This is a genomic window from Pseudomonas sp. No.21, assembly GCF_054558415.1.
Map to the genome: position 1 here is coordinate 278490 of NZ_BAAJNO010000009.1, position 55175 is coordinate 333664.

51 protein-coding genes (1 of these 51 only partly in view) are annotated in these 55175 nt (G+C 68.6%); 22 read left to right on the plus strand and 29 right to left on the minus strand.

All coding sequences use genetic code 11. The features are described 5' to 3' along the window. Positions 1-36: 36 nt before the first annotated feature. The 11 genes from ACYJSS_RS20455 to ACYJSS_RS20505 all read right to left on the minus strand — a co-directional run bounded on the left by ACYJSS_RS20455 (position 37) and on the right by ACYJSS_RS20505 (position 11354). On the minus strand, positions 37-555 hold the full coding sequence (locus ACYJSS_RS20455) for a hypothetical protein (RefSeq protein ID WP_236205531.1): 519 nt from the start codon (positions 553-555) through the stop codon (positions 37-39). A 61-nt stretch (positions 556-616) separates the two neighbouring features. Further along, positions 617-1237, minus strand: coding sequence for a c-type cytochrome (locus tag ACYJSS_RS20460; RefSeq protein ID WP_236205530.1), 621 nt, complete (start codon positions 1235-1237; stop codon positions 617-619). A 4-nt stretch (positions 1238-1241) separates the two neighbouring features. Continuing rightward, positions 1242-1685 carry a c-type cytochrome gene (locus tag ACYJSS_RS20465; protein WP_236205529.1) on the minus strand — a complete coding sequence of 148 codons (444 nt, stop codon included), beginning with the start codon at positions 1683-1685 and terminating at the stop codon, positions 1242-1244. 2 nt (positions 1686-1687) lie between these two features. Then, the gene (locus ACYJSS_RS20470; protein WP_373875123.1) at positions 1688-2206 is read right to left on the minus strand and encodes a methylamine dehydrogenase light chain; all 519 of its coding nucleotides are present in this window, start codon (positions 2204-2206) and stop codon (positions 1688-1690) included. 8 nt (positions 2207-2214) lie between these two features. Beyond that, on the minus strand, positions 2215-2838 hold the full coding sequence (gene mauD / locus ACYJSS_RS20475; protein ID WP_236205527.1) for a methylamine dehydrogenase accessory protein MauD: 624 nt from the start codon (positions 2836-2838) through the stop codon (positions 2215-2217). Next, complete coding sequence (locus ACYJSS_RS20480) at positions 2838-3389, minus strand: MauE/DoxX family redox-associated membrane protein (protein WP_236205526.1); 552 nt, start codon at positions 3387-3389, stop codon at positions 2838-2840. The genes mauD and ACYJSS_RS20480 overlap by 1 nt, the downstream gene beginning before the upstream one ends. After that, positions 3383-4603, minus strand: a complete 1221-nt coding sequence (locus ACYJSS_RS20485) for an amine dehydrogenase large subunit (RefSeq protein WP_236205525.1) — start codon at positions 4601-4603, stop codon at positions 3383-3385. Before ACYJSS_RS20485 ends, ACYJSS_RS20480 begins: the two co-directional genes overlap by 7 nt. Before the next feature lie 122 nt (positions 4604-4725). Beyond that, positions 4726-5685: a WD40/YVTN/BNR-like repeat-containing protein gene (locus tag ACYJSS_RS20490; protein WP_236205524.1), complete on the minus strand. Its 960-nt coding sequence runs from the start codon at positions 5683-5685 to the stop codon at positions 4726-4728. A gap of 14 nt (positions 5686-5699) precedes the next feature. After that, the gene (locus ACYJSS_RS20495; protein WP_236205523.1) at positions 5700-8060 is read right to left on the minus strand and encodes an efflux RND transporter permease subunit; all 2361 of its coding nucleotides are present in this window, start codon (positions 8058-8060) and stop codon (positions 5700-5702) included. 68 nt (positions 8061-8128) lie between these two features. Further along, positions 8129-9973, minus strand: coding sequence for a DUF1302 domain-containing protein (locus ACYJSS_RS20500; protein WP_236205522.1), 1845 nt, complete (start codon positions 9971-9973; stop codon positions 8129-8131). Between the two features lie 19 nt (positions 9974-9992). Then, positions 9993-11354 (minus strand): DUF1329 domain-containing protein, encoded by a 1362-nt coding sequence (locus tag ACYJSS_RS20505; RefSeq protein WP_236205521.1) that lies wholly within the window; start codon positions 11352-11354, stop codon positions 9993-9995. Between the two features lie 513 nt (positions 11355-11867). Between ACYJSS_RS20505 and qhpR the strand changes: the two genes are divergently transcribed. The 3 genes from qhpR (at position 11868) to ACYJSS_RS20520 (ending at position 16102) form a co-directional block, all read left to right on the plus strand. Continuing rightward, a complete protein-coding gene (qhpR, locus tag ACYJSS_RS20510) occupies positions 11868-12863 on the plus strand; it encodes an AraC-like transcriptional regulator QhpR (RefSeq protein ID WP_236205520.1) in 996 nt (331 codons plus the stop codon). Positions 12864-13073: 210 nt separating this feature from the next. Continuing rightward, on the plus strand, positions 13074-14435 hold the full coding sequence (locus ACYJSS_RS20515; protein ID WP_236205519.1) for an NAD(P)/FAD-dependent oxidoreductase: 1362 nt from the start codon (positions 13074-13076) through the stop codon (positions 14433-14435). A 152-nt stretch (positions 14436-14587) separates the two neighbouring features. Beyond that, on the plus strand, positions 14588-16102 hold the full coding sequence (locus ACYJSS_RS20520; RefSeq protein WP_236205518.1) for a sensor domain-containing diguanylate cyclase: 1515 nt from the start codon (positions 14588-14590) through the stop codon (positions 16100-16102). Positions 16103-16514: 412 nt separating this feature from the next. Here ACYJSS_RS20520 and sfnG read toward each other — a convergent pair whose 3' ends face one another. The 3 genes from sfnG to ACYJSS_RS20535 all read right to left on the minus strand — a co-directional run bounded on the left by sfnG (position 16515) and on the right by ACYJSS_RS20535 (position 18880). After that, complete coding sequence (sfnG, locus tag ACYJSS_RS20525) at positions 16515-17609, minus strand: dimethylsulfone monooxygenase SfnG (RefSeq protein WP_236206379.1); 1095 nt, start codon at positions 17607-17609, stop codon at positions 16515-16517. 27 nt (positions 17610-17636) lie between these two features. Continuing rightward, positions 17637-18191: an FMN reductase gene (gene msuE, locus ACYJSS_RS20530; RefSeq protein WP_236206380.1), complete on the minus strand. Its 555-nt coding sequence runs from the start codon at positions 18189-18191 to the stop codon at positions 17637-17639. A gap of 485 nt (positions 18192-18676) precedes the next feature. Further along, a complete protein-coding gene (locus ACYJSS_RS20535; protein ID WP_111260235.1) occupies positions 18677-18880 on the minus strand; it encodes a hypothetical protein in 204 nt (67 codons plus the stop codon). Positions 18881-19033: 153 nt separating this feature from the next. On the opposite strand from ACYJSS_RS20535, the gene ACYJSS_RS20540 reads away from it, so the two are divergent. Beyond that, entirely contained in the window at positions 19034-19495 is a 462-nt protein-coding gene (locus tag ACYJSS_RS20540; RefSeq protein ID WP_236206381.1) for a methyltransferase family protein, read from the plus strand. Positions 19496-19502: 7 nt separating this feature from the next. On the opposite strand, the gene ACYJSS_RS20545 is transcribed toward ACYJSS_RS20540, so the two are convergent. The 6 genes from ACYJSS_RS20545 to ACYJSS_RS20570 all read right to left on the minus strand — a co-directional run bounded on the left by ACYJSS_RS20545 (position 19503) and on the right by ACYJSS_RS20570 (position 25977). After that, the gene (locus ACYJSS_RS20545) at positions 19503-20720 is read right to left on the minus strand and encodes an MFS transporter (protein WP_111260233.1); all 1218 of its coding nucleotides are present in this window, start codon (positions 20718-20720) and stop codon (positions 19503-19505) included. 223 nt (positions 20721-20943) lie between these two features. Continuing rightward, entirely contained in the window at positions 20944-21144 is a 201-nt protein-coding gene (locus ACYJSS_RS20550) for a hypothetical protein (protein WP_111260232.1), read from the minus strand. Positions 21145-21158: 14 nt separating this feature from the next. Further along, complete coding sequence (locus ACYJSS_RS20555; protein WP_236206382.1) at positions 21159-23219, minus strand: pyridoxamine 5'-phosphate oxidase family protein; 2061 nt, start codon at positions 23217-23219, stop codon at positions 21159-21161. Between the two features lie 48 nt (positions 23220-23267). Next, a complete protein-coding gene (locus tag ACYJSS_RS20560) occupies positions 23268-23897 on the minus strand; it encodes a glutathione S-transferase family protein (protein ID WP_236206383.1) in 630 nt (209 codons plus the stop codon). A 269-nt stretch (positions 23898-24166) separates the two neighbouring features. Next, positions 24167-25057: a LysR family transcriptional regulator gene (locus tag ACYJSS_RS20565; RefSeq protein ID WP_111260229.1), complete on the minus strand. Its 891-nt coding sequence runs from the start codon at positions 25055-25057 to the stop codon at positions 24167-24169. Then, on the minus strand, positions 25054-25977 hold the full coding sequence (locus ACYJSS_RS20570) for a LysR family transcriptional regulator (RefSeq protein ID WP_236206384.1): 924 nt from the start codon (positions 25975-25977) through the stop codon (positions 25054-25056). Before ACYJSS_RS20570 ends, ACYJSS_RS20565 begins: the two co-directional genes overlap by 4 nt. A 446-nt stretch (positions 25978-26423) precedes the next feature. On the opposite strand from ACYJSS_RS20570, the gene ACYJSS_RS20575 reads away from it, so the two are divergent. Together ACYJSS_RS20575 and ACYJSS_RS20580 are read left to right on the plus strand one after the other, a co-directional pair. Then, a complete protein-coding gene (locus ACYJSS_RS20575; RefSeq protein ID WP_236206385.1) occupies positions 26424-26927 on the plus strand; it encodes a GNAT family N-acetyltransferase in 504 nt (167 codons plus the stop codon). Between the two features lie 239 nt (positions 26928-27166). Next, entirely contained in the window at positions 27167-28171 is a 1005-nt protein-coding gene (locus ACYJSS_RS20580) for an acetoacetate decarboxylase (ADC) (protein ID WP_236206386.1), read from the plus strand. A gap of 57 nt (positions 28172-28228) precedes the next feature. On the opposite strand, the gene ACYJSS_RS20585 is transcribed toward ACYJSS_RS20580, so the two are convergent. Both ACYJSS_RS20585 and ACYJSS_RS20590 read right to left on the minus strand, forming a co-directional pair. Beyond that, positions 28229-28954: a TrmH family RNA methyltransferase gene (locus ACYJSS_RS20585; protein WP_236206387.1), complete on the minus strand. Its 726-nt coding sequence runs from the start codon at positions 28952-28954 to the stop codon at positions 28229-28231. Positions 28955-28965: 11 nt separating this feature from the next. After that, positions 28966-30585, minus strand: coding sequence for an NAD(P)/FAD-dependent oxidoreductase (locus ACYJSS_RS20590; RefSeq protein ID WP_111260224.1), 1620 nt, complete (start codon positions 30583-30585; stop codon positions 28966-28968). Between the two features lie 270 nt (positions 30586-30855). Here ACYJSS_RS20590 and rlmE point away from each other — a divergent pair, with 270 nt between their 5' ends. The 3 genes from rlmE (at position 30856) to ACYJSS_RS20605 (ending at position 32942) form a co-directional block, all read left to right on the plus strand. Then, positions 30856-31476: a 23S rRNA (uridine(2552)-2'-O)-methyltransferase RlmE gene (gene rlmE, locus ACYJSS_RS20595; protein WP_111260223.1), complete on the plus strand. Its 621-nt coding sequence runs from the start codon at positions 30856-30858 to the stop codon at positions 31474-31476. Between the two features lie 147 nt (positions 31477-31623). After that, positions 31624-32523 carry an aromatic amino acid DMT transporter YddG gene (gene yddG / locus ACYJSS_RS20600; protein WP_236206388.1) on the plus strand — a complete coding sequence of 300 codons (900 nt, stop codon included), beginning with the start codon at positions 31624-31626 and terminating at the stop codon, positions 32521-32523. Positions 32524-32588: 65 nt separating this feature from the next. After that, positions 32589-32942 (plus strand): VOC family protein, encoded by a 354-nt coding sequence (locus ACYJSS_RS20605; protein ID WP_111260221.1) that lies wholly within the window; start codon positions 32589-32591, stop codon positions 32940-32942. A 289-nt stretch (positions 32943-33231) separates the two neighbouring features. Here ACYJSS_RS20605 and ACYJSS_RS20610 read toward each other — a convergent pair whose 3' ends face one another. Continuing rightward, complete coding sequence (locus ACYJSS_RS20610) at positions 33232-33903, minus strand: DUF3313 domain-containing protein (protein ID WP_236206389.1); 672 nt, start codon at positions 33901-33903, stop codon at positions 33232-33234. Between the two features lie 348 nt (positions 33904-34251). Between ACYJSS_RS20610 and ACYJSS_RS20615 the strand changes: the two genes are divergently transcribed. Beyond that, complete coding sequence (locus ACYJSS_RS20615; RefSeq protein WP_111260219.1) at positions 34252-34641, plus strand: hypothetical protein; 390 nt, start codon at positions 34252-34254, stop codon at positions 34639-34641. A 73-nt stretch (positions 34642-34714) separates the two neighbouring features. On the opposite strand, the gene ACYJSS_RS20620 is transcribed toward ACYJSS_RS20615, so the two are convergent. Genes ACYJSS_RS20620 through ACYJSS_RS20630 form a run of 3 tightly spaced genes read right to left on the minus strand, consistent with a single transcriptional unit; the run spans position 34715 to position 38581 of the window. Then, a complete protein-coding gene (locus tag ACYJSS_RS20620; protein ID WP_236206390.1) occupies positions 34715-35605 on the minus strand; it encodes a tyrosine-protein phosphatase in 891 nt (296 codons plus the stop codon). Positions 35606-35625: 20 nt separating this feature from the next. Next, a complete protein-coding gene (locus ACYJSS_RS20625; protein WP_236206391.1) occupies positions 35626-37008 on the minus strand; it encodes a DUF1329 domain-containing protein in 1383 nt (460 codons plus the stop codon). 34 nt (positions 37009-37042) lie between these two features. Beyond that, positions 37043-38581, minus strand: coding sequence for a DUF1302 domain-containing protein (locus ACYJSS_RS20630; RefSeq protein ID WP_236206392.1), 1539 nt, complete (start codon positions 38579-38581; stop codon positions 37043-37045). Between the two features lie 411 nt (positions 38582-38992). Here ACYJSS_RS20630 and ACYJSS_RS20635 point away from each other — a divergent pair, with 411 nt between their 5' ends. The 4 genes from ACYJSS_RS20635 to rimI all read left to right on the plus strand — a co-directional run bounded on the left by ACYJSS_RS20635 (position 38993) and on the right by rimI (position 42928). Then, positions 38993-40573 carry a RimK family protein gene (locus tag ACYJSS_RS20635; RefSeq protein ID WP_111260215.1) on the plus strand — a complete coding sequence of 527 codons (1581 nt, stop codon included), beginning with the start codon at positions 38993-38995 and terminating at the stop codon, positions 40571-40573. Positions 40574-40586: 13 nt separating this feature from the next. Continuing rightward, positions 40587-41531, plus strand: a complete 945-nt coding sequence (locus tag ACYJSS_RS20640) for a magnesium transporter CorA family protein (protein WP_236206393.1) — start codon at positions 40587-40589, stop codon at positions 41529-41531. A gap of 69 nt (positions 41532-41600) precedes the next feature. Then, positions 41601-41747 (plus strand): hypothetical protein, encoded by a 147-nt coding sequence (locus tag ACYJSS_RS20645; protein ID WP_158545579.1) that lies wholly within the window; start codon positions 41601-41603, stop codon positions 41745-41747. A 23-nt stretch (positions 41748-41770) separates the two neighbouring features. Then, entirely contained in the window at positions 41771-42928 is a 1158-nt protein-coding gene (gene rimI, locus ACYJSS_RS20650; RefSeq protein WP_111260213.1) for a ribosomal protein S18-alanine N-acetyltransferase, read from the plus strand. Here the strand turns inward: rimI and ACYJSS_RS20655 are convergent. Beyond that, positions 42871-43539 carry an O-methyltransferase gene (locus ACYJSS_RS20655; RefSeq protein WP_236206394.1) on the minus strand — a complete coding sequence of 223 codons (669 nt, stop codon included), beginning with the start codon at positions 43537-43539 and terminating at the stop codon, positions 42871-42873. The two genes, rimI and ACYJSS_RS20655, sit on opposite strands and share 58 nt — an antisense overlap. A gap of 95 nt (positions 43540-43634) precedes the next feature. Between ACYJSS_RS20655 and ACYJSS_RS20660 the strand changes: the two genes are divergently transcribed. The 4 genes from ACYJSS_RS20660 to ACYJSS_RS20675 all read left to right on the plus strand — a co-directional run bounded on the left by ACYJSS_RS20660 (position 43635) and on the right by ACYJSS_RS20675 (position 48892). Further along, positions 43635-44270 carry a TetR family transcriptional regulator gene (locus ACYJSS_RS20660; protein WP_236206395.1) on the plus strand — a complete coding sequence of 212 codons (636 nt, stop codon included), beginning with the start codon at positions 43635-43637 and terminating at the stop codon, positions 44268-44270. Positions 44271-44707: 437 nt separating this feature from the next. Then, positions 44708-46255: an AMP-binding protein gene (locus tag ACYJSS_RS20665; RefSeq protein ID WP_236206396.1), complete on the plus strand. Its 1548-nt coding sequence runs from the start codon at positions 44708-44710 to the stop codon at positions 46253-46255. Between the two features lie 13 nt (positions 46256-46268). Beyond that, positions 46269-47432: an acyl-CoA dehydrogenase family protein gene (locus ACYJSS_RS20670; RefSeq protein ID WP_111260209.1), complete on the plus strand. Its 1164-nt coding sequence runs from the start codon at positions 46269-46271 to the stop codon at positions 47430-47432. A gap of 161 nt (positions 47433-47593) precedes the next feature. After that, entirely contained in the window at positions 47594-48892 is a 1299-nt protein-coding gene (locus ACYJSS_RS20675; protein WP_111260208.1) for an MFS transporter, read from the plus strand. Here the strand turns inward: ACYJSS_RS20675 and ACYJSS_RS20680 are convergent. Then, a complete protein-coding gene (locus ACYJSS_RS20680) occupies positions 48856-49818 on the minus strand; it encodes a LysR family transcriptional regulator (protein WP_236206397.1) in 963 nt (320 codons plus the stop codon). The two genes, ACYJSS_RS20675 and ACYJSS_RS20680, sit on opposite strands and share 37 nt — an antisense overlap. Positions 49819-50126: 308 nt before the next feature. Between ACYJSS_RS20680 and ACYJSS_RS20685 the strand changes: the two genes are divergently transcribed. The 4 genes from ACYJSS_RS20685 to ACYJSS_RS20700 are packed head-to-tail and all read left to right on the plus strand — an operon-like array spanning position 50127 to position 54077. Continuing rightward, entirely contained in the window at positions 50127-51980 is a 1854-nt protein-coding gene (locus ACYJSS_RS20685; protein ID WP_309296189.1) for a DUF1302 domain-containing protein, read from the plus strand. A 12-nt stretch (positions 51981-51992) separates the two neighbouring features. Beyond that, positions 51993-53360, plus strand: a complete 1368-nt coding sequence (locus tag ACYJSS_RS20690; protein ID WP_111260205.1) for a DUF1329 domain-containing protein — start codon at positions 51993-51995, stop codon at positions 53358-53360. A gap of 53 nt (positions 53361-53413) precedes the next feature. Further along, entirely contained in the window at positions 53414-53797 is a 384-nt protein-coding gene (locus tag ACYJSS_RS20695; protein ID WP_459480442.1) for a YidH family protein, read from the plus strand. Further along, on the plus strand, positions 53790-54077 hold the full coding sequence (locus ACYJSS_RS20700) for a DUF202 domain-containing protein (protein WP_111262507.1): 288 nt from the start codon (positions 53790-53792) through the stop codon (positions 54075-54077). The genes ACYJSS_RS20695 and ACYJSS_RS20700 overlap by 8 nt, the downstream gene beginning before the upstream one ends. A gap of 642 nt (positions 54078-54719) precedes the next feature. On the opposite strand, the gene ACYJSS_RS20705 is transcribed toward ACYJSS_RS20700, so the two are convergent. After that, positions 54720-55175, minus strand: partial view of an alkyl/aryl-sulfatase gene (locus tag ACYJSS_RS20705; RefSeq protein ID WP_236206399.1) — the 3' end only. Its footprint extends 1512 nt past the window's final position; 456 of the gene's 1968 nt are visible here — the last part of the coding sequence; its start codon lies beyond the right edge, outside the window; it ends in the stop codon at positions 54720-54722.

A 55175-nucleotide genomic window follows, 5' to 3' on the forward strand; every position in this document is an offset into this window, starting at 1 on the left:
GCCGCCGGAGTCTTCGGCGAACCCGGGCGGCAGGGCTCAACCGGCCTGCCGCAGCTCGGCGCTCCCAGCGCTGATGGGCATCACGCCGTTGTAGCGGAGAAAGAAGTCATCGGCGCGGGCGACGATCTGCGTGTACTGGCCGCGTAGCGCCAGCCGCATCATCTCCACCTGCAACTCCTCCTGCGCCACCATATATTCGAGAAACGCCCGTGCGTCCGCCGGCCCCTGGCGCTGCAGATCACGCAGCCAGGCCAGGTACTTCACCGTCTCGCGGTACACCAGCTTCAGCAGGGGCTGCTGCATCGCCAGTGGTAGCGACGACAGCACCCAGGCCTTGAGCCGGGTCAGTGGCCCCGGTGGACGGTGCAATCCCCAGCGGATGGCGGCGGCCTGGTAGCGCGGGCCGTTGAAGTGCTCCAGGTCCAGGTAGGTCCTCCAGAACACCCCTGGTCCCTCCTCGCCCAGCCGCTCGACCATGCGCCTGACGGCCAGCAGGGCGAAGGCCCGGTTGGCCAGTTCATGGCGGAACCCCTTGATGAATACCTTGGATGGCATGCTGCTTTTCACCTTCATTCAATGAAACTCGAAACGATGCTGGAACCCGCCACCCTGCGTCTCATGAACCGCCCCTGAGGCTGCCGATGTAGTCGACGATGGCCTGGCGCTCGGCGCCCTCACCGATCTGCAGCGAGATGCCGCGCATCCAGAGGCCCAGCTCGTCGGCATGCGCCTCGCCACCCCGCACACCCTGGACATAGTGCGTGAGCTGGCGCTCCAGGTAGGCGGCATCCAGCAGGCCGAGGTTCGGTGTACGCAGGTGGGCGAAGCCCTGGCCGGCAGGCCCGTGGCAGGCGGCGCAGGTGCCCTGGTAGAGCGCCTCGCCTCGGCTGGCATCCGCCGCCGGAGGCACCTCGTCCGCCGCCACGTCCAGGCGTGAGAAGTAGCGGGCCAGCGGCTCGAAGTCGCGCTCCTGCATCCTGGCGACCACCCCGCGCATCTGCGCGCCGTGCAGGTCGCGGGCGTCATAGCCACGGCGCCCGGCCTTGAAGTTGCGCAGCTGGTCGAGCAGGTACTCGGCCTGTTGCCCCGCCAGGCGCGGCGCCCCGAGCAGGGCATTGCCCTGGCCCTGCCCGCCGTGGCAGGCCGTGCAGTTGAAGGCCTGGGTGGGTATCGCCTCGGCCTGGGCGTGGAGCGTCGCGGCGAGCAGCAGCGCGCCGGTAAAGAAACTGACCTTCATGGCTTCAGGTTCCCTGTGGTTTTTCTTGCTCGGCGATCCGCTGCAGCAACTCGCTGCGGACCCGTTGGACATCGGCCGGCACCGCCCGCCGCCACCCGCTCAGCTCGACGCCGGTGTAGGGCTTGAAGCCCGCGGGCACCCCGGCCGCATCGAAGGTCGCCAGCATCCAGTTGAGGACGCCGGCCAGCGCCTCGTCGGAGAGCCCCGACAGCGCCGAGCCCGGCACCTGCACCAGGTACTCGCGCCCGCCCGGCACGCCGAGGAACTTGCCCAGCTGCCCGGGGAACGCCGGCACCTGCCGCTGCGGGTTGCCGCTGCCGTCGGGCAGGTGGCAGCCCTGGCAATTGAGCATGTAGTCGAACTGCCGGGGCTCGGTGGCCCGGGCCGCCAGCGAACCCGCCAGCAGCAGCCCGGCCAGGGCGAGGTGGAACAGTGGCCGCCCCGGCATGGCTATTCCTTCACCCCGATCACCACCGACAACGAGCAGTGATAGGGCATGTCGGCATGGCTGCCGGAGCACCAGTTGAGGTCGTTGGAGCTCTGCGGGCGGTACAACGGCGTATCACCCTGGTCGCGCTGGCAGACGCAGCGCCCGCAATTGCTCTTGCCGCAGCAATCGTTGTACGAGATCACGTAGTCCTTGCCGTCGGACGGGTTGCGGCAGGTGCCGATCCAGGTGATGTCCGAGCGCACGGTGCCCGGCGGGCAGCTGTTCACCGTGCCGCCGCAACAGCCGCAGAGAAAGCCGTCGATGGCGCAGTGGCGCCAGTAGTCGCAGCTGTCGGGGTCGCCGCTCTCCACCAGGGAGGGGCTGGTCTGGGCGAAGGCGCCGCTGCGGAACACCGGCAGCAGGGTGGCCGCCCCGGCGCCGATCATCAGCGTACCCAGCCCCCCGAGGAACCCGCGCCGCGAGGTGCCGCGCGCCACCCGGCGGGAAAGCATCTCCACGGCTTCGTCGAACCATTTGATCGTCATATTCAGTGCACCTGCTCGAAAAGGACGGGCTGTGCGGCGCGGTAGGCCTGGATGGAGGCGAAGCCCAGGTCCTGGGCTTCCAGCAGGCTCTCCAGGTGTTCGCGGCTGTTGACCAGGCCGTGGGTGACCACGGTGCCGCTGGCGTCGATCAGCACGCCGTAGGGCAGCTTGCTGATCTGGTAGGCCAGCCCGACCTCCCGCGACAGCACATAGGGGAAGGCCTGCAGGCGCTGCGCCGCGATGAACGCCTGGTGCGCGTCCGCCTCGCCGTCGCTGGCCAGTACCACCCGCAGACGCGCCCGCTCCTGCTGGCGCAGGGAGGCCAGCACCGGCAGCAGCGTCTTGCACACCGGGCAGCTTTCGGAGAGGAAGAACAGCAGGGTCGACTGCCCCTGGGCATTGGCGCCACCCAGGCTGACCGAGCCGCCGGTCAGGCTCGGCAGGGTGAAGCGTGGCGCCGTCTCACCAGCCTGGATGGCCTTGCCCAGGGACAGTGCGCCCACGGGGCGGAGGCGCTCGTGCAGCAGGCCGACCTGGCGGGCCAGTGCCCAGACGGCGAGGATCAACCCCAGGTTCATCAGCCAGGAAAGCAGCCCGGAAACGATCAGGGCATGGGTCATGGTCATCACGGTTCCCTCAGGGATAGGCGGTTGGAAATCAGCAGGTTCGCCAGCAGGTAAAGCGCCACGCCGCAGCCGAGGGCGAACCCCAGGACGGGCGCGTCGAGCCCGGTCAGCGGCCGCGCCGCCACCGGTGCCAGCAGGTTGAGCGCCAGCGCCACCAGCAGCAGGTTGCGCCAGGCCAGCGCGGTGCTCGGGGGTTGGCGCGTGCCGCCGAGGTGGCAACCGCAATCCCCGATCACCGCGCCACGGCGCGCACCGAGAGCCAGCACGGCGGCATACAGGGCCAGCAGCAGCGCAGCCGGCCAGGCAGCCGAGGGCGACCAGAAGCTCGCCAGCACACCCACGGCGGCCAGCAGCTCCAGCAGCGGCAGCGCCCAGGCCAGAGCAGCCACGGGCAGGCGGCCGCCAAAGGCGTGGTCATAGCCCGCCAGCACCTGGGCGAAGCCCGGCCGATCGCGCAGCTTGTGCAGCGCCGAGGCGCCCAGCAGCAGTGCCAGCCCGGCGGCGCTGGTGAGGTGCACGACGGGGTCGTGCAGGTAGGCGGCGATCACCATGGCGCCACCACGTTCATGGCGCCCAGGGGGATGTCGCCGATGCTGCGCAGATGCTCGCCGCTGTTCGCGTCGTAGAGGTTGATGCCCTGGCGCAGCAGCGGCATCAGCCCCGCCTCGCCTTGGGTCAGGTAGATCCACAGGGTGAAAATGCCCGGCATCGGCGCCACCCAGTCCAGGCTGTAGAGGCGCGGCTGCTCGCCCTGGCTGACGCCGATGGCGGTGCTTTGCTCGTCCAGCTCGATGCGTGCCAGGCGCTTCTGGCGGCGCACGTCGAAGACCCACACCTCGGTGCCCGGCTTCTGGTAGTTCTCCGGCTTGTCCTGGTGCATGAGCACGAACAGCCGACCGCTGTTCACATGCAACGCGGTGCCGTGGTTGCCGGCGATGCCCCAGCCGTCGGCGCGCTCGGCGTCGCTGACCAGCGACCAGTGCGCCGCCGCCTCGATGCCCTCGGCGCCCATGCGCAGGCCATAGGCGTTGTTCTGCTGGGAGACGAAGTACCAGGTATCCCCCAGGCGCGAGCCGGTGGTCAGCAGCAGGTCCTGCAGCGGGTCGAACAGCGGCTGGGTACGTTCCTGGGCAGCGACCTGGCCCTGGTCGTCCAGGCGCAGGTGGAAGAAGCCGCCGTTGCCGCAGATGGCGTAGAAATCACGCGGGCCAGCCGGGTAGAGGGAGGCGCACCCGGGGATCGCAACCTCGCCGACGAAGCGCCGCTGTTCCAGGTCGACGATGGAGACCGACTGCGCCGGGGTGAAGTTGAGCACCAGCAGGAAGCGCTCGTCATCCGACAGCACGCTGAGGCCGGTGGAGATCAGCGCGGTCATGCGCTTGGGCGGGATTTCGATCTCGTGCTTGGGGCTCAGGGTGCGGGCGTCGTAGACGGTGACCACGTCGCTGCGGGTGCCGCGCACGCCCCGGCTGAAGTAGATCTCGCTGGCGTACAGCTCGTCGCGGCGGTGCGACATGACCAGGCCGTTGCTCCACATGCCGGTGCTCAGCAATCCACGGCTACGACCGCTGTCATCGAACAGGTAGGCGCGGCCGTCGACCATGTTCGGCGCGTTGCTGCCCCAGATCCAGAACCAGTTCTGCCCACGGTGATCGCCCAGCACCTCGACCCCGGCCTGCTCCGGCACGAAGGCAGCCAGGGTGGGCTGCGCCAGCGCGCCGAGGGAAAGGCCACAAAGCAGGTATCGCAACGAACGCATCAGCATGGGGAAGAGACTCCGTGGTGTCTGGAGGACCCGTGGGGCGGGCGCCCCGCCTGGTTGGAAGCCTATCGACGGGGTTGCCCGGGTGACTTGCCCCGAGGTGACAACTGGCTTGGCATCCGGCGTCATTTCCCTTCACCGCCCTCTTGGGTGACCACGCCGGCGGCGCCGAACAGCAGCAGTTGCCCGCCCGCACCCTGGGCCAGCGCCGCGAGGTTGAGGCGGTCCTCCCGCTGCAGCGCCGTGAAGCGCGCGACACCTGCATCGGAGAGCGCCACCAGGCCGCCGTTGCCCACCAGCGCCACGCGGCCATCGCACAGCTGGGTGAGCGCGGTGATGGCCTCGCTGCTGCCACTGTCCAGCACGCGCCAGTGCCGCCCCTGGGGGTCACCCAGCAGCACCCGCCCGCTCATGCCGGCCAGCAGCACGCGGCCATCGCGCAGCGCCGCCCCGCTCCACAGCGAGCCGCTGGCGCCGGTGTCCAGCGCCTGCCAGGTGGCGCCACCATCCCCGGAGCGATAGGCGTTGCCCGCCTCCGCGGCGATGAACAGGCTGCCGTCGCGGCTGGCGAACACCTGGTTGAGGTGGAAGTCGTCACCGCCCTCCCCGACCGCCAGGCGCTGCCAGGTCTGCCCGCCGTCGCGGGTCTGCGCGGCGTAGCCGTAGGCACCGACGACGATGCCGTGGCGCGCATCGCCGAACCACACCGAGAGCAGCACCGGCTGCCCGTCCAGGCGCTGTTGCAGGGTCCAGTTCTCGCCGCCGTCCTCGCTGTGCAGCAGCACCCCGCCGTGGCCTACCGCCCAGCCCTGGCGCCCATCGACGAAGCTCAGTGCGGTGAGCAGGCCGTCCACCGGCACGCCCTGGGCCTGGCGCCAGGTACGGCCGTCGTCGGAGAGCAGGATCACGCCGTGGTCGCCCACCGCCACCAGGCGCGGCCCGGCCTGGGCCACCGCCACCAGCGGCGCCCGTTGCGGGGCGTCGAGGGCGATGGCCGGAACCACCGCCTCGGCGGCGCAAAAAGGGCTGGCAACGGCCAGCAGCAGCGCCGCCAGGGGCAGGCGCGGAAAACGCATCGCAGGCATCGGCATCGTCCTCGTCAGTGCGCGACCAGGGGCGCGCGAACCGGCCCCCGACGCGGAATCAGGGTTTCCAGCACCACGGCCAGGGCCGGCAGCAGGGTGATCGCCATGACCATGTTGGCCATGAACATGAAGGTGAGCAGCAGGCCCATGTTGGCCTGGAACTTCAGCGCCGAGAAGGCCCAGGTGGCGACACCGACCGACAGCGTCAGTGCGGTGAACACCGTGGCCACGCCCACCTCGCGCAGGGCCTGCTGGAAGGCGCTGACGATGTCGCGCCCCTCGGCGAGGTGCATCTGCAGGCGGTTGTAGATGTAGAAGGCGTAATCCACGCCTATGCCCACCGCGAGCACCATCACCGGCAGCGTCGCCACGGTCAGGCCGATGTCCAGGGCCTTCATGAACCAGTAGCCGAGGAAGGTCGCCAGGGTCAGCGGCAGGCAGCAGGCGAGCATCGCCCGCCAGTCGCGGTAGACCAGGAACACCAGCAGCACGATGGTCAGGTAGACGTAGAGCATCATCGGCAGCTCGGAGGCCTCCACCACCTCGTTGGTGGCGGCCTGCACACCGGCATTGCCGCTGGCCAGGCGCACCGTCACACCCGCCATGGCGTGGGCAGCGCGGTACGCCTCCACCGCCTGCACCACGCCTTTCAGGGTGCTGGCCTTGTGGTCGGCCAGGTACAGGTTGACCGGCAGCAGGGTGCAGTCGGCGTTGTACAGGCGCAGCGCCTCGGGCACCTGGCGCACCGCCTCGCCGAGGGAGAGTTCGTCCCGGGGCAGCGCCGCCCATTTCGGGTTGCCCTCGTTGACCCCGGAGGCCGCGAGCTTGGTCAGCGCCGGCAGCGACTGCGCCGAGAGCACGCCGGGCACGTTGCCCAGCTGCCAGGTGAGACGGTCGACGTAGGCCATCACGTCGTGGCGGTAGCAGCCGCCGGCCGGGGTCTCCACGGCGACGGTGAACAGGTCCAGGCCCAGGGCGAAGTGGCTGACCACGCTCTGCACGTCGAGGTTGTAGCGCGAATCCGCGTGCAGCTCGGGCGCCCCCGGCAGCACGTGCCCCACATGGCGCCCCTGGCTCTGCCACACCGCCAGCACCATCAGCGCCAGGCCGAGCACCGTGCACAGCGCCGCGTTGCGCGGCTCGGCGATGCGCCCGAGGCGGGCCATCAGCGCGTCACGTCGCGCCCGCAGGCGCTCCATGCGGGCGACGTAGGCCGGGGTGAAGCTGAAGTAGCTGGCCAGCACCGGCAGCATGATCAGGTTGGTGACGATCTTGTAGGCCACACCCACCGAGGCGGTAATGGCCAGCTCGCGGATCATCGGGATGGGCACCAGCACCAAAGTGGCGAAACCGACGAAGGCGGTGATCAGCGCCAGGGTGCCGGGAATCAGCAGGCCGACGAAGCTGCGCCGCGCGGCGGTCATGCCATCGGCACCGGCACACACCTCCTTGGCGATGAAATTGACCTGCTGCACGCCGTGGGACACGCCGATGGCGAACACCAGGAACGGCACCAGGATCGCCAGCGGGTCGAGCCCGAAGCCCAGCAGCGTGAGGGTGCCGAACTGCCAGACCACCGACACCAGCGAGCAGAACAGCGGCAGGAAGGTGAGCACCAGCGAGCGCGTGTAGCCGTACACCGCCAGTGCGGTGAGCACCAGGGCCAGGGCGAAGAACTCCACCACGCTGCGCGCCCCCGCGCCGATATCGCCCATCTGCTTGGCGAAGCCGATCACCTGCACGTCGTAGTCGGCGTCGGCGTACTTCGCCCGCACCTCGTCCTCCAGGCGCTGGCTGAATTCCAGGTAGTTCAGGGGCCGGCCGGTCTGCGGATCGGGGTCGGCCAGCTCGGCGACGACCATGGCACCGGAGTGGTCGTTGGCCACCAGGCTGCCGACGAAACCGCCCACCAGGGTGCGCTCGCGGATGCCGGCGATGGCGCGCGCGTCCAGGGTGCCCACCGTCACGTCGCCGCCGACCACGTCCTCGGCCTTCATGCCCTCCTCGGTGATCTGCACCGCGCGGGTGTTGGGCGTCCACAGCGAGGTGACGCTGCGGCGGTCCACCCCCGGCATGAAGAACAGCGTCTGGGTCAGCGCGTACAGGCGGGTCAGCGCCTGCTCGTTCCAGATGTCGCCGTGGCGGGCGTGCAGCACGACGATGATGCGGTTGGCGCCGAACAGCACGTCGCGGTACTGGTTGAAGGTCTTGATGAAGGCGTGCTGCTGCGGCAGCTGCTTGTCGAAGCCGGCCGACATCTCCAGGCGCGAGGCGAAAACGCCCATGACCAGGGTGATGGCGGCCAGCAGGCCGAGGGTCGCCAGGCGATGGCGGAACAACAGGCGCTCGAGCGCCGTGACCAGGAAAGCCAACATGGAATGCCTCGATACAACGGGTGCGCGGCTGGCGGGCCGGGGGCGGCCCGCCCACCGCGAACGGGGCTTCAGAACGAGTAGGAAATGTTGCCGCTGAGGAAGTCGCGATCGGCCATCAGGTTGTTGTCGCCGCCGCCCCAGTACTGCACCCACTGCAGGCCGCCCTTCCAGCGGTCGCGGTAGTTGAACAGCAGGGAGGCGGTCAGCGACTTGCGCCCTTCGACGAAGGGCATGGCGTTGGGCGTGGTGCCCTTGACGTCATGGCTGAAGTCCAGCTGCGGGGTGAGCACCACCCCGGTGCCGAACAGGTCCGGGTAGTTGACGCCGATCTCGGTGACGTAGCCCCAGGAGGTGCGGTCCGGCAGCGAGTAGTCCGGCAGCGCGTAGGGCACCTTGCCGGAGGTGTCCAGCCCCGGGTAGCGGGTGACCACCGCCTCGGCGAGGATGAACGCGTCGGAGGCGCCCAGCGCGCTGGGGATGAAGCCCAGGGGATCGCTGGCGGAGAAGTTGTAGATGGCGTTGACGTCGGCCTGCCATTTGCGCGCTTCGACGAAGCCCTTGTTCACCCCGGTATCGAACAGGCTGTAGCGGTTGTAGCTGCCGGTGAGGCCACGGCCGAAGGGCACCGTGGGGTCGATGCCGACGCTGTCACGCGGGCGGTAGGACAGCTCGCCGGCCACCGCCACCGGCCCCACCATGGTGCTGGCGGAGAGGCCGAACAGATCCTTGTCCTCGCCGTAGTTGAGGAAGTAGTTGTCCACCACCAGGGCGTCCGGGTTGCTCAGCGCGGTGTAGCCGACGAAGGGCACTTTGTCGTGGTAACGCTGGTAGAACAGGCCGAACTCGGTCTCGATGCTCTCTGCCGTCCAGCGCAGCGCCACGCCGTACTGGCCGCTGTTCTTCGCCTTGCGCTCGCCGCCGTAGGGCACGGCCAGGCCCAGCGCCACCAGGTCCTCGTCGCTCAGCCCGCTGATGTTGGGCGCACCGCAATGCCCGGTGGGCGTACCGGCGCAGATGCCCGGCATCAGGCCTTCGATGTGGCTGGTCGGGTAGTAGATCGGCCGGCGCCCTTCCCCTGCCACGTCGGCGCTGGAGAAGTAGGTGCCCACCGGGTCCAGGGAGGAGCCGCTCCAACGGAACTGGTAGTAGGCCTCCAGGCTCAGGGTGTCGCTCAGGCCGAGGCTGAAGGAGGCCATGGGCGCGGGGATGAACACCTCCTTCAGCTGGGTGCCCGGCGTGTGGTACTTGGGCAGGCTGAGGGCGTTGATCTGGTTGATGCCGCCGGGCATGAAGATCTCCGCGCCCCAGTTGATCACCTGGTTGCCCAGCTTGACCTTGGCCGGCATCGCGCCGAGGTCGAAGCGCTTGGCCAGCCACAGGTCGAGCAGGTCGAAGCGCTCGGTGGCGTCGCGCTCGGCCTGGTCGTCCAGCGCGGTGGTGCGCACGTTGTCCATCTTGAAGTCCCTGGCCCAGGCCACCCGGCCCAGGGAGCTCCAGCCATCGCCGAAGCGCAGGCTCAGCTCGTGGGTGCCCTTGAGCACCTGGGAGAAGACGTCGTGCTTGCGGTAGTTGAGGTTGCCGTCGTCGGCGTTGCTGTAGTTGATGTCGGCATTGGCGTAGCCGTTGCCCCGTGCGGGGTTGTAGTAGCGGCCCAGGTCGTTGTCGGTGCCGGTGTTGCAGCCACCGCTGTCGTTGCCCAGCAGGTGGCAGTCGGGCGACTGCAGGCGGCTGGCGAAGCCATAGGAGAGGGTCGAGTCGAAGCTGCCCGAGAGGCCATCCTCATCGCCGAACAGTACGGCGTGGCTGGGCGACGCGATCAGGCCGGAGGCGACGGCCACGGCCAGCGCCAGGGCATGACGCGGGCGAGTCGGGGCCTGCAGCGCCTGGGCGCCGCACGGAAGGTGCTTGTGCATGGTGGGCTCTCCGGGGCGATCAGCGTTCGCCGCGACGGCGCAGTTCGTTGGAATTGAATATCTTGTCGGTCACCCGGCCCTGCAGGCCGGCGGTGAGGTCGAACGACAGCCCCTCCTGGGTGAATCCGTCAGCGAAATAGCGCCGGGCGATCAGGTCATAGCTGACGTACTCGGAACTGGTGCAGGCCTGGATTTCCGGGGCGGCCCACAGGCTGCCTTCCTGCACCCGCCAGAGGTTGCCCTTGGCGTCGTACATGTCCACGTGCAGCAGGCTCCAGCTGTCCTCGTCGAAATAGAACATGCGTTTGGCGAAGGAGTGGCGCTTGTCCGCCTTGACCGTGGCCTCCACCACCCAGACGCGGTGTTTCTCGTAGCGCTGCACGTCGCGGTTCAGGTAGTCCTGGCCGATCAGTTGCTCGTACCTGTTGGCCTTGTCCACCAGGCGGAAGGAGTTGTACGGCACCAGCATTTCCTTCTTGCCGAGCAGCTTGAAGTCGTAGCGGTCCAGGGCGCCGGTGAACATGTTGATCTGGTCGACGAAGTACAGGTTGTCGGAGCCGGCGATGGGGTTGTCGTAGGCGAAGGACGGCGCCAGGCGCACGCGACGCTGGCCGGGGAAATAGATCCACGAGCTTTGCGCTTTATTGAGGAACGCGTGCACCAGGTACATCTCGCCGGCGCGGGACGAGGGCGAGAGCACGTCGTAGAGCAGCTTGGCCTCGATGCCCCCGGTGTCATCCGGGTCCTTCACCGCCGGGTCGTTGTAGGGGTAGTACTCGTGTACCCATTGGCGCACCTCGGTGAGCGCGCCGCCCTTCTCCCGCACCAGCAGTGCAATCTGTCCGCGCCGTCCCTTGGCCATGTAGCGCAGCTTGTAGTTCCACAGCACCTCGATGCCGTTCTGCGGCACCGGGAACGGCACCGCCGCCCCCACCGCCTGCTCCAGGCGCCAGCCATCGGCGCCGATGCGTGCCTGCCCAGCAAAGGCTTTCGAGCGCTCGGCTACCTCGGCGGGGATCGCGCAGCTGCGGTGGGTCGGGTAGACGTCCAGGCGGTAGCCCGGGTAGGCCTTGATCAGCGCCGCCTGGCCTTCCGGCAACAGTTGCTGGTACTGGGCCAGGTTGCGGGCATCGACGGAGTACAGCGGCTTGTCGGCGGCGAAGGGGTCGCCATGGCCCGGCGACCAGCCGGCCGGTGCCTGGGTCAGGCCACCGGTCCAGGCCGGAATGCTGCCATCGGCATTGCCGGCCTTCTCGGCACCGATGGGCGTCAACTCGTTGCCCAGCCTGGCGAGCTCGGCCGAGGTGGCGGCGTAAATGGGGGCATTGCCGAGGAGCGCCAACAGCGCACCACCCAACAGCGAAAGCGGGAGGTTTTTCATGAACTTCTCCTGGTGGAGCTTTTTGTGGTTATCGGGAAGCAGTTCGAAGCCGCCCGGTGCAATCGGGCGAAGGGAGATCTGCACGTGGCAGGGGGGATCGTTGCGGGTGCCACGCGATGACGCAGGCGTAGGTGTTGCTCGCGGCCATGTACCGCCCTCCGGTGTTTTCTTGTTGTACGGATGGGTGGCCGGGCGCTCGGAAAAAGAGCGGGCCGGTGGAAACCACGCGGCCCTGAAACATCAGGCTCACCTGGCAGGGAAAACTATGCAAAGCCACGACGGGCGGCTTGCCAGGAGGTGACAGGGTGATTGACATCCGGTGCCAATCGACGGGAAACGAGCCCTGTCGTCGGAGCGGAAAAGCCCATCGCGCAGCGGGGCTTACCCGCCATGGCCGGATGCGATTATCGTAAATATGGCACTCACGCCCGCCATGGCCCCACGGCCGTCACCCAGCGTGCACAGCCCCCGGAAGCGGAGGCACATGACAAGAACAACAAGGTTTTGGCACAGATGAAATCCGTACGTACGGTGTTGTCCGAGAACTTCTTCCGCCGCTTCAGCGAGGTCTTCGCCCCTCACCTCGGGCCGCTCGGCATCGACCCGCGCGTGCTGGAGCGGGCGGACATCGAGATACCCGGCGAGCGCTACGTGGCGCTGTGGGAGGCGGCGGCGCAACCCAACCCCAATGTCGGCCTGGAGCTCGCCATGCAGACCGAGTTCGACGACTTCGGCGCCCTCGGCCATGCCCAGGGCTGCGCGGCGAGCATCGAGGCGGCGTTGCGCACCCTGCACCGTTTCATCGTGGTCTTCGCCCAGGAGTCGCTGTTCGATTTCACGATCGACGCGCACACGGTGATGGTGGAATACCGGATCGTCGCCCCGACCATCCTGCAGCGCCGCCAGGACGCGGAGTTCGCCATCGCCTCCGTGCTGCGCATGCTCAACCTGCTGACCGGCTGCAGCCTGCGCCCGCTGCGCATGGACTTCGAACACCCGCGCCCCGCCGACACCTCGGTGCACAAGCGCCTCTTCCAGTGCCCCCTGTACTTCAACCAGCCCAGCAACCGCATCCACCTGCCGGCCGACATCCTCCAGTTGCCGGTGCTCCGGAGCAACGAGCGGTTGTACCGGGCCCTGGAGCCCTACCTGGAGCGCGAGCGCCAGGAGCGCTCGGCGTCCGACGAGCTGCTGGCGCAGATCACCCGCATGATCGCCGCAGACATGAGCAGCGGCGCGCCCTCGCTGATGGACATCTGCGAACGGCTGGGCCTGAGCCGGCGCACCCTGCAGCGCCGCCTCAAGGACCAGGGCATCGAGTACTCGGCACTGGTGGAGGACGTGCGCCGCGAGCTGGCGCTGGCCTACATCAAGGACTCGGACTATTCGATGACCGAGATCTCCCTGCTGGTGGGCTACGCCGAATCCGGCTCCTTCACCCGCGCCTTCCGCCGCTGGACCGGCCAATCGCCCCAGCAGTACCGCTCGGCCAATACACTCCGTCCCTGAGCCCTTTCCCAACCAGGTGCGCGCCGCCGATCACTGGCGCGCACGGTTCAAAAGCTGGCACCTGCGGACAATCCAGCGCCGCGCCCCGCCGTTAACCTGCCCCTGCCACGCCAGCCCATTCGCCAGCGGCCTTCTCCAGGCCCGGTGCCTGGAGCGCTGGCGCCACCGCTGCTTTCCCAATCACACGATCGACAACAAGAGATTGAGAGCATGACCCACCCAGACCCGCGCCTGGACAGCCTGTCCTTCTGGCAGCACGATTTCGGGCCCTACCAGCCCAACCCCGCCCTGAACCAGGACCTGAAGGTGGACGTGGCCGTGATCGGCGGCGGCTTCACCGGCCTCAATAGCGCCTGGCAATTCAAGCAGGACAACCCCAACGCCCACGTGGTGGTGCTGGAGGCGGCGGTGGTCGGCTTCGGTGCCAGCGGCCGCAACGCCGGCTTCAGCACCAAGCTGTTCGGCCTGGAACCGGAGCTGGTAATGCTGCGCTGGGGTCGGCAGAAACTGATCGACGCCCGCCACTACCTGGAGAAGGCCGTAGCCCACACCCGCGACCTGATCGAAGCGCACGGCATCCAGTCCGACTACCGCCACAGCGGCCTGGTGAGCATCAGCTATTCCGACCCACAGCAGCGCCGCCTGGAGAAGACCTACGCGCTGCTGCAGGACCTGGGCATCGCCGGCGACCTGACCTGGCAGGACCGATCGAGGGTGCAGCAGGACTTCCACTCCGAGCGTTTCAACGGCGGCATCTACGAGACCAACACCGGTAACCTCAACCCCTGCAAGCAGGTGCGCGGCCTCAAGGGCCTGGCCGAGTCGGCGGGTGTCGCCGTCTACGAAACCACCCCGGTGACGGCCATCGAACGCCAGGCCACGGCCATCGCCATCGACACCCCGGGCGGCCGCATCACCGCGGACAAGCTGGTGGTGGCGACCAACGCCTACTCGCGGCAGGTGCCCGACACCCGCCGCCTGCAGACCCGCCAGTACCCGCTCTGGACCTACCAGGTGGTGACCGAGCGGCTCAGCGAAAAACAGTGGGAAAGCATCGGCTGGAAGGACCGCCAGTGCTTCGGCGACAACCGCCAGATGCTCCACTACTTCCGCCCCACGGTGGACGGGCGGATCGTCATGGGCGGCGGCGACGCGCTGGCCTACCGCACGGCGCCCATGGCCGAGACGCCCTCACCCGCGAGCTGGCAGCACTGCGAAGCCCACCTGAAATGGATCTACCCGCAGCTCAAGGACGTGCGCATCGACTACCGCTGGGGCGGCCCCGTTTCGGTGAACATCGACATGGTGCCGGAGATCAGCTTCATCGACGACGAGCGCATCCTCTACTCGGGGGGCTGCTTCGGCCACGGCGTCGCCCTCACCCACCTCAACGGCCGCACCATCGCCGACCTGCTCAATGGCAGGAAGACCGAGCTGACGGACTTCTGGATCGTCAACCGACGCTCCATCTCCATGTCCAGCGACACCCTGTCGTACCTGAGCGGCCGTGCCGCCCGGGGCGCACTCAAGGCCTTGGACTGGTGGGAGGAACGCAGGCTCCAGCGCAGCTGAATCCCGTCCCCCGGACCGCACTGACGCCGCAGCGGGCTCCGCTGCGGCCACTCACACCCGCTTCGCCCCCTCTCCCGCCTGGTTTAAGCTTCAAGCAGCCGCGCCAGCGGGGCGCCCCTGCCCCATCGCGCCGGCCCGCCCGGAGCGCCCGCATGAATGCCCTGTACTTCTCGCCCCTGCTATTGAGCATCAACCTGATGGTGGCCAGCGCCCTGGGTTGCACCGCACTCTGGTACTACTCGCGGCCCTACCGGGGGCCCGGCGTGTGGACCTGCGGGGTGCTGATCCTGGTGACGGGGCTGTTCCTGCTGCTGCTCGAAACCCCCTCGCTGCGCCTCCTCGGCGGCGCCCTGCATACCGCCGGGGAGGCGATGCTGGTGGTGGGCGTGTGCCGCTACCTGGGCCTGAAGGAGCCCTGGTGGCTAGTGCCGACCGGCGCGTGCGTGATCGGCGTAGCCATGGGCTGGCACAGCTGGGTCGCGCCCTACAACGCCGAAGTGCTGGTCGCCCTCTCCGCCGGCCTCAGCACCTTGATCGCGGCCCTGGCCAGCCGCGTGCTCTGGGCCGGCCCCGGCGAGCCCGAACTGCGGGGCGTGCGCCGCTTCGTGGCGCTGACCTTCGCCGGCTATTCGCTGGTCAGCGTCACCAGCGGGCTGCTCGCCCTGGCCAACAGCCTGCGGGGCATCGCGTTCACCCTGGAGACGACCTCGGTGTCCTACCTGCTGCCAATCAACTTCGGCATCCCGCTGTGGGCCCTGTGCCTCATCGGCCTGGCACTGCTGACCATGCGCCGCATCCTCCTCGACAGCCAGCGCAACGCGCTGGCCGCCAAGGCCAGTGCCAACCGCTTCGAACGGCTCATGGGGGTGACCAATGGCGGCGTCATGCTGCTCAAGGACGGCCGCCTGCTGGATGCCAACCCGATGCTGGAAACGCTCTTCGCCCAGCCGTTGGCGGAGCTGCTGGGCAAGCCCCTGGCGCACCTGTTCGAAACCTGCGACGACCTCGCCACGCAGATGGCCGACGCCGACAGCCGCCCCCATGACCACCAGGCGATCCGGGGTGACGGCAGCCGCTTCGCCGCCGAACTCAGCGTGGCCGCCCTCGACGACGGCAGCCTGGTGGCGGAGGTCCGCGATGTCAGCCAGCGCAAGGCACTGGAGGAAGAGCTGCGCCAGCTGGCCTTCCGCGACCCGCTGACCGGTGCGCTGAACCGCCGGGCCTTCGCCGAGCGGGCCGAGCAGGAACGGCTGCGCAGCACTCGCCAACACCGGCCGCTGTGCCTGGCAATCTTCGACCTGGACCACTTCAAGCAGATCAACGACACCTATGGCCATGCCGTCGGCGACCTGGTGCTGCAGCGCTTCGCCGGGCTGTGCCGGGGCGGCATCCGCCGCACCGATCATTTCGCCCGCTTCGGCGGCGAGGAGTTCGTCCTGCTGCTGCCCGACACCAGCCAGAGCCAGGCCAGCGTTCTGCTCGAACGCTTGCGCGAGCACTGGGCCGAGGAGCCCCTGGATACCCCGTTGGGCATGCTGCAATCCACGGTCAGCATCGGCCTGGTGCAGATCGACGACGCCGCGCCCCTGGAGGCCTGGTTGGAGCGCGCGGATGTGGCGCTCTACAAGGCCAAGAGTGAGGGGAGGAATCGACTGGTGATTGGTTAAGGTGTTGCCGGTGAGTTCGCGCCCAGTTGATTGCTGAGTTTTGCTGATGCTTCTGGTTTCGCCCCCCCGGGCGAGTCTCTTTTGGCAGTCGCCCCAAAAGAAACCAAAAGGCCTTGCCCCATCATCCGGCCCCGGCTTCGCCGGGGTTCCCTCACTCCATCGTCGCTATCGGGGGCCGGCACGATGGGCCATCCATGGCCTGGCGCGCCTCTCGCGGCATCCATGCCGCTCGTCCCCCGGCGCAACGACTGCGTTCGGCCTCCTGGAGGGGCGTTGGCGGCTGCTCCAACTTTCTTCGCTCGAACCCTCACATTGATGTGCGCACCAACCCTGCGCGCGTGTCGACAGCTTTCGTAGGATGGGTCGGGCGGCGTTCCGCGAGCGGAGCGAAACCCATGCGGTGGAGCGTTGATTAGGCCACCGCCCTCTCCGCGCGCTTTTCTTCCTCCAGCTCGCGCACCAGCGGCAGCACATGCTGGCCGAAGTACTCCACCTCCTCCTGGAAGTGCAGGAAGCCGGAGAGGATCAGGTCCACGCCCACGGCCTTGAGGGCGACGATGCGTTCGGCGATCTGCCGGGGTGTGCCGATGAGGTTGGTCTTGAAGCCGTCGTTGTATTGCACCAGGTCCTCGAAGCTGGACTTGGCCCAGTTGCCTTCGCCCTCGGGGCTGGCGGCGCCGGCGTTCTTCACTTCGGCGCCGAAGGCGTTGACCGCGTCCGGGTTGGCCTTGTCGATGATGTCCTGCAGCACCGCGCGGGCTTCTGCCTCGGTGTCGCGGGCGATGATGAAGGCGTTGACCCCGACCTTCACCGAATGGCCGTTGGCAGCAGCCTTGGCGCGGATGTCGTCGACCTGCGCCTTGATGCCTTCCACGCTGTTGCCGTTGGTGAAGTACCAGTCCGACACGCGCGAGGCCATGTCGCGGGCGGCCCGCGAGCTGCCGCCCTGGAAGATTTCCGGGTGCGGCTGCTGCAGCGGCTTGGGCTTGAGGCTGTAGTTGCGCAAGCGGTAGAAGTCGCCGTTGAAGGTGAAGTCGTCCTGGGTCCAGATGCCCTTCAGGGCGCGGATGAATTCCTCCGAGCGGCGGTAGCGCTCGTCGTGGTCCAGCCAGGGTTCGCCGATGGCGTGGAACTCGCCACGGAACCAGCCGGAGACCACGTTGATGGCGATGCGGCCGTTGCTGAGGTGGTCGATGGTGGCCAGCTGCTTGGCCGCCAGCACCGGGTTCCACGGGCCGGGCAGGATGGCGGCGATCACCTTGAGCCGCTCGGTAACGGCCAGCAGCGCGTGGCTGATGGCCACCGATTCGTGCTGGTTCTCGGCGCCGTAGCCGGCGGTGAAGCGGATCTGCGACAGGGCGTAGTCGAAGCCCGCGCGCTCGGCGATCTGCGCCAGTTTGCGGTTGTAGTCGGCGTCCCAGCTGGTGCGCTGTTCGATGTTGCTGACCACCAGGCCGCCACTGACGTTGGGCACCCAGTAGGCGAAGCGGATCGGTTGCTGGCTCATGGCATTGACTCCTCGGGGCTTGGGAAATCAGGCGGCGCGATCGGCCGCGTGGTGGAAGAAGACGAGCACCGGCTCCAGCGCCCGCTCGATGCGTTCGAGCTGGGCGGGGTCGGTGAGCTGGTGATCGGTGAAGGCCTCGGTGGTGGCGTAGAGGCCATAGGGCAAGGTGTGCGCCTGGAAGAAGGCGAACAGCGGGCGCAACTGGTGGTCGATCACCAGGGCATGGCGCTCGCCGCCGCCGGTGGCGGCCAGCAGCACCGGCACGCCCTTGAGCGACTGGTAGTCCACCAGGTCGAACAGGTGCTTGAACAAGCCGGTGTAGGAGGCGCGATAGACCGGGCTGCCGGCGATGATCAGGTCGGCCGTCTCGATGGCCTTAAGGTGCGGCAGCAACGCCGGCGAGGCGGTGTCACGCTCCAGCGAGCCGGCCAGGGAACCGGCGAGACCAGCCACGCGGACCCAGTGCAGTTCGACGTCCAGGCGCGCCCGCAAGCGCTCCGCCAGCGCCTCCAGCAGCCCATGGGTGCGCGAGGGGTTGCGCAGGCTGCCCGAAACCACCACCACCTTTATCGTCCGACTCATTCCGACCTCTCGCCACGGCGACGTGCGTGTACGAGGGGTAGAGCAGCAGTCGTGCCAACACGGAAATCACATGGGGATCAATCAGATAGGAAAAACCACCAACAGCTGCGCTGTTGGGTGCCTGGCAGGAATGCTGAACAGCTGTTGCCCCGGCAACAGCTGTTCCCACCCAATACAGGCATATCCCGGGGCGTAGGGTGGAGGTCGCCTTTCACCTCCACCAGCGGGGCCACGCCGGACTCCGCAAGGTGGACGGGTGAAGCGTCGTCCACCCTACCCGTTCCCACCCGCACAGGCGCATCACGGGCGTAGGGTGGAGGTCGCCGTTCACCTCCACCAGCGGGGCCACGATGCCGGCCAGCAACCGGCCAGGCGCTGCGAACCGCCGACGAGCGCCGCCGAGAAGAAACGCAACGGCGGCTGAGGCCTCCGGCCCATGAAAAAAGCGCCCCGAAGGGCGCTTTTCGATGACCTGGCGGCCCTGCTCAGAAGCGCGAGCCGGGCCGGCGCTTCGACAGCTCCTGAACCATCGCACTGGCGATCACCGCCGTGGGCAGCAGGATCTGCGGAGCGCCGGGGCCCCGCAATCGATAGCCGCGAACCTCGGTGGAGCCGTCCTGCCGCACCGCGACCCACTGCACCACGCTGAACTCGCCCTTGGTGAAAACCGTTGCTCCTGACTGTTCCATCGTCCATTCCGTTACTGAAAAGCAGAACGGTCGAGCCTAGCCCCTGGAGCCCGCAGCGCAAGTCGGCGGGGGTGGTACACCCGGGTGATGGCACTTGACCCTGGAGTCGCTACAGCCTTCATCCTCGGCCCGAACACACCCCGAGGAACACCGATGGACCGTCTGGAAAAACGCATTCCCCCCGCGCTGGCGACCCTGATCTGCGCCCTGCTCATGGCCTTGCTGGCGCACCTGCTCCCCCCTGTGGAGATGGCCTGGGCCTGGCGGCTCGGGGCCGCGCTGGCGTCGTCGGCGCTGGGCGCGGGCGTGTGCCTGGCCGGCGTGGCGGCCTTCCGGCGGGCCCGTACCACGGTCAACCCGCTGGTGCCGGAGCAGGCCTCGGCACTGGTGCAGGCCGGCATCTACCGCCACACGCGCAACCCCATGTACCTGGGCTTCGCCCTCCTGCTCGTCGCCTGGGCGGCGCTGCTGGGCGCGCCGCTGGCCCTGCTTGCGGTGGCGGGGTTCGTGCTGTACCTCGACCGCTTCCAGATCATCCCCGAGGAACGGGCGCTGACCGGGCTGTTCGGCGCCGACTACACCCGCTACCGGGAGCGGGTGCGGCGCTGGGCCTGAGTGGGGCTCAGGCCTTTTTCGTCGAGGGCAGGAGGAGGGTGAGGATGCCCAGCAGCGGCAGGAAGGAGCAGAGGAAGAACACGTGCTCGATGCCGTGGATGTCCGCCAGGTGCCCCAGCAGCGCCCCGCCGATGCCGCCGAAGCCGAACATCAGGCCGAAGAACACGCCGGCGATCATGCCCACGTTGCCGGGCACCAGTTCCTGGGCGAAGACCACGATGGCGGAGAAGGCCGAGGCGAGGATGAAGCCGATGACCATGCTCAGCACGCCGGTCCAGAACAGGTCCACATGGGGCAGCGCCAGGGTGAAGGGGGCGACGCCGAGGATGGAAAACCAGATCACCTTCTTGCGCCCGATGCGGTCGCCGATGGGGCCGCCGAAGAAGGTGCCGGCGGCGACGGAGCCGAGGAACAGGAAGAGGTAGATCTGCGAGGTGGCCACCGACAGGTCGAACTTCTCGATCAGGTAGAAGGTGAAGTAGCTGGTCAGGCTGGCCATGTAGAAGTACTTGGAGAACACCAGCAGCGCCAGGATCACCAGGGCGAAGGTCACCCGGCGCCTGGACAGGCCGTGGGTCGCCGCGCCGCCCTGCTTGAGGCGGAACAGGTTCAGGTGGTTGCGGTACCAGCGACTGAGACCGTAGAGCACCAGGATGGCGAAGGTGGCGAACAGCCCGAACCAGGCCACGTGGCCCTGCCCGTAGGGGATGACGATGGCTGCCGCGAGCAGCGGGCCGAACGCGCTGCCGGCGTTGCCGCCGACCTGGAAGGTGGACTGCGCCAGGCCGTAGCGCCCGCCCGAGGCCAGCCGGGCGATGCGCGAAGCTTCCGGGTGGAAGGTCGAGGAGCCGATGCCCACCAGCGCCGAGGCCATGAGGATGGCCGGGAAGGAGCCGACGAAGGCCAGCAGCAGGATGCCCACCAGGGTGCACAGCGAGCCGGCCGGCAGCAGCCAGGGCTTGGGGTGGCGGTCGGTGTAGTAGCCGACCCAGGGTTGCAGCAGCGAGGCGGTGAGCTGGAAGGTCAGGGTGATCAGGCCGACCTGGGTGAAGCTCAGGCCGTAGCTGGCCTTGAGCATCGGGTAGATGGACGGCAGCACCGCCTGGATCAGGTCGTTGATCAGGTGGGCCAGCGCGCAGGCGCCGATCACGCGCATGACCAGCGGGCTGGCCGGGTTCGCCGCCGGGGTCGCGGCCAGGGGAGAAGCGGTGGTGCTGACGGACATGCTGGAGCTTCCAGGCAGGAGCAGCGCACACCGCGGGCTGGGAGGCCGCGGCACGACGCTGCCGGACTTCGGGATCGGGCGCCATCCTATGCCGCGCCGCCCTGGCTGTCTCACGCAATCCGGCCAACCACCATCGCAAAAGAGACATCCTGCGCCGCCACCCGGCAGCCACTTTCGCAGGGTGGCCTAGCGCGCAGCGAAACCCACCGCCCGGCCGCTCGGCTCAGCAGCGCCAGTCCCCTTCCCCGCATTGCACGCCAGCCTCCCGCCTCGGCAGGTCCATGGGGAACAGCAGTTGCGACAGCAGGAAGCCGGCCTCGGTCTCCACGCACGCGGGCGTGCCGAGGCGGGAACGGGCATCACGGTCGGGGGCGTCGTTCCAGCGGGGAATGCCGTCGGCCCAGGGGTTTTGCTGGATGGTCATGATGGCGAGCCTCCTCACAGGTCGAGCACAAGGGGTTGGGCGCCCTCTTCGTCCGCCGCCGGGACGGCGCAGCAGATCAGCACCATGTCGGCCTCGGGCATTTCCGCCGGCGGGTTGGGGTAATGCACCTCGCCGCTGATGCGGCGCGTGCGGCAGGTGCCGCAGGAGCCGCCCCGGCAGCTGAACTCGGGGGCCAGGCCGCGGCTTTCCGCGAGCTCCAGGAGGCTGCCGCTCTCCGGTGTCCAGCGTGCTTCCTTGGCCGAATGGGTGAAGTACACCGGCACCGGGCGGGTGGCCGCCGGTGGCTGCACCCGAGTCGGCGCCTGCCCGTCGACCTGGCGCCGCAATGTCGAGGGGCCGAAGGCCTCGGCGTGGATGCGCGAATCGGCGACATTCAAGCCGCGCAGGCCGTCGTAGATCGACTGGGTGAAAGCCGCCGGGCCGCACAGGTAGAAGTCGTAGTCGTCGAACGGCAGGCTGGCCTGGATGCGTGCCAGGTCGAGGCGGCCGCTCAGTTCGAAATCCTGCCCCGGCCGAGCCTCCGCCTCGGGAGCGCTGAGGGCGCGCACCAGGTTCAGCAGGCCACCCGAGCGGGTCGACAGCGCCTGCAGCTCGGCCTGGAACGGCAGGTCGTGCAGGTTCCTCGCGCCCTGGAACAGATGGATGCGACGACCGACCGGCTGCCGCTGGTTGAGCGCCACCAGTTCGCGGGCCATGGAGACCATCGGGGTGATGCCCACGCCCGCGCCGATCAGCACCACGGGGCGCTGGCTGTCGGTCTTCAGGGTGAAGCCGCCCAGGGGCGGGCGTGCTTCCAGCACATCGCCGACCCGTACCTGCTGGTGCAGGTGCCGCGAGCCCTTGCCCTGGGCCTTGACGCTGATGCGCAGGTAACCGTCGCTCGGCGCGCTGGAGACGCTGTAGGTGCGCACCAGGGCTTCGCCATCATCGGTGCGCAGGCGCAGGGGAATGTGCTGGCCGGGGGCGAAACTCACCTCGCCCCCCTCCTCCGGTGCCAGCACCAGCGAGCGGATGTCGCGGCTTTCCTGCTGCTGGCTCAGGACGCGCCAGCGCTGCCACTGGCGACGCCGCTCGGTCTCGCGCAGGCGCTCGTCCGCCTCGGCCCAGGTGCCGGTGAGCAGGCTGGTGGGCGCGTAGTCGTCGAAGTCCCAGCGCAGCGACACCGCGCTGGGGCGGAACACCACCTGCTCGATATCGAGGGTCCAGATGCGCTCGGCACCTTCGAAGGCGGTGATCAGCGGGCTGTCGAGGATCACCTCGGCACGGCCCTGTACCTGCAGCACGTTGCCCTGCTCGAAGTCGACGAACAGCAGGCCGGCGCGCGGGTTGCTCAACAGGTTGCCCAGGGTGTTGAAGTGCAGGTTGCCGGCGTAGTCGGGGATGGTCAGGCGGTTGCCTTCCACCCGCACGAAGCCTGCGCGCCCGCCACGGTGGGAGACGTCCACGGAGCGGCCGCCGTCCTCGTGGTCGACGTAGCTGGCGACGAAGAAGGTGTCGGCGGCGCGGATCATCGCGCGGGTGCGTTCGTCCAGCTCGGCGGCGTCCTCGCGGACCGTGCCGCGCGGCTCGGGGGAGCTGCTCCATTCGCGTCGCTGGATGTACTGCGGGCAGTTGCCGAAGGAGTGCTCGACCCGCACCTCGAACTGCTGTGCCGAGGCCTGGCCGATCGCACCGTTGAGGCGGTTGCGACGCCGCGTGTGCAGCTCGATGCCGAGCAGGCCGAGGGCGGCGCCGGCACCCAGGCCGGGGGTGGCCGGGTCCAGCGGGTCCAGCGGGCGGGCGGCCAGGTCGACCACCAGGTGCCTGGGGTCGGGCGAGGTGACGAAGCCTTCGGGGCCCTCGATCAGGGTGGCCCAGGGGCGGCCGTCGCCATCCACCGCACCGGCGATCAGGAAGGGCAGTTGATGGAAGAAGGCACGGTGCTGGTCGGGCATGTGGTCGCGGATGACCTTCTGCCCGTGGGCCTCCATCCGCTCGGCCACGCCGACCGTTTCCTGCAGTTGCCGTTCACCGGCATGCCAGGGCGAGGGGCGCTGGCTGGGAGTCTGTTCCATGGTCTGCCCTCCGGAGTGGGGCTGCCGAGGCTCGGCAGCCCGGGTGGCTCAGGCGGCGTTGAGGCCGGCGGCGGTGCGTTGCATGGGCACGAAGCCCGGCAGCGCCTCGATGCGGGCCAGCCAGGCACGCACGTTGGGATAGGCCTCCAGCGACACGTTGCCCTCCGGCGCATGGGCGATGTAACTGTAGTTGGCCACGTCGGCGATGGTCGGCGTGTCACCGGCGAGGAAGCGGGAGGTGTCCAGCTCGCCTTCCATCACCGCGAGCAGCACATGGGCCCGGTGGATCACTTCCTCGGCATTGAAGGAGGCGCCGAAGACGGTGATCAGGCGCGCGGCGGCAGGGCCGTAGGCGACCTGCCCGGCGGCCACCGACAGCCAGCGCTGGATGCGCGCGGCGGCCACGGCTTCCTCGGCCAGCCAGCGCCCCTCGCCGTAACGCTTGGCCAGGTAGACGAGGATGGCGTTGGAGTCGTTGACCACGGTGCCGGCGTCATCGATCACCGGCACCTGGCCGAAGGCGTTGAGGGCCAGGAAGTCGGGCTGCTTGTGCGCGCCCTTGGCCAGGTCGACGAAGACCAGCTCGGTGGGCAGTTGCAGCAGCGAGAGCATGAGTTCGACGCGATGGGCATGGCCGGACAGCGGGTGGCGGTACAGCTTGATGGCGGGACGGGACATGGCGGTGGCTCCTTATGGGTTCGGGGTGTTCACCGTGAACCGCCCGGTTGGGCGTTCGCGACGATGGAGCCATGTTGAGCCCATGCAGCGATGAGCAGAATCACCACCAATGGCAATCCACTCTTTCATTTTCTGAAATTGATTGGATCTTGATGCAGGGGCGTGTGCCACACGCGGCTCCGCCCGGTGAAGGTAAAAAGCGACCTCCACCCTGCACAGGGCCCATGCCCGCGCGCTGGCTCGGCCTGCTTACCGTGGGGGCAACTGATTCACCCCTCGAAAGCCGGATGCGCGCGCAGCCGTGGCACGGCGAAGTCGAGGAAGCTGCGCACCCGCGCGGCGGCGCGGCGGCCTTCGCGATAGAGCAGGTGCACCGGCAGCGGCGCGGCGGCGAAGGGTTCCAGCACGGTTTCCAGCTGGCCGGCCTGCAGCTCCTGGTGCACCTCGTGGCTCAGGCAACGGGTCAGCCCCAGCCCGGCGACGGCGGCGCGGATGGCGGCCTGCGGGGTGCTGCAGAGCAGCCGAGGCGTGATCTTCACCGCGCCGTCGACGAAGCGCCACTCGCCGGCATGGCCGGTGGAGGTGGCGGCTATGGTCGGCAGCCCGGGCAGCGCCTCGGGGCTGGCCGGTCGGCCATGGCGCGCCAGGTAGCCAGGCGCCGCGCAGATGAGGGGGCGGACCCGCCCCAGGGGCACGGCGAACCCCGAGGAATCCGGCAGCGGGCCGGTCACCAGGGCGACGTCGACCCCCTCCTCCAGCAACCGGGGCAACCCCTCGCGGGCGCGGATGTCCAGGGTCATCCCGGGGAAGGCGTCCAGGTAGTCGAGGGCGATGGGGGTGAACACCTGGTGCGCCATCAGCAGCGGCATCGCCAGGTGCAGGGCACCGGCCGGCTCGGCGTGCAGGCCGGTGACGGAGCGCTCCGCCTCCTCCACCCGCCCGAGGATGCGCTCGCAGCTTTCGGCGAAGCGCTCGCCCTCCGGGCTCAGGCTGGCCCCGCGCGGGCCGCGCAGCAGCAGGGCGTTGCCCAGTCGCGCCTCCAGGGCGGCGAGGGTGCGCGTCACGGTGGCCTGGGACAGGTGCAGCCGGCGCGCGCCCCCTGCCAGGCTGCCCGCCCGGGCCACGGCCAGGAAGACCTGCATCTCGCGGTGGCGGCTCATCGCGCGACCGGCGCCCCCGCTGCGCGCAAGGCGGCATCGGCGCGGAAGCGCGTGGCGCAGTGGTCGACGAAGGTACGCACCTTGGCCGACTCGCGCCGGCCCCCCTGCTGGATGATGTACACCGGCAGCGCGGGCATGGCGAAGGCGTCGAGCACCGTCTCCAGTTCGCCCCTGGCGATGGCCTCGGCCACCTGGTACGACAGCACGCGGGTGAAGCCCCAGCCCAGGCGCGCGGCCTTGATCGCCGCCTGGTTGGAGCTGACCAGCAGGCGTGGCGTCGGCGTGAACCCGAACGGCCCGTCCGGCCCCATGAACTGCCAGTGGGTGAGCAGCCCGCTGGCGGACGACATGACCACCTGGGCGCTCTCCAGGTCCTCGGGACGGCTCGGCCTGCCGATGCGGTCGAGCAGCGCCGGCGCGGCGCAGACCACCGGGCGTATCTGCCCGACCTGCAGCGCCAGGTGCTCGCCTTCGCGGAGCGAGCCGATGCGCACGGCGACGTCCACGCCCTCCTCGACCATGTTCACCACGCGGTCGACCAGCAGGGCGTTGATCTCCACCTCCGGGTACAGGTCGAGGTATTCGGCGATCAGCGGGATGAGGAACAGCTCGCCGAACATCACCGGCGCCGTGACCGTCAGGCGCCCGCGCGGGCGCACGTGGCTGCCGGCGGCCAGCTCCTCGGCCTCTTCCAGCTCCAGCAGGATGCGCCGGCAATCCTCCACGTAGCGCCGCCCGGCCTCGGTGAGGCGCAGGCTGCGCGTGCTGCGGGCCAGCAGCAGGGTGCCGAGGCGTGCCTCCAGCGCCGCGATGGCACGGGTCACGCTGGGCGGCGAGAGGCCCACCAGCTTCGCGCCACCGGCGAAGCTCTGCGCCTCGGTCACCGCCAGCAGCACCTTCATTTCCTGGAACCTGTCCACCCTCACCGCCTGGCGTCGTGCCCTTTCCGAGAGGCCGCCAGCTTAGCGCCCAGGCCGGGGCGAAGACGAGAGACAGTGCAACCCGCACCAGGGCACCGACCAGTGTGTAGGGTGGCTGGCGCTCTTTTCATCCACCAGGCGATCTGGCCGCCCGCACCGCCACCCACCTCGTGGGAGCGCATTCATTCGCGATGGAATACCCGCGCATGCAGCAGCCCTGTGCCGGCGATGGGTCTTTCGCGGCTGAAGCCGCTCCCACAGGGGGTGTTGGGCTGAGGGACGAAGCCCAACGTCGCGTGGCCAGGCATCGCTGTGCTGGGCCTCGCTGTGCTCGGCGCCAACCCGCAGCACCGGCCTTTTGTAGGCCGGGTGCAACCCGACGCCGGCCGTGCACACACCCGGCAGCTGCTTTACCATGCCGCGCCGAACTGCCATCGAGGCCCCCCATGAGCACGCCCACCTTCCGCAACGCCACCCTCTCCGACACCGATCGCTGCTACCAGATCGAGATCAGCGCCTATGAAGGCGACGAGGCCGCCACGCGGGAGAAGATCGCGACGCGCATCGGGCAGTACCCCGAGGGCTTCCTGATCCTCGAACTGGACGGCGCGGTGGTCGGTTTCATCAACAGTGGCTGCGCCCACGAGGTGGTGATGTCCGACGAGGCGTTCAAGGAGCTGGTGGGCCACGACGCCGAGGCGCCGAACGTGGTGATCATGTCGGTGGTGATCGACCCGGCGCACCAGGGCAAGGGCCTGTCGTCGCTGCTGATGCGCACCTTCGTGCAGCGCATGCGCGAGAAGGGCAAGGCGACCCTCCACCTGATGTGCAAGGAGCGCCATGTCGAGTTGTACCGGCGCATGGGCTACCGCTATGTGCAGCCTTCCTCGTCCGACCACGGCGGCATGGCCTGGCACGAGATGGTGATGGACCTGCGCATGGCGCCGTGACCCTGCACGAGGCCTGCCCGTGGTATTGCGCCAACGGGACGCGCTGTCGATTCCCGTCTTCCTCCACTCCCTCACGGGGCGGCAACGCCCGCCATGAAAACCTGAAATCGAAGGCTTGACCTTCAACTTCACTTGAACGTTAAGGTTTTTTCGCCCCTCCGGAACGGGCCCGTGGATTGGCTTCCCGGGCGCCACGGCACGGGCTCAACCATGACGCAGACAGTGGAGATCCAGAGACGATGAAACTCACAAGCATGGCGGTGATGGCGGGCGCGCTCCTCGGCGCCGTCGCGTTTTCCTCCTGGGCGGGCGATGCCGCCACGGCCCCGGCAGCCACCGCCACCACCCGCATCGCCGGCCAGGACGTCCCCGTGGTCGCGGGCGGGCTGTATGACCGCTACCACTCCAACCCGCCGCTCGAGGCCATCGCCGCCGAAGCGCCGGACATCGACCTGAGCTGGTTCAAGACGCTGCACAAGACCCGGGTGGATATCGGCTTCGAGTCCTATTCGCCGAACTTCTACTACCGCAACAGCCGGGTGACGGCGGTGTTCACCGCAGACCTGGAAAAGCTCCGCTCGCTGATGCCGGCCAAGGTGCTGGAACAGGTCCAGCCGCTGCAGGTGTGGCCCGGCCGTGGCCTGGTGGCGCTGACCGCCTACGCCTATCACTACTGCGACAACGACAGCTACAACGAGATCGCCCTGTCCATCGTCACCAACAAGCCCGGCAACGCCAACCTGGGCCCCATCACCCTGGTCGGCCAGTCGATGTCGCAGGACTTCTGGGGCTACGTGCTCAAGCTGCCGGTCAACACCGAGCTGGCGCGGGTGCGCGGCGTAGTCGGCTACAACCTGCCCAAGTGGCTGACCGGCATCGACTACCGGGAGAGCGACGGCTCGGTCATCTACGAGATACGCGACAGCCAGACGGGCCAGGTGGATGTGACCCTGGAGACCCGCAAGCTGGCCGACCTCTCCGATGAAATCGAGCTCACCACCAGCAGCTTCACCAACCTCGACCACGAGGGGAAGCTGACCTACGGCTACGCGGTGTCGCGCCAGCAGCGCCACGCATCCAGCAGCGACGAGGACGCGGTGAGACTGGTGCTGGGCGACGGCAGCCTGTCCAGCTACATCAAGGAACTGCAGCTCGGGAAGATGATGAAGTACGAGTACGTGCCCGAGTTCCAGAGCGCGCTGTATGCACCGGCGCCCCTGGAAACCCTGCTGCAGGCCGAGTGATCGCCAGGCGCGCCCGGCCAGGGGTTTGGCCGGGCGCGTCATCAGCAGGTCAGCAGGTCAGCGGGTCAGCTCGTAGGCGCACATGTTGACCGTCGAGGCCAGGTTCAGCGACTCGATGGCACCGCTGCCGGGGATGGTGAAGGGCCGGGCGTCGAGCGCGGTGAGTTGCTCACGCGGCACGCCGCGCGCCTCGTTGCCGAACAGGTAGCAGTCGAAGGCCTTGAAGGCGGCGGACTGCACCGGCTCGCCGTGCATGTCCAGGCAGGCGATGCGCTCGAAGCGGCTGCCGAGGGACTCCAGCGCCACATCCAGCTCCAGGGGCGCATGGAAGATGGCGCCCATGCTGGCGCGCACGACCTTGGGATTGTAAGGGTCGACGCTGCCGGGGCTGAGCAGGCAGCGGAAACCGCCGAACCACGCCAGGGTGCGCAGGATGGTGCCGAGGTTGCCCGGGTCCTGGATCTCGTGCAGGTAGATGGCGCGCTCGCCGGCGACCGGTGCCGGCGCGCACGCACCCGGCATCGGCACCAGCGCGATGATGCCCTGGGGCGTCTTGGTATCGGCCACCTGCGCCATCTGCCGGTCGCTGATCACGTGGGTCTCGAACGGGCTGTGCCAGTGCTCGTAGGCGGCGGTCACGTACAGCTGGCTGCGCAGCAGCTGCGGGTTGTGCTCGGCGGCCTTCTGCAATTCCAGCAGCAGGTGCTCGCCCTCCACCAGGAAGTGACCGAACTCGGCCCGGTACTTCTTCTGGTGGAGCTTCTTGATGTCGTCGAGTTTCATCGATGCGGCGCTCAGTGGCTGTGTGCGGACAGCAGCGACCTGGCCAGGGCTTCGGCCACCTTGATGCCGTCCACCCCCGCCGAGAGGATGCCGCCCGCGTAGCCGGCGCCTTCGCCGGCCGGGTACAGGCCCTTCAGGTTGAGGCTCTGCAGGGTCTCGTTGTCACGGGTGATGCGCACCGGCGAGGAGGTGCGGGTCTCGATGCCGGTGAGCACCGCGTCGGCACGGTCGAAGCCACGGATCTGCTTGCCGAACGCCGGCAGCGCCTCGCGGATGGCCTCGATGGCGTAGTCCGGCAGCGAGGGGGCGAGATCACCCAGGCGCACGCCGGGCTTGTAGGAGGGCTCCACCTCGCCGAACTCGGTGGACGGCACGCCACGGATGAAGTCGCCCACCAGTTGGCCAGGGGCGCAGTAGTCGCTGCCGCCCAGCTCGTAGGCACGGGATTCCAGGCGCTCCTGGAACTCCACGCCGGCCAGCGGGCCGCCGGGGAAATCCTGCTCGGGGTTGATGCCCACGACGATGCCCGAGTTGGCGTTGCGCTCGTTGCGCGAGTACTGGCTCATGCCGTTGGTGACCACGCGCCCCACCTCGGAGGTGGCCGCCACCACGGTGCCGCCCGGGCACATGCAGAAGCTGTAGACGGCGCGGCCGTTCCTGGCGTGGTGCACCACCTTGTAGTCGGCGGCGCCCAGCTCCGGGTGGCCGGCGTACTTGCCCAGGCGCGCCTCGTCGATCAGGCCCTGGGGGTGCTCGATGCGGAAGCCGATGGCGAAGGGCTTGGCCTCCAGGAACACGCCCTGGCGGTGCAGCATGCGGAAGGTGTCGCGGGAGCTGTGGCCCAGCGCCAGGACCACATGGCGGCTGTGCAGGGTCTCGCCATTGGCCAGCACCACGCCTTCGAGCTGGCCGTCGTCGATCAGCAGGTCGGTCACCTTGCTTTCGAAGCGCACCTCGCCGCCCAGGGCGATGATCTCCTCGCGCATGGTGGCGACCACGCCAGTGAGGCGGAAGGTGCCGATATGCGGCTTGCTCACGTACATGATCTCTTCCGGCGCGCCGGCGCGGACGAACTCGTGCATCACCTTGCGGGCGTAGAACTTCGGGTCCTTGATCTGGCTGTAGAGCTTGCCGTCGGAGAACAGGCCGGCCCCACCCTCGCCGAACTGTACGTTGGACTCGGGGGTGAGGACCTTCTTGCGCCACAGCGCCCAGGTGTCCTTGGTGCGGCTGCGCACGTCCTTGCCGCGCTCCAGCACGATGGGCCTGAAGCCCATCTGCGCGAGCAGCAGCGCCGCGAACAGGCCGCAGGGGCCGAAGCCCACCACCAGCGGGCGCTCGGCCAGCCCGGCCGGTGCCTGGGCGACCGGGTAGTAGCGGGTGTCCGGGGCCGGGCGGATGTTGTGGTCGTCGGCCAAGCGCGCCAGGATCGCCGCCTCGTCGCGTGCCTCCAGGTCGATGATGTAGATGAACAGGATGACGCTGTTCTTCTTGCGGGCATCGTAGCTGCGCTTGAAGACGGTGAAGCCCAGCAGGTCGGCGTCGCCGATACCCAGGCGCTTGACGATGGCCTTGCGCAGCTCATCGGGGGAGTGGTCGAGGGGCAGGGACAGTTCGTTGATGCGAATCATGGCGGTAATCCTGGCCGGTCAACCCGGCAAAGGAAGCAACAGGGGAAGGGTAAGGCGCGAATTGTACCCGCCGCCCCCGCCCCTGTCAGTGGCGGCCTGAGGGTCGCGCGGAAGGCGCCGCGCAGCCCGGCGCGGCACCCTCCCCGTCCGGCGAATTTAACCTGTGCGTCATTCTCGGCTTATAATCGCCGCCGCTTCGCACCCATGACCTTTCCTCTGCACCGCCCATGGGTTCGCTCCCCACCTTGATTTTCCGTGGTTGGCTCTAACATGAAACGATCCAAAAGCAGCCGCCGCTGGCTGGATGAACACGTCAACGACCCCTATGTGAAACGGGCCCAGAAGGATGGCTTGCGCTCGCGCTCCAGCTACAAGCTGATCGAGCTGAACGAGAAGGACAAGCTGATCCGCCCCGGCATGCTGGTCATGGATCTGGGCTCCGCCCCGGGCGGCTGGTCGCAGGTGGCCGGCAAGCTGGTGGGCGATACCGGGCGCGTCCTGGCCACCGACATCCTGCCGATGGACGGCCTGGACAACGTCGACTTCATCCAGGGCGACTTCACCGATGACGGCGTGTTCCAGCAGCTTCTCGACAAGCTCGACGGCCGCAGGCCCGACCTGATCGTCTCCGACATCGCCCCCAACATCAGCGGCGTCGCCGCCGCCGACCAGGCGTCCTCGATGTACCTGGTCGAGCTCACCCTCGACATGGTCCGCCAGGTGCTCAAGCCCAACGGCAACTACGTGGTCAAGGTCTTCCAGGGCGAAGGCTCCGACGAGTTCCTCAAGGACGTGCGCACCTCGTTCGAAAAGGTCTTCATCCGCAAACCGGAAGCCTCGCGTCCGCGCTCGCGGGAGGTCTACCTGGTGGGCAAGGGCTTCAAGGGCTGAGCCCGCCCCTTCGACCCTCGGCGTTCGGCCAGCGCCCGGCCGGGCGTCGCCGAGCGGTGGCACGAGGCGGACGCGACATCCCGCACCGCTTCCCCCTCGCCGATCCCGGCCCTGTAGAATCGCCGCCCCTTTCAAAATGAGTGGACCATGCGCATCACCAACGGACGCAGTGCGACGGCCTGCGGGCTGGCGGCGATCCTCCTGTGGAGCACCGCCTCCGGCCTGATCCGCAGTGTCAGCGGATTCTTCGGCCCCATCGGCGGCGCCGCGCTGATCTACACCCTGGGCGCCCTCCTCCTCGTCGCCCTCCTCGGCCGCCCGCGCCTGCGTGCAGGTTCGCGTTTCTACCTGGTCACCGGCTCGGCGCTGTTCGTCGCCTACGAAGTCTGCCTGTCGCTCGCCCTCGGTTTCGCCACAAGCAGCACCCAGGCCATCCAGCTCGGCGTGGTCAACTACCTGTGGCCGAGCCTCACCGTGCTGCTGGCCATCCTGATGAACCGCCAGCCGGCCCGCTGGCTGGTCCTGCCCGGCACGGCCATCGCGCTGTTCGGCATCCTCTGGGTGGTCAGCACGGACGGCCTGTCGTTGCCGAGCATCATCGCCAACGTGCGCTCCAACCCCCTCAGCTACAGCCTGGCGGCGGCCTGCGCCATCACCTTCGCCCTCTACTGCAACGTCACCCGGCGCTACGCCCGCGGCGAGAACCACGTGGCGTTCTTCTTCATCCTCACGGCGGGGGTGCTCTGGGTGAAGTTCGCCTTCGTCGGCGAGCCGCTGCCCGCCTTCACCCCGCGCGGCACCCTCGAACTGCTCGCCGCCGGCATCGCCATGGCCGGCGGCTACGCCCTGTGGAACATCGGCATCCTGCGCGGCAACCTCACCCTCCTGGCCACCGTTTCCTATTTCGCCCCGGTGCTCTCTTCCGCCTTCGCCGCGCTCTGGCTCGGCGCCAGCCTGACGCCGCAGTTCTGGCAGGGCGCGGTGCTGGTCACCGCCGGCTCGCTGCTCTGCTGGCAGGCGACGCGGTCGCCCAGCGGCGCGGGCTGATCGCGCTTCCAGCAACAGGTCGCCGGGCCCTAAGATGGCGCTCCACCACCGGCCAGGAGGCCACGATGAGCACCCAGGGAAACGACCGCAAGATCGACAACATCGAGTTCAACGTCAGCGACATCGCCCGCAGCAAGGCCTTCTACGGCGCTGCCTTCGGCTGGACCTTCGTCGACTACGGCCCCACCTACACCGAGTTCAGCGACGGTCGCCTCACCGGCGGCTTCACCACGGGCGAGGCGGTCCGCCCGGGTGGCCCGCTGGTGATCCTCTACGCCGACGACCTGGCGCAGGCCCAGGCCAGGCTGGAGGCAGCCGGCGCCCGCATCAGCCGCGAAGTGTTCGCCTTCCCCGGCGGGCGCCGCTTCCACTTCATCGACCCGGACGGCTACGAGCTGGCGGTGTGGTCCGCCGCGTGAGCAGAGCGCCCGGGCCGATCACCGTGCGGCCGATCGGAACCGGCGAATGGCGGACCTACCGCCACCGCGTCCGGCAACGACCGGGGGCTGTCGGCGCTGGCGGGCGATGGCCCCTGCGGCCTGCTCTGGTGCCGCCGCTCGGCCAGCGAGCCCGAGGCGGCCGACCTCCACCAGATGTGGGTCGACCCCGCCGTTCGCGGCCAGCAGCGCAGGGGGCTGCGCTGCTGGCCCAGGCCATGGAGCTGGAGCTCCCCGGCCTGGCGGGCTGAGCGCCAGGCCCGCTGGAGTCTCACTTCGCCTTGAGCTTCAGGTAGCTCTGGTGCATGTCCTTCGCCCAGCCATCGATCACACCCGTGACATCCGCCGGCTTGAGCACCTGGGCACTGTTCTCCAGCGGCGTGCCGATGCCCTTGCGCACCACCTGGGCGATCACCTTGTTGCTGCCGCCGTCGAGGAACTGCGCCTCGGTGGCCAGCTCGGTCTCCTGGTCGCGGATGCCGCTGGCGGTGCTCACCGCCGCCGCCACCAGCGCCACCGGGATGACCTCATAGGGCTTGAGCCCCTCGGTCTTGCTGCTCACCCCGGTGATCGCCGCACGCACGACGATGACGCCGGGCCCGGGCTTGGTGGCCAGCGACAGGCTGTTGCTGATTTCGCGCTTGAGCGCCATGTCGTAGTAGCGGGTGATGCCGTCCAGGGTGCTCTGGGGGATTTTCTCGGTGGCCTGGGGGCGTGGGTAGAACTGGGTGGGCTCGACGTAGACGGCGGTGTAGCGGCCGATGTCCACCTTGGGGTCGATCCAGCGCATCACTTGCGCGCCGGAGGGAGTGGTCGCCTCCTGCAGGCTGCCGTAACTGGAGAGGAACCCGGAATACTCATTCGGCTGGGTAACCGTACTCGAGCAGCCGACCAGCGCGGTGGAAAGCGCCAGCGCCACGCCCAACGCCAATGCATGTTTCATGGAAGACTCCTTGTCCGAGCAAGTTTGGGAAGGCTGGAAGCGTCGGCGACGTCCTCACGTCATCGCCACACAGGCACGCCACCGAAGGTCTCGCACGGATGTGAGGAGTCGGCCCCGGCGTCTCGCGCCGCCCCGCTCGAGTACGAACACGAGCGAAACGGTGGATGCCGGATTGACGCTAGCAGACTCCCGCCAACTGCCAAGGCGGGGCGACCGAAACGCGCTTGCGACGGCGCCGCGGAGCGCCGGCACGCGGCGTCGCCCAGGCCTTCACAGGCCCGCGGGTGGTGGACGAATGCGTGGACCCCAGCTAGCGTCCAATCACTTCCCCGCGCATGGAGCCACCTGATGAACCGACTCAGAATCGCCCTGGCATCCGCTGCCCTGCTGGGCACCACCCTGGCACCCGGCCTCGCCAGCGCCGACGACATCGGCTTCGGCATTGGCCTGAGCTACGTCTTCGGCAGCCAGGGCGGCCTGTCCGTGGGGATCAAGGCCTTCTCCAACGACGAGGACAACGAAACGGTCGGCTCCCTCGGCCTGGACTATGTGGTGCAATCGGGCGCCTTGCGCCCCAATCTCGGCGTCAGCTACCAGGGCGAGGGTTACTTCAGCGGTGCGGACGTCGGCTACAACCTGGGCAGCCAGTCGTTCGACTTCGGCGTCGGCGCCGGCTGGTCGAACAGCGACGACGACCACAAGACCCCGGCCCCCGCCCCGGCACCGATTCTGATCTGATCGGCCACGCCAGCCAGAACGAACCCCGCCTCGCGCGGGGTTCGTCTTTTCTGGCCGGTGCCGCCATGGCCCCCTAGCGCGAGGCCAGCGGTTCGAGGAAGCGCTCGCGCAACCGCGCGCGCAGGTCGTCGTCGATGCCGAGCCCGTCCCTGAGGAACCCCTCCACCGTCCCGTAGTCCTCGCGCATCGCCTGCAGTGCCGCCTGCAGGTACCGGGGCCGCACCTCCAGCAGAGGCTGCAGGATGGCGGGATCGGTACGCCCGCCGGAGGCCTGCCGGACCCGCTCGCCGATGCGCCGGTTCCTGTCCTCCAGGTACGGGTTGGAGGCCAGGTAGTCCTGCATCACCGTGCCCTCCGGCACGCCGAGCGCCAGCAGCAGGATGGCGGAGGCGAAGCCCGTGCGGTCCTTGCCGGCCGTGCAGTGATAGAGGACGGGCGTGCCCTGTTCGTCGAGCAGGCCATGCAGCCAGTCGCTGAAGACCTGCCGGTGCTCGCGGACGAAGCTCCTGTTGGCCTCCACCAGCAGGTCATCCAGCCGAAGGTCGCCGACGTCCCCGCCGTTGATGCGCCGGCTCAGCTCACGCACGTCGATGGTGCCCGCGCGCACCGGCATCTCCACCCGCAGGGCAGCCAGCTCCGGCGGCAGGCGATCGGGGGCGTCGTCGATCTCCTGGCGGCTGCGCAGGTCGACCAGGCGACGCAGTTGCAGGCGCTGCAGTTCGCGCTGGTCGGCCTCCTCGAGCGCATCGAGGGTGCCGGCGCGGTAGAGCAGGCCCCACTTCACCGTGCGCCCATCGGCGGTGCGATAGCCGCCCAGGTCCCGCAGGTTCGGGACGCTGGGCAAGGCGAAGAGCCGCTGCGCCTCCCGCTCGGCGGCGGGCAGGTCACGGGCCAGCGGCAGGGTGGTGGCCTGGGCCAGGCCACAGAACAGCGCGAAGCTGAAAACCAGGCAGATCCGGGTCATTGCCATTGCTCCTCGGCGGGTCACTTGGCGCGCTTGCGCACGGTGGCGGGGGTGAAATCGCTGGCATCGTGGGCGAGCTCGGAAAGGCGTATCGGCGCGTGTTCGTTGGTCAGCCGATCCACCAGGTAGGCGCCGGAGATGAGGTCGTGGTAGACCGACGGCCCGGCCTGGTAGCTCTGGGTGTCGTAGGCGTAGAAGGTGGTCTGCAGGTTGGTGCGCCACAGGTAGTCGCGCGCGTCGTAGCTGTCGGCGAGCACGGCGCCCCAGGTGTCCTCGTCGAGGTAGAAGCGGCGCTTGGCGTAGATGTGCCGCTTGCCGGTCTTGAGCCGGGCCTCCAGCACCCACACCCGGTGCAGCTCGTAGCGCAAGGCGGCAGGGTTGGGATGGCCCAGGGTCTCGGTGAGGGCCGCCAGGCTCAAGGCCGGGTCGTTGATGCGGTAGTTGTGATAGGGGATGAACAGCTCCTTCTTGCCGAGCAGGGTCCACTCGTAGCGATCCGACGCCCCGTTGAACATGCGGCTGTCATCGTTGACCCGCAGGCTGCCGCTGGCGCCGCTGGAGGGGTTGTCGTAGCCGACGTTGGGGGCCCGCCTGACGCGCCGGCTGCCGGGGTCGTACTGCCAGCTTTGCTGCGCATTGGCGAGGGGATCGACGAAGCCGTGGCCGAAGGTGATCTTGCCCAGCTCGCGGGTCGGCTCCAGGGTCTTGTACATGAAGTGGCTGAGGATGGGAGCCTCGACCTCCACGCGGGGATTATCGGGGTTGGTCCACACATTGAACGTCTGGTGATGTTGCACCTGGCGTGCCCGCTTGCCGTTGGCCAGGGTCACCACCAGCGTGTAGATCCCCTCCTCGCCGGGACCGCGCCCCTGGAGGGAGTGGTTGAGGATCAGCTCGTTGCCGCTGCGGGGTATCGGGAAAGGCGATCCGCCGAAGGCGCCGGTGACGCCATGGCCGTCCTCGGTCAGCTTTGCAGTACGGCCATTCTCACGGAGGTGGCGCTCGATGTTCTCGCTGGCACGGAAGTCGCGATGGCTCGGGTAGATGTCCATCCAGTAGCTCTGCGGATAACGCTTGAACAGCGCCACCTGGCCATCGCTCAAGCGCTCCTGGTACTGCCCGACGTTCTCGGCCGTGATGCGGAACAGGGGGCGCTCGGAGGCATAGGGATCGGGCTGGAGCGAGCCGCTGCCGGCGAAGTCGACATGCTCCGGCGCACCGCGCCAACGCCCGCTCCAGGCCGGGATGCTGCCGTCGGCATTGCCGGCTCGCTCCGCGCCCATGGGCGTGAGGTCCTGGTCGAGACGGGCCAGCTCGGCCTCGCCGAGAGCGGCCTCGGTCAAGGGGCTGAGGCCGATGGCGGCGGCGAGGAGCAGGTGACGCAAATCGGATTGGCGGGACATGGAAGGTCCTCCTGTCGTATGGGGTCGAAGGCGGTCAGAAGCTGTACTTGGCGCTGAAGGCGATGTGGTCGCGATCGGTCTGGGCGTTGTCGGCCGGGCTGCCGAGGTAGGCGTTGTAGCTCGCCTCCAGCGACAGGTTGCCGAGGTGCTCCCAGGTGGTACCGACGGACAGGCGGTTGCGACCCCGGCTGTAGCTGCCGAGGGAGGACTTGCCGTTCACGCCCTGGTTGAAGGAAACCGGAATGGACAGGTCCCAGCCGGGCAGGACCTCGATGTAGCGCGCGCTGGCCCTCAGGGTGTAGCCCCATGCCGAGCGGTCGTTCCACAGCTCGTCGCTGGCGGCGCGCCCGGCCAGGTGCGCGCTGTCGTTGTCGAGCACGCGGTTGTAGCCGACCTCGCCGTTGAGGGTGAAGTTGTCGGCGAACGGCGTGTGGCCGAAGCCGTGGGTCACCGACAGCAGCGCCTGGCCGGTGCGGCCCCGCGCTGTGTGTCGGGCGCCGCCGATGTTCACCGCCAGCGGCAGGTGGTTCTGTACGCTGATCTCGCCATTGACGTTGGTGTCCACCACCACCGTCGCGAAACTCGCGCCGTAGAGGTCGATGTCGTCGAAGTAGCGGGCACGGTAGGTGCCGCGCCTGCTCAGGTTGTCCACCACCGGCGTCTTGGCGTGGTAGCGCAGGCGGTAGACGCCGAACTCGGTGTTGTTCAAGCGCTCGGCGACGTAGCGCAGGGCCAGGCCGAACTGGCCGCTGTCGCCGGGCTCGTCGTCACGCAGGCGCTGCAACTTCCCGGTGGAGTTGCTGAAGCCGCCCTTGTCGATGAGGTCGGTGGTGGAGAAATAGTTGCCGACCGCGCTGAGTCGGGTCTTCTTCCACTCGTACTGGTAGTAGGCCTGCAGGTCGAGCGTTTCGGTGAGGCCGAAGGAGGCGAACAGCTGGCCCACCGGCAGGGTGCGCTCCTTGACCTCGACACCCGGCACGTTGGACTTGGTGGCATCGAAGGGGCTCATGGCCGAGGCGACACCGTTGCCGTTGTAGACGCTTTCGCCCCAGTAGACCACCTGCCGCCCGAGCCGCAGGTTGAGCGGCCGTCCGTCGATGTGCCAGGTGCCGTAGAGGTAGCTGTCGAGCATCTCGAAACCACCGCCATGGGCGTCGCGGGTCTGCGAGGAGAAGCGGTCGGGGCGCGAGCACTGCCCGGCGGCGAGGCAGTTGGAGGTGCCCGTACGGTTGTCGTTGCCACGGTGGTAGACGTCGTCGTAGTAGGCGCTGCCACGGATGAACAGGCCGAAGTCCTTGCGGTAGCTGATGTCGGCGTCGCTGACGATGCCCAGGCGGTGGCTGATCAGGCTGCCGCGCTTGAAGGCGTTGTTGCCGTCGTTGCCGTTGGCGTTGTCGTGGCCGCCCAGGGCGTGGGCCGGCTTCTCCGTACGCCAGGCCAGCCCGTAGGAGATCACGTGGCTGGCCTGGATCCTCACCTCGTCGCCGGGTTCCAAGAGCGCCGCAGCGGCAGTGGTGCTGGCCAGCAGCAGGCCGGCCAGGGCCGGAAGGTTGAAGCACGCTGTTGTTGTCATTGTTGGCCTCCAGCCCGGTTGGCGAGATGCCGCCGGGCTCAGTCATGGGGGAGGCCACTATCGAAACGAGAGGCGGGGCCGGTCATAGTCCGTTGGGACTAGGCTCGCCCTTCACGGTCCCTGGTGGGCGAGGCACCGGGCGCGGCCGAACGTCACGGCGCAGAGCGGCGCGAGGCGATCCGCGCGTGTCCCCGGGCCGGGCGAGCGAGGCACCGTCGTACGGAGGCCCGGGCCATTTCCACGGCAGGAAGCGCCCATCCGCGCGCGCCGCATCGGAGCCCGTCGAACGCCCGCCGCGCAACGTTTGCGTAAGGTTCGCAAACGCCCCGTAAAGCCTGCGTAACGACGCGAGACAGGGCCTCGGCTTACTGCTTAATTGAGGCGCACCACCTCTCAAGCGGGCCCGTGAAGATGTCTTCGGTTCAAGCCAGTCTCAGCAGCATCCCCCCCGACTCCATCCAGGCCGTCGGCCTCGCGCAGGGCCTCCTGCAGCGGCGCAACGGCGGCCAGGTGCTGATCATCGTCGAGCGCAAGGAGGACTGGTCCTCCTACATCCCCAGCGAGGAAATGCTCACCGCGCGGGAGTACCTCGAGCAGTCGCGGGGCGGCGAGCTGGACAAGAAGGTCCAGGTCATCAACCTGTGCCGCCACTACAAGTACCTGGGCCACGGCTACTACTGTTCGCTGCTGGCCGAGGCACGCGGGCACAAGGTCATCCCCTCGGTGCGCACCATCAGCGAGCTGGCGCGCAAGTCGCTCTACGGCCTGGCCCTGGACGACCTGGAGAAATCCCTGGAGCTCGCCCTCGCCCAGCACCCCTGCGCCAACACCGAAGGCTTCACCCTGAGCCTGTACTTCGGCCGCACCGACTTCGAACCGCTGCAGGAGATCGCCCGCCAGCTGTTCGAGGCCTTCCCCTGCCCCATCCTGCTGGTGGACTTCCGCAAGGGCGAGACCTGGCGCATCGCCGGCCTGCGCACGGGCTCCCTGCACAAGCTGCGCGAGGACCAGGAAGACCTCTTCGCCAGCGCCCTCGACGGCTTCAACCGCAAGGTCTGGCGCCTGCCGCGCTCGCGCCAGGTGTCGCGCTACGACCTGGCCATCCTGCACAACCCGGACGAGCCGCTGCCGCCGTCCAACGCCCTGGCCCTGGAGAACTTCGTGCGGGTCGGCAAGCGCCTGGGCATCGAGGTCGACCTGATCGAGAAGAAGGACTATTCACGCCTGGCCGAGTACGACGCACTGCTGATCCGCGAGACCACCAGCGTCGATGACCACACCTACCGCTTCGCCAAGAAGGCCGAGAGCGAGGGGCTGATCGTGATGGACGACCCGGCCTCGATCCTGCGCTGCACCAACAAGGTGTTCCTCACCGACCTGCTGCGCAGCCACGGCCTGAGCATGCCGGCCACGGAGATCCTCTACCGCGACAACCCCCAGGAGCTGGAGAAGATCGGCGAGCGGCTGGGCTTCCCCCTGGTGCTGAAGATCCCCGACGGCTGCTTCTCGCGCGGGGTGATCAAGGTGGAGAACCTGCAGCAGCTGCGCGAGGCCAGCGCCGGGCTGTTCGAGCACTCGGTGCTGCTGCTCGCCCAGGAATTCCTCTTCACCGAGTACGACTGGCGCATCGGCATCCTCAACCGCCGGCCGATCTTCGCCTGCCAGTACTTCATGTCCAAGGGGCACTGGCAGATCGTCAACCACAAGGCCCAGGGCACCGAGGTCATCGGCGAATGCCGCACCCTGCCGGTGGAGCGCGCACCCAAGGCAGTCGTGGAACTGGCGCTGAAGACCGCCAACCTGATCGGCGACGGGCTCTACGGCGTCGACCTCAAGGAGGTGGACGGCAGCGTCAAGGTCATCGAGGTCAACGACAACCCCAACCTCGACGCCGGCATCGAGGACGCCCACCTGCGCGACGAGCTCTACAGCCTGGTGCTGGAAGACTTCATCCGCCGCCTCGAACTCAAGCGCCGCGGCGGCGCCAACTGAAGGAGCGCGGCCCATGCGCCAGAGCTACAGGCTGATCGAAGGCACCCTGCGCCCCTGCACGGACGAGGAAGCGCCGCTGCACCTGTGCATCGCCCCCGAGGCCGAGGAGCTGGAGTGGCTGCGCAGCCGCTTCGGCCTCGACACCCACGCCCTGGCCTCGGCCCTGGACCCGGACGAGGTGGCCCGCGTCGAATTCCGCGCCGGCTCGCTGTTCCTCATCTGGAAGCGCCCGGAGAACTACTCCGGCGGCGAGCGCTTCGCCTTCGAGGTGTCCTCCTTCGGCATGCTGCTGGAGGAGCGCCAGCTGGTGCTGATCTCCCACGCCGACTCGCTGCTGGGCGGCCTCACCGGGCGCCATGACCTGCACCAGCCGCTGGATGTGCTGCTGGCCATCCTGCTGGGCAACATCCACCACTACGAAGGCCACCTCAAGGTGATCAAGATGGTCGCCCGCGAGCTGCAGCAGCGCTTCAACCAGAGCCAGCACAATCGCCACCTGCTGCAGATGCTCGGCCTCAGCGAAAGCCTGGTGTATTACCTCAACGCCATCCACGGCAACGGCGCGGTGCTGGCACGCCTGCGCAGCCAGGGCGAGCGCCTGGGCTTCCCCCCGGCGAGCCTGGAACTGCTCGACGACCTGATCATCGAGAACGAGCAGTGCATCAAGCAGGCGGAGATCTACTCCTCGGTGCTCGCCGGCCTCATGGAGGCACGCGGCAGCCTGCTGAACACCACCATGAACGAGATGCTGCGCAAGCTCACCCTGATCAACGTGGTGTTCCTGCCGCTGAACCTGATCGCCGGCATCGGCGGCATGTCCGAGTTCAGCATGATGACCGCCGCCGTGCCCTGGTGGCTCTCCTACCCGCTGTTCGTCCTCGCCCTCACCGTGCTGGCGGGCCTGATGCTGCTGGCCCTGCGCCGGCTGGTGGCCGCCGGCTCGGCGCCGCCCGGCTGACGCACGCTCCCGATCCCAACGCCACCGGGCATCCCGCACCTGTGGCGGCACCCACCAGAAGGAAACCCCATGGAACCCCTGCACATCGCGTTCGGCGTGCTCGCCGCCATCGTCGCCCTGAGCATCACCATCAACTACGTCGACAGCCGCATGAAGCCCGGCGACATCGCTCGCCAGGCCCGCGACAAGGCCCCTCGACGCACGCCGCGCCGCTGATCATGCGCGTGCCGGGAAGCCCCATGGACTTCAGCTTTCGCGATGCCCGTCCCGACGACCTCGACGCCCTGCTCCACCTGGAGAACCAGTGCTTCGAGCAGGATCGCCTGTCACCGCGCAGCTTCCAGTGGATGATCAGCCGCGCCCACGCCAGCCTGGCGGTGGCCGAGGCCGCCGGCCAGGTCATGGGCTATGCGCTGCTGCTGTTCCACCGCGGCACCTCGCTGGCCCGCCTGTACTCCATCGCCATCGCCCCCGACGCCCGTGGCCATGGCCTGGGCAAGGCGCTGCTGGCGGAGGCGGAGCGCCGCGCCCGCGACCACGACTGCGCCTACCTGCGCCTGGAGGTGCGCCCGGACAACCACCCCGCCATCGCCCTCTACGAGCGGGTCGGCTACCGCCGTTTCGCCTGCATCGACGACTACTACGAGGACCACGCCCAGGCGCTGCGCTACGAAAAGCGCATCGTCCAGCGCCCGCTCGATGCCGCGCGGGCGGTGCCCTACTACCAGCAGAGCACCGAGTTCACCTGCGGCCCCGCCTGCCTGATGATGGCCATGGCCGGCCTGCAACCGGGACGCCCGCTCACGCGGCGCGAGGAAGTGCAGCTCTGGCGTGAGGCGACCACGGTGTTCATGACCTCCGGCCACGGCGGCTGCAGCCCCCAGGGGCTGGCCCTGGCCGCCTGGCGCCGGGGCTTTCGCGTGCGCCTGCAGGTCAGTGTCGCAGGCCCCTTGTTCCTCAGCGGCGTGCGCAGCGAAGGCAAGCGCGAGGTCATGCGCCTGGTGCACGAGGCCTTCTGCGACGAGCTGCGCGCGAGCGACGTCGAGCAGGTGCCCGCCAGCCGCCAGGACCTGCCCGCGCAACTCGCCGAAGGCGGCCTGCCGCTGGTGCTGATCAGCAGCTACCAGCTGACCCGCACCAAGGCCCCGCACTGGGTGCTGGTCACCGGCTGCGACGAGGATTTCGTCTACCTCCACGACCCGGACATCGACCACAGCCGCCACCGCCAGGCGCTGGACTGCCAGCACATGCCGGTGAGCCATGCGCGCTTCCAGCGCATGCGCCTGTTCGGCGGCAACAAGCTGCGTGCGTCCGTCGTCCTCTACCCGCCCACCGACGCTCACGCCCCCAGGCGCAGCGACAGTTCCACGTCCTCGGCGAAGGGCACGGAGAGGTAGCCGCTGCCCGCCTCGCGCACCCGCGCCAGGTACTCGGGGCTGTGCTCGGCGTTGTCGGCGATCACCAGCGCGCCGGGGCGCAGGCGGCTTTCCACCAGGGCGAGAATCTCCGGGTAGAGCGCCTTGGCACCGTCGAGCAACAGCAGGTCGATGGCCTCGGGCAGGTCCCGCGCCAGGGTGCTCAGCGCATCGCCCACGCGGAACTCCACCAGGTCCTCCAGCCCGCCGGCGGCGAGGTTGCCACGGGCCCGCGCCACCTTGGTGGGTTCGAACTCGCTGGTGATCAGCCGGCCGCCGCCGTTGTCGCGCAGCGCGGCGGCCAGGTGCAGCGTGGAGATGCCGAAGGAGGTGCCGAACTCGACGATGGTCCGCGCACCGCTGCTGCGCGCCAGCATGTACAGCAGGCGGCCGGTCTCGCGGGAGACGGGCAGCGCCACGTCCTTGAGGCGAGCGTAGAACTCGCGGTATTCGGTCTTGCTCCGCATCAGCCTCGCCACTTCGCCCTCGGCGAGGTCGGAAAGGCTCGGCCCCAATGCCTGCCAGGCCGTGTCGGCCTCGGCGAACAGGCGGTCCAGCAAGGCGGTGAGAGCGGGTTGAGTCAGGGTGTTCATGCATTGTCTCCTGGGGTTGTTGAGCGCATCGTTGGCGCCGGAATAGAATGCGATCAATCCGTCAGGTTTTACTATTCGCATTGCCAGGCCCCGCCATGACCGAACGCCAGAACCCGCGTATTTCCTCGCGCAAGCACCCCCAGCAGGCCCGCTCCAACGAGCTGGTCGCCACCATCCTGCAGGCCGCTATTCAGGTTCTGGCCAAGGAAGGCGCCCAGCGCTTCACCACCGCCCGGGTGGCCGAGCGTGCCGGCGTCAGCGTCGGCTCGCTGTACCAGTACTTCCCCAACAAGGCGGCCATCCTGTTCCGCCTGCAGAGCGACGAGTGGCGCCAGACCAGCGAGCTGCTGCGCCGCATCCTCGAAGACCTCGCCACCCCGCCGCTGCAACGCCTGCGCACCCTGGTCCACGCCTTCCTCCACTCCGAATGCGAGGAAGCCGACATGCGCATCGCCCTCGACGACGCCGCCCCCCTCTACCGCGATGCCCCCGAGGCACGGGAAGCCAAGGCCGCGGCCGGGCGCATCTTCGAAACCTTCATGGAAGAGGTCCTGCCCCACGCCTCCGAAGCCGCCCGCACCCTGGCCAGCGAGCTGATCACCACCACCCTCGGCACCGTGGGCAAGCGATTCTCCGAGCGCCCGCGCACGAAGGAGGAGATCGAACGCTACGCCGACGCCATGGCCGACATGTTCGGCGCCTACCTGGAAGCGGCCGCTGCGCGGGGATAGAGGGAGCGGAACACCGCAGTGCAGGGCCGGACATCGCCGCGTTGGGCCTCGCCGCGCTCGGTGGGCTGAAGCCCACCCTACGAAAGCGCCGTGCCACCGCGCGGGCATGACCACCTGTAGGGTGGATGGCGCTCTTTTCATCCACCAGGCGGGGTCGGTCCTGCACATCCGAATTAACCAATGAGCACCGGACGGTGGGCTGAAGTCCACTCTGCAAGAGCCGGACAGGCAACTTACGGCCGCCAACTGCCGCGCGCAGACATGCATCCGAAGTTGCCACTCTCGATGCGTTACTTGCTCAAATAATGTTGCCCCGACAACAACTTCCAGAGCGCCTATTCCATATCGATATGGCCTGCATCGTACTGTTGTATTGGTGGCGCGAGAGTTCGCTTGGATAGCATCGGCGCACTTTTCCTGCCGATGAGAACAATAAGGTGAATTTAGGAAAGATCATCAGCCGCAGCGCGCTGTACTGGCCCGACCACGAAGCGCTGATCGACAGCCGGCAACGCGTCACCTTCGCCCAGCTCGAACGCCGCACCAACCGCCTGGCTTCCGGCCTCCTGGCCCTCGGCCTGGCCGAGGGTGCGCACGTGGCGATCCTGGCGCTCAACCGCGTCGAGCTGGTGGAGGCCGAGGTGGCCTTCTACAAGGCCGGCATGGTCAAGGTGCCGATCAACGCCCGCCTCTCCCTGGACGAGATCATCCAGGTGCTCGACGACTCCCACAGCCAGGCGGTGATCGCCGACGGACGCTTCGCCGCCGCGCTGCATGCCCGCCGTGGCGAGCTGCCGCGCCTGCGCCTGATCGTCTCGCTGGACGATGTCGCCGGCGACGCCGACTACGCCAGCGTGCTGGAGCGCGGCAGCGAGACCCCGGTGCATTGCGACCCGGCCGACGAGGCCCTGGCGGTGCTGCACTACACCTCCGGCAGCTCCGGCGTGCTCAAGGCCGCGATGCTCTCCTTCGGCAACCGCAAGGCGCTGATCCGCAAGAGCATCGCCAGCCCCACCCGCCGCGCCGCGCCGGGTGACGTGATGGCCCACGTCGGCCCCATCACCCATGCCAGCGGCATGCAGATCATGCCGCTGCTGGCGGTGGGCGCCTGCAACCTGCTGCTGGAGCGCTACGACGACCAGTTGCTGCTCGAGACCATCCAGCGCGAGCGGGTGACGCGCCTGTTCCTGGTGCCGGCGATGATCAACCGCCTGGTCAACGTCCCCGGCGTCGAGCGCTTCGACCTTTCCAGCCTGCGCCTGGTGATGTACGGCGCCGCGCCCATGGCACCGGCCCTGGTCAGGCGCGCCATCGCCCTGTTCGGGCCGATCCTCGCCCAGGGCTACGGCGCCGGCGAGACCTGCTCGCTGGTCACGGTGCTGACCGAGCGCGACCACCTGATCGAGGGCGACGACCACAGCCGCCTGGCCTCCTGCGGTCGCTGCTACTTCGAGACCGACCTGCGCGTGGTCAACGAGGATTTCGAGGACGTGCGCCCCGGCGAGATCGGCGAGATCGTGGTCAAGGGCCCGGACATCATGCAGGGCTACTGGCAGGCACCGGAGCTCACCGCCGAGGTGATGCGCGACGGCTACTACCTCACCGGCGACCTGGCCCGGGTGGATGAGCGCGGCTACGTCTTCATCGTCGACCGCAAGAAGGAAATGATCATTTCCGGCGGCTTCAACATCTACCCCACCGAAGTGGAGCAGGTGCTCTACACCCTGCCCCAGGTGTTCGAGGCGGCGGTGGTCGGCGTGCCCGACGAGCAATGGGGCGAGGCGGTGCGCGCGGTGATCGTGCTCAAGCCCGGCGAGAGCCTCAGCGCCGAACAGGTCATCGAACACTGCGGACGCTCCCTGGCCGGCTTCAAGAAGCCGCGCGCGGTGGACTTCGTCCCGGAACTGCCGAAGAACCCCAACGGCAAGGTCGTGCGCCGCCTGATCCGCGAAGCGTACTGGCAGAACAGCGAACGACGGATCTGACGGGAGACACGCAATGATCGAACCAAGCGAAAAGGCCGCGCGCATCATCGCCGGCGTCCAGGCCTTCGTCCGTGACGAGCTGGCCCCGCTCGCCGAGCGCGAAGGCATCCTCTGGGGCGAGCCGGTGCCCCGGCCACTGCTGCGCGACATCTGGCGCCGCTCCTGCGAACTGGGCTTCTACAACGTGATGCTGCCCGAGGCCCTGGGCGGTGCCGGGCTCAACGTCGCCGAGCTGTGCGCGGTGAAGGAAGCGGCGGTGCTCACCGGCTCGCCCCTGGCCCCCCACGTGCTGGGCGAGCTTTCCGGGCCGCCGCGCATCGGCCACCTGTTCCGCGTGGCCAGCGAGCACCAGGTCGAGGCCTTCCTGCGCCCGGTCTGCCGCGCCGAGAAGGCCGTGTGCTTCGCCCTCACCGAGGCCGAGGCCGGCTCCGACGCCACCGCCATCACCACCGAGGCGCGCCTGGAGGGCGATCACTACGTGCTGCGCGGTGCCAAGCGCTACATCTCCGGTGCCTCCTATGCCGACCTCGCCGTGCTGCTCGCGGTCACCGGCCCCGGCCGTGGCCCGCAGGGCATCTCGGCGTTCTTCGTCGACCTCGCCGCGCCCGGCGTGCGCGTGGACAGCGACTATGCGGTGATGTCCGGCGGCGGCGCCCATGGCGACATCGTCCTGGAGGATGTGCGCGTGCCGGTGGCCAACCGCATCGGCGGCGAGGGCGAAGGCTTCAGGCTGGCCATGGGGCGCATCACCCTCAACCGCCTGCTGCACTGCCCCACCATGCTCGGCATGGCCGGCCTGGCCTTGCAGCTGTCGCTGGACCACGCCCGCACCCGCAAGCAGTTCGGCCAGCCCATCGCCATGTTCCAGGCGGTCAACCACATGCTCGCCGACATGGCCACCGAGCTCTATGCCGCGCGGGCCATGATGTACGCCACGGCGGCCAGCAACGATGCCGGCGGCGACATCAAGGTGCAGGCGCCGATGTGCAAGCTGTACGCCTCGGAGACCGCCTTCCGCATCATCGACAAGGCCGTGCAGGTGCATGGCGGCGCGGGGCTGATCAAGGGGCATCCCGTCGAGTGGCTGTTCCGCGCCAGCCGCATGATGCGCATCCTCACCGGCACCAGCGAGATCCAGCGCAACACCATCGCCAAGGGCATCCTGATGCCGGGCTGAGCCCCGACGCGCACTCCCGGGGGCGCGTCGGCCACGAATCCGGCCGCCCCCGTGGGCTGCGCCCTTGCGCGTTTTCCGCCCTGCACGGCCCCGGGCCGTCGCAGCCCCGTCCGCCAGGGAAGCCGGACGGGCCTTCCAGAACAAGAACAACGAGAGTCCCCATGACCCGAGAAGACACTGCCTTCCGCCCCGGCCCCGCCTGGACGATCGCCTTCCTGCTGGCCTTCATGATGCTGGTCAACTTCCTCGACAAGGTCGTCATCGGCCTGGTCGCCGTGCCCATGACCGAGGAACTGGGCCTGTCACCCACCGAGTTCGGCCTGATCGGCGGCGCCCTGCACTGGCTCTTCGCCGCCTCTGCGGTGGTCGGCGGCTTCCTCGCCAACCGCCGCCCGACCCGCACCCTGCTCCTGGGCATGGGCCTGTTCTGGGCGCTGATCCAGCTGCCCATGCTGATGGCCAGCTCGCTGTGGATGATCGTCGCCTGCCGCGTGCTGCTCGGCATCGGCGAGGGCCCCGCGTCCCCCGTGGCCACCCACGCCCTGTACAAATGGTTCCCCGATGACCGCCGCAGCCTGCCGGTGGCCCTGCTGCACTCCGGCAGCGCCATGGGCCTGCTGGTGGCCGGCGCGATGATCCCCTGGGTCAGCCTGCACTACGGCTGGCGCACCAACTTCGCCGTGCTCGCCGTGATCGGCCTGGTGTGGTGCGGGCTGTGGCTGCTGCTGGGCCGCGAAGGCACGCTCGACTCCCTGCGCCGTGGCCAGCTGGCGACGCCCGACGCCCACCGCCTGCCCTACCGCCGCCTGCTCGGCGACCCCAGCGTGCTGGGCAACTACCTCTGCCATTTCGCCGCCAACTGGTCGCTGGCCCTGACCCTGACCTGGGTGCCCAGCTACCTGCAGGTCGGCCTGGGCATGGACCCGCTGCGCACCGGGCACATGTTCGTGCTCTTCGTGGTGGTCACCACACCGCTCAGCCTGTTCATGGCCTGGGTGTCCCAGCGCCTGCTGCGCCGCGGCCTGCCCTCGCGCCTGGCGCGTGGCGCCTTCGTCTCGGGCTGCCTGATCGCCGGCGGGCTGTTCTCCGCCTCGCTGATGCTGGAGCTGCCGGTCGCGGTGCGCATCGTCAACCTGACCCTCAGCGGCGGCCTGGCCCTGGTGATGTATTCGGTGGGGCCGGCGATGCTCGCCGAGTTCACCCCGGCCAGCCAGCGCGGCGGCATCCTCGCCATCGGCAACGCCGTGGCCTCGCTGGCGGGTCTCTCGGCGCCGGTGGTCACCGGCCTGCTGGTGAGCGGCGCCGGAGCCGCCCATCCGCAGGGCTATGCCCAGGGCTTCCTGGTCTGTGGCGCGGTGCTGGTGGTGGCGGGCCTGGTCGGCCTGGTGACCATGAACCCGCAGCGCTCGCGGGAGCGCCTGGCTCAGGAAGAGACGTCGGCCGCCTGCTCGCGGGCCTGAACGCCCTCGGCGCCGCGCTCGATCAGGGCGCCGCGCCAACGTCCGCTGGTCACCGCCTCCACCAGCAGCGAACGCACCAGGTCACGCATGCAGGAGGCCGCGAAGGACAGCGGCCGGTGCACCGAATAGGCGATGGACACGGTGCGGGTGATGCGCGGCTCGACGATCAGCCGCGCCGTGGTCGGCTGGAACAGCTCCAGCAGCGGCGGCCAGTTGCTGATGGTCGCCGCCAGCCCGCTGCGCACCAGGCTGGCGATGCCCGGCGTCGACTGTTGCTCGTAGGCCACGTTCAGCACCACCCCCGCCTCCATCGCCGCCTGCTCGATGCGCCGCCGCAGGTGCAGCGCCCGGGGCGCCATCACCAGGCGCGTGGCGCCCGCCTCGGCGAGGCTGATGGGCGCCTCCGCCCCCTCGCCATGCCCCACCCAGTAGAGGTCCTCGACGAAGATCGGCTCGGCGGCCACGTGCTGCAGTTCCTCGGCATTGGGCAGCACGCCGAAATCCACCTTGCCCAGCTCGATGGCCTGGCCGCCCTCGCGGGTCAGCCCGTCGCACACCGTCAGGGCGATGCTGGGGAATTTCTCCGCCGCCCGGGAAATGATCTCCGGCAGCAGCAGCGCCGAGGCCGTCGCCGGGATGGAGATGGACACATGGCCCTTGGGATCGCCCCGCGTTGACGTCAGTTCGTCCTTCACCGAATCCAGCTTCTGCACCACCGAGCGCGCCACCTCGTAGAGCTGGCGCCCGGCGTCGGTGAGCGCCACGCCGTCGTGCTGGCGCTCCAGCAACTGCAGCTCCAGCTCGCTTTCCAGCAGGCCGATCTGGCGGCTAAGCGCCGGCTGGGCGATGTAGGCCCGGCGTGCGGCAGCGGAGAAGCTCCCGGCTTCGGCGATGGCGATCAGGTAGCGCAGCTGTTTGAGGGTCATGCGGTTCTCACTGGGTATGCCGAAGCGTTATGGCAACTATCCGAAGACACTATTTGTGGGCCTTTTCGAGGGCACCTAGTATCGCCGAAACATAAGGACGAAGGGAGTAGCCAATACACTTGAACGCCCGCGCATAACAATAAGAACCGTTGTTTCGACCCCTCTTGAAGTTCGAACAACCCCACCGCCGAATTAGGATGGGTTCGTTATAAACGGGCCGGGGTCCTTATTGCCTGAACAACTTCGGAACTTATTGTCCCTGCGCGTGAAACCGACTGTTCACTCGACAACAAAGAGGATAATGAGTGATGAGATCCACGTTGCACGACATCATCAAACCGCCTTACCTGCTGACCCTCCTGAGTTGCATGATCGGCAACGCCATGGCCGTCGATTTCCAGTTCGGCGACCTCGAAGGCCAGCTCGATTCCTCGCTGTCCATCGGCACCAGCCTCTCCACCGCCAACCCCGACCCGAAACAGCTGCAGAGCGCCACCGGCGATGACGGCCGGCGCAACTTCCGTTCCGGCGACGCCTTCTCCGGCATCTTCAAGGGCAGCCACGACCTGGAGCTGCGCCACGGCGACGTCGGCCTCTTCCTGCGCGGCAGCTACTGGTACGACACCGTGCTGCGCGACCAGAACCAGCGCTTCAAGAACGTCGAGGACGACAACCGCAAGCGCTCGGCGAAGACCGCCGGCGCCGAGCTGCTCGACGCCTTCCTCTACTACAACTACGCCATCGCCGAGCAGCCGGGCTCCGCGCGCCTCGGCAAGCAGGTGGTGAACTGGGGCGAGAGCACCTTCATCCAGGGCGGCCTCAACGTGATCAACCCCTTCAACCTCTCGGCGCTGCGCCGCCCGGGTTCCGAGGTGAAGGAGGGCCTGGTGCCGGTGAACATGTTCTACCTCTCGCAGAACCTCACCGACTCCCTCTCCGGCGACGTCTTCTACCAGCTCGACTGGGAACAGACCCAGCTGGACAACTGCGGCACCTTCTTCTCCAGCAACGACTTCCTCGCCGACGGCTGCAACGGCCTCGACGTCGGCGCCAACCTCACCGGCAACGCGTCGGCGGTGGCCGGCCTGACGCCCTTCGGCGTGAACCTCACCGAGGAAGGCATCCGCATCCCCCGGGCCCAGGACCAGGACGCCCGCAACAGCGGCCAGTGGGGCCTGTCCCTGCGCTGGTTCGCCGCCGCCCTGGACACCGAGTTCGGCGCCTACCTCGCCAACTACCACAGCCGCCTGCCCTACATGGGCACCTTCAGCAGCCCCTACTTCACCAACACCGCCTTCGCGCCGCAGCTGTGCGCCAACCTCGGCGTGCCGCTGGCCAACTGCGCGGCCTTCCTCGCCGGCAACACCGGGCAGACGCTGGCCGGCGCGCTGCGCATGGGCACCTCGCAATACAGCGCGCAGTACCCGGAAGACATCCGCCTCTACGGCCTGTCGTTCTCCACCAACCTGGCCACCGGCACCGCGCTGCAGGGCGAGATCAGCTACCGGCCGAACATGCCGATCCAGCTCAACGGCACCGACATCATCCAGTCGCTGCTGAACAACGCCTCGCGCTCGCCACTGATCGCCGACGGCACCCGCGCGGCACAGAACGGCGCGCTGTTCGACGGCTACCGCCGCAAGGAAGTGACCCAGGCCCAGGTCACCGCCACCCACTCCTTCGCCCAGATCCTGGGGGCGGACCAACTGGTAGTGGTGGGCGAAGCCGGCGCCACCTGGGTCGGCGGCCTGGAAGGCACCTACGGCCCGCGCTACGGCCGCAGCGGCACCTTCGGCAGCGGCGTGCTGGCCAACAACGCCGTGTGCCTGTCGACCTCGCGCACGCCACAGCACTGCAACGACAAGGGCTACCTCACGCGCTTCTCGTGGGGCTACCGGATGCGCGCAGCGCTGAGCTACCCCAACGCGGTGGCCGGCATCGACCTGCGCCCCAACCTGTCCTGGCAGCACGACGTGGACGGCAACGGCCCCGGCGAGGGCTCGGCCTTCAGCGAAGGTTCCAAGGCCATCAGCGTCGGCCTCGATGCCTCGCTGAACAACACCTACAACGCCAGCCTGGCGTACACCGACTACATCGACGGCGACTACGGCACACGCGGCGACCGCGACTACCTGTCCATCAGCGTCGGCGTCAACTTCTAAGCGGAGTCCAGCATGAAACCCACCCACCACTGCCTGACCCATGGCGGCGCCCTGCTCTGCGCCCTCCTCCTGGCCGGCCACGCCGGCGCCGCCGTCACGGCCGCAGACGCGGCCCGCCTGCAGGGCGAGCTCACCCCCATCGGCGCCGAACGCGGCGCCAGCGCCGACGGCCGCATCCCCGCCTGGGACGGCGCCGCCGCCAACCCGCCGCTGGCGAGCAACGGCACGCCCAGCGACCCCTACGCCGGCGAGAAGCCGCTGTTCACCATCGATGCCGGCAACTACACCCAGTACCAGGACCAGCTCAGCCCCGGGCAGATCGCCCTGCTCAAGCACTTCCCCGAGAGCTTCCGCCTGCCGGTCTACCCCACCCACCGCTCGGTGCCGGTGAGCGATGAGGTGCGCGACGCCGCCGCGCGCAACGCCACCCACGCGCACCTGGTGAACAATGGCAACGGCATCGAAGGCTTCGCCGGCGTGATCGCCTTCCCCATCCCCGGGGACGGCCTGGAAGTGCTGTGGAACCACATCACGCGCAACCGCAACCGCAGCTTCAGCGTCGTCTCCGACAGCGCCGCGCCCCAGAAGGACGGTGCCTACACGGTGATGACCACCCAGCAGTACTTCACCCGGCGTGACGCGATCACGGGCCTCGCGCCGGACCAGGCGCGCAACATCCTCTACTACTACAGCCACAAGCTCACCGCGCCCTCGCGCATGGTCGGCGAGGTGGTGCTGGTGCACGAGACCCTCGACCAGGTGGCCGAGCCGCGCCTGTCCTGGGTCTACAGCGCCGGCCAGCGCCGCGTGCGCCGCGCGCCGAGCATCGCCTACGACACCGCCGGCCCCACCACCGCCGGCCTGCGCACCGCCGACAGCCGCGACATGTTCAACGGCGCGCCGGACCGCTACGACTGGAAGCTGGTGGGCAAGAAGACCCTCTACGTGCCCTACAACGCCTACCGCCTGGCCTCGCCCGAGAGGCCCTACGACACGCTGATCCAGCCGGGGCACGTCAACCCGGACGCCACCCGCTACGAACTGCACCGCGTCTGGGAGGTGGTCGCCACCCTCAAGCCGGGCCAGCGTCACATCTACAGCAAGCGCCACTACTTCATCGACGAGGACACCTGGGCCATCCTCGAGGCCGACCACTACGACAGCCGTGGCGAGCTATGGCGGGTCGGCGAGGCCCACGGTTTCTACCACCCCACCGGGCAATCGGTGGTGGCCGCGATGGAGGTGACCTACGACCTCAACAACGGCCGCTACCTCGCCTCGGGACTGACCGGCGAGCAGCGCAAGCCGTTCGACTTCAGCTACCAGGCCAGCGCCTCCGACTACTCGCCGGGCGCGCTGCGCAGCAAGGGCCTGCGCTGATCCCACCCACGCCGCCGGCCCTCGGGCGCGGCGGCTCCACCGTGCAGGCCACCATGAACCAACCCCGCCCCCGCCAACCCCTGTCGCGCGCCCTGCTGGGCGGCGACGAGCCCGACCCCCGCCTCACCCTGGCCAACGAACGTACCTTCCTCGCCTGGATACGCACCGCCCTCGCCCTGCTGGGCGGCGGCATCGCCGTCGAGACTTTCGCCGGGCACGCCTTCGAACCCCGCCTGCGGCTGGTCATCACCCTCGGCCTGCTGTCGCTGAGCCTGCTCATCAGCCTCGGCGCCTGCCTGCGCTGGCTGGCGGTGGAGCGCGCCCTGCGCCATCGCCGCGCCCTGCCCCTGCCGGCCCTGGTGCCGGCGCTGGCACTCGGCTGCTGCGTGGCGGCGCTGGTCCTGGCCGGGCTGTTCTGGCCGCGCTGGCATGGGTGAGACCCAGGCCGAACGCACCGAACTGGCCTGGCGCCGCACCCAGCTCTCGCTGCTGGTGATCGCCTGCCTGGCCCTGCGCGGTGCCGAACCGACGCTGGCCCTGCTCGCCCTCGGCAGCGCCGTCGCCCTCTGGCTCGGCCAGCGCCCACGCTACCGCCACGGCCTCGCCATGCTCCGCGACGAACGCGGCCGCCCCCGCACCGCCGCCGTGCTCGGCACCGGCCTGGCGATGGTGGCGATGACGCTGCTGGCGATGGTGAAGGCCGCGATGACGGGCTGACCCGCATCCCCGGGCTGAAGCCCGGGCTACGCAGGCGGATGCGATGGGCAGTAACCGGACCGCAGAGCGTGCACCTGGAGTTCGCCGGAAGCAGCGTGCGGCGGTCTTGAGAACGGCGCTTTGAAGGCCATTCTGGATGCCTGGAACGCCCATCTGCGTTAAGTGTTGCTGGATGATTTCGAGTTCAGTTGATTGCCGAGCTTTGCTGATGGCTTCTGTTTCGCCTTGCCGGGCGAGTTTCTTTCTTCAGTCGCCAGGAAAGGAACCAAAGAGGCTTGCCCCTGCATACGGCCGACTGCGTCGGGTTCCCTCGCTCCATCATCGTTTCAGGGGCACGCCGCGAAGGGCCATCCCTGGCCCATCGCGGCTCTCGCGACATCCATGTCGTTCAACCCATGAAACGATGATTACGCTCGGCCTCCTGAAGGGGCGTCTGGCGGCTTTCGTAGGATGGTGTAGAGCGAAGCGAAACCCATGCGGTGGGCGTGCCAGGAATCCAGAATGGCCCTGAAGGCGCCGCTCTTGAACCTTTGCATTGAATCCACAACAGCTAACGCAGACAACACCAAAGAACTCACTCCTGCGGGCTTCCCCAATGCGCAAGCACCCTGCCCACCGGCCCCGGCGGGCATGACGCGGGGTTCAGGGGGTGACGAGGTTGAACTGCGGGTTGGGCTCGTCCAGCCCGCCGAGCAGCCGCAGCAGCTTGATCCGCCCCTGCTCGATCTCGATGCCGCCGATCATCGACTCCTTGAGGAAGCCCGTCTCCTTGAGGGCGATGCGGTCGAGCAGCGCCTTGGTCATGCTCAGGCTGACGTCCGGCTCGGCATGGCGCGCGCCGTTGCGGTGGGTGAGCACGCCGTTGCGCAGGGTCAGGGCGTAGTCCTCGCCCAGGTCGCTGAAGCGCCAGTTGATCAGCAGGTCCTCGTCGGCCGCCTTCATCGCGTCGATGCGCACCGCCAGGTAGTCGAAGAACATACTCGGGGTCAGCGCCCGGACCATGTCCGGCGCGCTGTTGCGCGCCTTGGCACGGGCCACCCCCTGGCGCAGTTCCAGGGCGCCGCTGAGGTAGACGTTGCGCCAGGTGGCGTTCTCGCT

What these genes read in the sequence shown, in the direction of transcription:
- ACYJSS_RS20585 (WP_236206387.1), bottom strand. Translation starts at nt 28,954, where the DNA reads ATGAAACTCGACGACATCAAGAAGCTCCACCAGAAGAAGTACCGGGCC.
- ACYJSS_RS20655 (WP_236206394.1), bottom strand. Translation starts at nt 43,539, where the DNA reads ATGAACACCCTGACTCAACCCGCTCTCACCGCCTTGCTGGACCGCCTG.
- ACYJSS_RS20505 (WP_236205521.1), bottom strand. Translation starts at nt 11,354, where the DNA reads ATGAAAAACCTCCCGCTTTCGCTGTTGGGTGGTGCGCTGTTGGCGCTC.
- ACYJSS_RS20550 (WP_111260232.1), bottom strand. Translation starts at nt 21,144, where the DNA reads ATGACCATCCAGCAAAACCCCTGGGCCGACGGCATTCCCCGCTGGAAC.
- msuE (WP_236206380.1), bottom strand. Translation starts at nt 18,191, where the DNA reads ATGAGTCGGACGATAAAGGTGGTGGTGGTTTCGGGCAGCCTGCGCAAC.
- ACYJSS_RS20555 (WP_236206382.1), bottom strand. Translation starts at nt 23,219, where the DNA reads ATGGAACAGACTCCCAGCCAGCGCCCCTCGCCCTGGCATGCCGGTGAA.
- ACYJSS_RS20540 (WP_236206381.1), top strand. Translation starts at nt 19,034, where the DNA reads ATGGACCGTCTGGAAAAACGCATTCCCCCCGCGCTGGCGACCCTGATC.
- ACYJSS_RS20615 (WP_111260219.1), top strand. Translation starts at nt 34,252, where the DNA reads ATGAACCGACTCAGAATCGCCCTGGCATCCGCTGCCCTGCTGGGCACC.
- ACYJSS_RS20580 (WP_236206386.1), top strand. Translation starts at nt 27,167, where the DNA reads ATGAAACTCACAAGCATGGCGGTGATGGCGGGCGCGCTCCTCGGCGCC.
- ACYJSS_RS20680 (WP_236206397.1), bottom strand. Translation starts at nt 49,818, where the DNA reads ATGACCCTCAAACAGCTGCGCTACCTGATCGCCATCGCCGAAGCCGGG.
- ACYJSS_RS20620 (WP_236206390.1), bottom strand. Translation starts at nt 35,605, where the DNA reads ATGACCCGGATCTGCCTGGTTTTCAGCTTCGCGCTGTTCTGTGGCCTG.
- ACYJSS_RS20545 (WP_111260233.1), bottom strand. Translation starts at nt 20,720, where the DNA reads ATGTCCGTCAGCACCACCGCTTCTCCCCTGGCCGCGACCCCGGCGGCG.
- mauD (WP_236205527.1), bottom strand. Translation starts at nt 2,838, where the DNA reads ATGACCATGACCCATGCCCTGATCGTTTCCGGGCTGCTTTCCTGGCTG.
- ACYJSS_RS20660 (WP_236206395.1), top strand. Translation starts at nt 43,635, where the DNA reads ATGACCGAACGCCAGAACCCGCGTATTTCCTCGCGCAAGCACCCCCAG.
- ACYJSS_RS20590 (WP_111260224.1), bottom strand. Translation starts at nt 30,585, where the DNA reads ATGATTCGCATCAACGAACTGTCCCTGCCCCTCGACCACTCCCCCGAT.
- ACYJSS_RS20565 (WP_111260229.1), bottom strand. Translation starts at nt 25,057, where the DNA reads ATGAGCCGCCACCGCGAGATGCAGGTCTTCCTGGCCGTGGCCCGGGCG.
- ACYJSS_RS20695 (WP_459480442.1), top strand. Translation starts at nt 53,414, where the DNA reads ATGAACCAACCCCGCCCCCGCCAACCCCTGTCGCGCGCCCTGCTGGGC.
- ACYJSS_RS20670 (WP_111260209.1), top strand. Translation starts at nt 46,269, where the DNA reads ATGATCGAACCAAGCGAAAAGGCCGCGCGCATCATCGCCGGCGTCCAG.
- ACYJSS_RS20520 (WP_236205518.1), top strand. Translation starts at nt 14,588, where the DNA reads ATGAATGCCCTGTACTTCTCGCCCCTGCTATTGAGCATCAACCTGATG.
- ACYJSS_RS20690 (WP_111260205.1), top strand. Translation starts at nt 51,993, where the DNA reads ATGAAACCCACCCACCACTGCCTGACCCATGGCGGCGCCCTGCTCTGC.
- ACYJSS_RS20635 (WP_111260215.1), top strand. Translation starts at nt 38,993, where the DNA reads ATGTCTTCGGTTCAAGCCAGTCTCAGCAGCATCCCCCCCGACTCCATC.
- ACYJSS_RS20675 (WP_111260208.1), top strand. Translation starts at nt 47,594, where the DNA reads ATGACCCGAGAAGACACTGCCTTCCGCCCCGGCCCCGCCTGGACGATC.
- ACYJSS_RS20485 (WP_236205525.1), bottom strand. Translation starts at nt 4,603, where the DNA reads ATGCTGATGCGTTCGTTGCGATACCTGCTTTGTGGCCTTTCCCTCGGC.
- ACYJSS_RS20700 (WP_111262507.1), top strand. Translation starts at nt 53,790, where the DNA reads ATGGGTGAGACCCAGGCCGAACGCACCGAACTGGCCTGGCGCCGCACC.
- ACYJSS_RS20455 (WP_236205531.1), bottom strand. Translation starts at nt 555, where the DNA reads ATGCCATCCAAGGTATTCATCAAGGGGTTCCGCCATGAACTGGCCAAC.
- ACYJSS_RS20535 (WP_111260235.1), bottom strand. Translation starts at nt 18,880, where the DNA reads ATGGAACAGTCAGGAGCAACGGTTTTCACCAAGGGCGAGTTCAGCGTG.
- ACYJSS_RS20630 (WP_236206392.1), bottom strand. Translation starts at nt 38,581, where the DNA reads ATGACAACAACAGCGTGCTTCAACCTTCCGGCCCTGGCCGGCCTGCTG.
- ACYJSS_RS20560 (WP_236206383.1), bottom strand. Translation starts at nt 23,897, where the DNA reads ATGTCCCGTCCCGCCATCAAGCTGTACCGCCACCCGCTGTCCGGCCAT.
- ACYJSS_RS20610 (WP_236206389.1), bottom strand. Translation starts at nt 33,903, where the DNA reads ATGAAACATGCATTGGCGTTGGGCGTGGCGCTGGCGCTTTCCACCGCG.
- ACYJSS_RS20490 (WP_236205524.1), bottom strand. Translation starts at nt 5,685, where the DNA reads ATGCCTGCGATGCGTTTTCCGCGCCTGCCCCTGGCGGCGCTGCTGCTG.
- ACYJSS_RS20575 (WP_236206385.1), top strand. Translation starts at nt 26,424, where the DNA reads ATGAGCACGCCCACCTTCCGCAACGCCACCCTCTCCGACACCGATCGC.
- ACYJSS_RS20480 (WP_236205526.1), bottom strand. Translation starts at nt 3,389, where the DNA reads ATGGTGATCGCCGCCTACCTGCACGACCCCGTCGTGCACCTCACCAGC.
- rlmE (WP_111260223.1), top strand. Translation starts at nt 30,856, where the DNA reads ATGAAACGATCCAAAAGCAGCCGCCGCTGGCTGGATGAACACGTCAAC.
- ACYJSS_RS20640 (WP_236206393.1), top strand. Translation starts at nt 40,587, where the DNA reads ATGCGCCAGAGCTACAGGCTGATCGAAGGCACCCTGCGCCCCTGCACG.
- ACYJSS_RS20685 (WP_309296189.1), top strand. Translation starts at nt 50,127, where the DNA reads ATGAGATCCACGTTGCACGACATCATCAAACCGCCTTACCTGCTGACC.
- ACYJSS_RS20625 (WP_236206391.1), bottom strand. Translation starts at nt 37,008, where the DNA reads ATGTCCCGCCAATCCGATTTGCGTCACCTGCTCCTCGCCGCCGCCATC.
- ACYJSS_RS20465 (WP_236205529.1), bottom strand. Translation starts at nt 1,685, where the DNA reads ATGCCGGGGCGGCCACTGTTCCACCTCGCCCTGGCCGGGCTGCTGCTG.
- ACYJSS_RS20605 (WP_111260221.1), top strand. Translation starts at nt 32,589, where the DNA reads ATGAGCACCCAGGGAAACGACCGCAAGATCGACAACATCGAGTTCAAC.
- yddG (WP_236206388.1), top strand. Translation starts at nt 31,624, where the DNA reads ATGCGCATCACCAACGGACGCAGTGCGACGGCCTGCGGGCTGGCGGCG.
- ACYJSS_RS20495 (WP_236205523.1), bottom strand. Translation starts at nt 8,060, where the DNA reads ATGTTGGCTTTCCTGGTCACGGCGCTCGAGCGCCTGTTGTTCCGCCAT.
- ACYJSS_RS20515 (WP_236205519.1), top strand. Translation starts at nt 13,074, where the DNA reads ATGACCCACCCAGACCCGCGCCTGGACAGCCTGTCCTTCTGGCAGCAC.
- ACYJSS_RS20500 (WP_236205522.1), bottom strand. Translation starts at nt 9,973, where the DNA reads ATGCACAAGCACCTTCCGTGCGGCGCCCAGGCGCTGCAGGCCCCGACT.
- sfnG (WP_236206379.1), bottom strand. Translation starts at nt 17,609, where the DNA reads ATGAGCCAGCAACCGATCCGCTTCGCCTACTGGGTGCCCAACGTCAGT.
- ACYJSS_RS20460 (WP_236205530.1), bottom strand. Translation starts at nt 1,237, where the DNA reads ATGAAGGTCAGTTTCTTTACCGGCGCGCTGCTGCTCGCCGCGACGCTC.
- rimI (WP_111260213.1), top strand. Translation starts at nt 41,771, where the DNA reads ATGGACTTCAGCTTTCGCGATGCCCGTCCCGACGACCTCGACGCCCTG.
- ACYJSS_RS20645 (WP_158545579.1), top strand. Translation starts at nt 41,601, where the DNA reads ATGGAACCCCTGCACATCGCGTTCGGCGTGCTCGCCGCCATCGTCGCC.
- qhpR (WP_236205520.1), top strand. Translation starts at nt 11,868, where the DNA reads ATGAAATCCGTACGTACGGTGTTGTCCGAGAACTTCTTCCGCCGCTTC.